53 protein-coding genes and 2 tRNA genes (1 of these 55 cut by a window edge) are annotated in these 56307 nt (G+C 73.3%); 21 read left to right on the forward strand and 34 right to left on the reverse strand.

Annotated elements, in window-relative coordinates; genetic code table 11:
- Window positions 1-31: 31 nt before the first annotated feature.
- Window positions 32-865, reverse strand: a complete 834-nt coding sequence (locus OG767_RS25685) for an EamA family transporter (protein ID WP_405090863.1) — start codon at window positions 863-865, stop codon at window positions 32-34.
- 41 nt (window positions 866-906) lie between these two features.
- On the opposite strand from OG767_RS25685, the gene OG767_RS25690 reads away from it, so the two are divergent.
- Entirely contained in the window at window positions 907-1530 is a 624-nt protein-coding gene (locus OG767_RS25690) for a helix-turn-helix domain-containing protein (protein ID WP_405090864.1), read from the forward strand.
- A 24-nt stretch (window positions 1531-1554) separates the two neighbouring features.
- On the opposite strand, the gene clpX is transcribed toward OG767_RS25690, so the two are convergent.
- From clpX to OG767_RS25715, 5 genes are all read right to left on the reverse strand, one after another.
- Window positions 1555-2847, reverse strand: a complete 1293-nt coding sequence (gene clpX, locus OG767_RS25695; RefSeq protein WP_281937306.1) for an ATP-dependent Clp protease ATP-binding subunit ClpX — start codon at window positions 2845-2847, stop codon at window positions 1555-1557.
- Between the two features lie 225 nt (window positions 2848-3072).
- Window positions 3073-3735 carry an ATP-dependent Clp protease proteolytic subunit gene (locus OG767_RS25700; protein ID WP_091069591.1) on the reverse strand — a complete coding sequence of 221 codons (663 nt, stop codon included), beginning with the start codon at window positions 3733-3735 and terminating at the stop codon, window positions 3073-3075.
- A gap of 14 nt (window positions 3736-3749) precedes the next feature.
- Complete coding sequence (locus OG767_RS25705) at window positions 3750-4391, reverse strand: ATP-dependent Clp protease proteolytic subunit (RefSeq protein WP_107155907.1); 642 nt, start codon at window positions 4389-4391, stop codon at window positions 3750-3752.
- Between the two features lie 174 nt (window positions 4392-4565).
- A complete protein-coding gene (gene tig, locus OG767_RS25710; RefSeq protein ID WP_158273812.1) occupies window positions 4566-5912 on the reverse strand; it encodes a trigger factor in 1347 nt (448 codons plus the stop codon).
- 148 nt (window positions 5913-6060) lie between these two features.
- Window positions 6061-6134: transfer RNA gene (locus OG767_RS25715), tRNA-Pro, on the reverse strand.
- Between the two features lie 153 nt (window positions 6135-6287).
- Between OG767_RS25715 and OG767_RS25720 the strand changes: the two genes are divergently transcribed.
- Window positions 6288-6361: transfer RNA gene (locus OG767_RS25720), tRNA-Gly, on the forward strand.
- 31 nt (window positions 6362-6392) lie between these two features.
- On the opposite strand, the gene OG767_RS25725 is transcribed toward OG767_RS25720, so the two are convergent.
- Complete coding sequence (locus tag OG767_RS25725) at window positions 6393-7043, reverse strand: MOSC domain-containing protein (protein ID WP_405090865.1); 651 nt, start codon at window positions 7041-7043, stop codon at window positions 6393-6395.
- A gap of 129 nt (window positions 7044-7172) precedes the next feature.
- Between OG767_RS25725 and OG767_RS25730 the strand changes: the two genes are divergently transcribed.
- The 3 genes from OG767_RS25730 to OG767_RS25740 all read left to right on the forward strand — a co-directional run bounded on the left by OG767_RS25730 (window position 7173) and on the right by OG767_RS25740 (window position 13089).
- Entirely contained in the window at window positions 7173-10073 is a 2901-nt protein-coding gene (locus OG767_RS25730) for an Hsp70 family protein (RefSeq protein ID WP_405090866.1), read from the forward strand.
- 123 nt (window positions 10074-10196) lie between these two features.
- Window positions 10197-12302, forward strand: coding sequence for a M14 family zinc carboxypeptidase (locus OG767_RS25735; protein ID WP_405090867.1), 2106 nt, complete (start codon window positions 10197-10199; stop codon window positions 12300-12302).
- Between the two features lie 280 nt (window positions 12303-12582).
- Window positions 12583-13089 carry a hypothetical protein gene (locus OG767_RS25740; RefSeq protein ID WP_405090868.1) on the forward strand — a complete coding sequence of 169 codons (507 nt, stop codon included), beginning with the start codon at window positions 12583-12585 and terminating at the stop codon, window positions 13087-13089.
- Window positions 13090-13206: 117 nt separating this feature from the next.
- Here the strand turns inward: OG767_RS25740 and OG767_RS25745 are convergent, their stop codons facing one another.
- Window positions 13207-13746, reverse strand: a complete 540-nt coding sequence (locus OG767_RS25745; RefSeq protein ID WP_405090869.1) for a hypothetical protein — start codon at window positions 13744-13746, stop codon at window positions 13207-13209.
- 100 nt (window positions 13747-13846) lie between these two features.
- On the opposite strand from OG767_RS25745, the gene OG767_RS25750 reads away from it, so the two are divergent.
- Together OG767_RS25750 and OG767_RS25755 are read left to right on the forward strand one after the other, a co-directional pair.
- Window positions 13847-15067: a GNAT family N-acetyltransferase gene (locus tag OG767_RS25750; RefSeq protein WP_405090870.1), complete on the forward strand. Its 1221-nt coding sequence runs from the start codon at window positions 13847-13849 to the stop codon at window positions 15065-15067.
- 347 nt (window positions 15068-15414) lie between these two features.
- On the forward strand, window positions 15415-15702 hold the full coding sequence (locus tag OG767_RS25755; RefSeq protein WP_405094308.1) for a hypothetical protein: 288 nt from the start codon (window positions 15415-15417) through the stop codon (window positions 15700-15702).
- 52 nt (window positions 15703-15754) lie between these two features.
- Here the strand turns inward: OG767_RS25755 and OG767_RS25760 are convergent, their stop codons facing one another.
- From OG767_RS25760 to OG767_RS25775, 4 genes are all read right to left on the reverse strand, one after another.
- A complete protein-coding gene (locus OG767_RS25760) occupies window positions 15755-16225 on the reverse strand; it encodes a ribose-5-phosphate isomerase (RefSeq protein WP_107155917.1) in 471 nt (156 codons plus the stop codon).
- Between the two features lie 76 nt (window positions 16226-16301).
- Entirely contained in the window at window positions 16302-17501 is a 1200-nt protein-coding gene (locus tag OG767_RS25765; RefSeq protein WP_405090871.1) for a DUF1015 family protein, read from the reverse strand.
- A 129-nt stretch (window positions 17502-17630) separates the two neighbouring features.
- Entirely contained in the window at window positions 17631-17975 is a 345-nt protein-coding gene (locus OG767_RS25770) for a hypothetical protein (protein WP_405090872.1), read from the reverse strand.
- 163 nt (window positions 17976-18138) lie between these two features.
- Window positions 18139-18762 carry a disulfide bond formation protein DsbA gene (locus tag OG767_RS25775; protein ID WP_357303212.1) on the reverse strand — a complete coding sequence of 208 codons (624 nt, stop codon included), beginning with the start codon at window positions 18760-18762 and terminating at the stop codon, window positions 18139-18141.
- Window positions 18763-18992: 230 nt separating this feature from the next.
- Here OG767_RS25775 and pepN point away from each other — a divergent pair, with 230 nt between their 5' ends.
- On the forward strand, window positions 18993-21539 hold the full coding sequence (pepN, locus tag OG767_RS25780) for an aminopeptidase N (protein WP_405090873.1): 2547 nt from the start codon (window positions 18993-18995) through the stop codon (window positions 21537-21539).
- A gap of 84 nt (window positions 21540-21623) precedes the next feature.
- Window positions 21624-22187 carry a Uma2 family endonuclease gene (locus tag OG767_RS25785; protein WP_405090874.1) on the forward strand — a complete coding sequence of 188 codons (564 nt, stop codon included), beginning with the start codon at window positions 21624-21626 and terminating at the stop codon, window positions 22185-22187.
- A 68-nt stretch (window positions 22188-22255) separates the two neighbouring features.
- Here OG767_RS25785 and OG767_RS25790 read toward each other — a convergent pair whose 3' ends face one another.
- The 3 genes from OG767_RS25790 to OG767_RS25800 form a co-directional block, all read right to left on the reverse strand.
- Window positions 22256-22669 (reverse strand): DUF5130 family protein, encoded by a 414-nt coding sequence (locus OG767_RS25790; protein WP_405090875.1) that lies wholly within the window; start codon window positions 22667-22669, stop codon window positions 22256-22258.
- Entirely contained in the window at window positions 22656-22940 is a 285-nt protein-coding gene (locus tag OG767_RS25795) for a hypothetical protein (protein ID WP_405094309.1), read from the reverse strand. The genes OG767_RS25790 and OG767_RS25795 overlap by 14 nt, the downstream gene beginning before the upstream one ends.
- Window positions 22941-23013: 73 nt before the next feature.
- Entirely contained in the window at window positions 23014-24477 is a 1464-nt protein-coding gene (locus tag OG767_RS25800) for an amidase (protein ID WP_405090876.1), read from the reverse strand.
- 191 nt (window positions 24478-24668) lie between these two features.
- Here OG767_RS25800 and OG767_RS25805 point away from each other — a divergent pair, with 191 nt between their 5' ends.
- Window positions 24669-25625: an alpha/beta hydrolase gene (locus OG767_RS25805; protein WP_405094310.1), complete on the forward strand. Its 957-nt coding sequence runs from the start codon at window positions 24669-24671 to the stop codon at window positions 25623-25625.
- 32 nt (window positions 25626-25657) lie between these two features.
- Here OG767_RS25805 and OG767_RS25810 read toward each other — a convergent pair whose 3' ends face one another.
- From OG767_RS25810 to OG767_RS25860, 11 genes are read right to left on the reverse strand one after another with little or no spacing between them, the layout of a single operon-like run.
- Window positions 25658-26740, reverse strand: a complete 1083-nt coding sequence (locus OG767_RS25810) for an amidohydrolase family protein (protein WP_405090877.1) — start codon at window positions 26738-26740, stop codon at window positions 25658-25660.
- Window positions 26740-27264 (reverse strand): 3-hydroxyanthranilate 3,4-dioxygenase, encoded by a 525-nt coding sequence (locus OG767_RS25815; protein WP_281937343.1) that lies wholly within the window; start codon window positions 27262-27264, stop codon window positions 26740-26742. The genes OG767_RS25810 and OG767_RS25815 overlap by 1 nt, the downstream gene beginning before the upstream one ends.
- A complete protein-coding gene (locus OG767_RS25820; RefSeq protein WP_405090878.1) occupies window positions 27257-27682 on the reverse strand; it encodes a RidA family protein in 426 nt (141 codons plus the stop codon). The genes OG767_RS25815 and OG767_RS25820 overlap by 8 nt, the downstream gene beginning before the upstream one ends.
- Entirely contained in the window at window positions 27679-28452 is a 774-nt protein-coding gene (locus OG767_RS25825) for a 2-keto-4-pentenoate hydratase (RefSeq protein WP_405090879.1), read from the reverse strand. The genes OG767_RS25820 and OG767_RS25825 overlap by 4 nt, the downstream gene beginning before the upstream one ends.
- The gene (dmpG, locus tag OG767_RS25830) at window positions 28449-29507 is read right to left on the reverse strand and encodes a 4-hydroxy-2-oxovalerate aldolase (RefSeq protein WP_405090880.1); all 1059 of its coding nucleotides are present in this window, start codon (window positions 29505-29507) and stop codon (window positions 28449-28451) included. The genes OG767_RS25825 and dmpG overlap by 4 nt, the downstream gene beginning before the upstream one ends.
- The gene (locus OG767_RS25835; RefSeq protein WP_405090881.1) at window positions 29504-30433 is read right to left on the reverse strand and encodes an acetaldehyde dehydrogenase (acetylating); all 930 of its coding nucleotides are present in this window, start codon (window positions 30431-30433) and stop codon (window positions 29504-29506) included. Before OG767_RS25835 ends, dmpG begins: the two co-directional genes overlap by 4 nt.
- On the reverse strand, window positions 30430-31227 hold the full coding sequence (locus tag OG767_RS25840; protein ID WP_405090882.1) for a 2-keto-4-pentenoate hydratase: 798 nt from the start codon (window positions 31225-31227) through the stop codon (window positions 30430-30432). Before OG767_RS25840 ends, OG767_RS25835 begins: the two co-directional genes overlap by 4 nt.
- A 44-nt stretch (window positions 31228-31271) precedes the next feature.
- Entirely contained in the window at window positions 31272-32753 is a 1482-nt protein-coding gene (locus tag OG767_RS25845) for a 2-hydroxymuconic semialdehyde dehydrogenase (RefSeq protein WP_405094311.1), read from the reverse strand.
- A 20-nt stretch (window positions 32754-32773) separates the two neighbouring features.
- Window positions 32774-34105 (reverse strand): FAD-dependent oxidoreductase, encoded by a 1332-nt coding sequence (locus OG767_RS25850; RefSeq protein WP_405090883.1) that lies wholly within the window; start codon window positions 34103-34105, stop codon window positions 32774-32776.
- On the reverse strand, window positions 34102-35379 hold the full coding sequence (kynU, locus tag OG767_RS25855; protein WP_405090884.1) for a kynureninase: 1278 nt from the start codon (window positions 35377-35379) through the stop codon (window positions 34102-34104). Before kynU ends, OG767_RS25850 begins: the two co-directional genes overlap by 4 nt.
- A gap of 14 nt (window positions 35380-35393) precedes the next feature.
- Window positions 35394-36278 (reverse strand): tryptophan 2,3-dioxygenase, encoded by an 885-nt coding sequence (locus OG767_RS25860; protein WP_405090885.1) that lies wholly within the window; start codon window positions 36276-36278, stop codon window positions 35394-35396.
- Window positions 36279-36419: 141 nt separating this feature from the next.
- Here OG767_RS25860 and OG767_RS25865 point away from each other — a divergent pair, with 141 nt between their 5' ends.
- The 3 genes from OG767_RS25865 (at window position 36420) to OG767_RS25875 (ending at window position 38335) form a co-directional block, all read left to right on the forward strand.
- Complete coding sequence (locus OG767_RS25865) at window positions 36420-36866, forward strand: Lrp/AsnC family transcriptional regulator (protein ID WP_405090886.1); 447 nt, start codon at window positions 36420-36422, stop codon at window positions 36864-36866.
- 110 nt (window positions 36867-36976) lie between these two features.
- Complete coding sequence (locus OG767_RS25870) at window positions 36977-37486, forward strand: hypothetical protein (protein ID WP_405090887.1); 510 nt, start codon at window positions 36977-36979, stop codon at window positions 37484-37486.
- Window positions 37487-37498: 12 nt separating this feature from the next.
- Complete coding sequence (locus OG767_RS25875; protein ID WP_405090888.1) at window positions 37499-38335, forward strand: class F sortase; 837 nt, start codon at window positions 37499-37501, stop codon at window positions 38333-38335.
- Window positions 38336-38347: 12 nt separating this feature from the next.
- Here OG767_RS25875 and OG767_RS25880 read toward each other — a convergent pair whose 3' ends face one another.
- Window positions 38348-38887: an HNH endonuclease gene (locus OG767_RS25880; RefSeq protein ID WP_405090889.1), complete on the reverse strand. Its 540-nt coding sequence runs from the start codon at window positions 38885-38887 to the stop codon at window positions 38348-38350.
- 282 nt (window positions 38888-39169) lie between these two features.
- Between OG767_RS25880 and OG767_RS25885 the strand changes: the two genes are divergently transcribed.
- The 3 genes from OG767_RS25885 to OG767_RS25895 all read left to right on the forward strand — a co-directional run bounded on the left by OG767_RS25885 (window position 39170) and on the right by OG767_RS25895 (window position 42290).
- Entirely contained in the window at window positions 39170-40225 is a 1056-nt protein-coding gene (locus OG767_RS25885; protein ID WP_405090890.1) for a mechanosensitive ion channel family protein, read from the forward strand.
- A 232-nt stretch (window positions 40226-40457) separates the two neighbouring features.
- Window positions 40458-41825 (forward strand): MFS transporter, encoded by a 1368-nt coding sequence (locus OG767_RS25890; RefSeq protein WP_405090891.1) that lies wholly within the window; start codon window positions 40458-40460, stop codon window positions 41823-41825.
- Window positions 41826-41903: 78 nt separating this feature from the next.
- Window positions 41904-42290: a globin gene (locus tag OG767_RS25895; protein WP_107155936.1), complete on the forward strand. Its 387-nt coding sequence runs from the start codon at window positions 41904-41906 to the stop codon at window positions 42288-42290.
- Window positions 42291-42312: 22 nt separating this feature from the next.
- On the opposite strand, the gene OG767_RS25900 is transcribed toward OG767_RS25895, so the two are convergent.
- The 4 genes from OG767_RS25900 to ettA form a co-directional block, all read right to left on the reverse strand.
- Window positions 42313-42897, reverse strand: a complete 585-nt coding sequence (locus OG767_RS25900; protein WP_405090892.1) for a YbjN domain-containing protein — start codon at window positions 42895-42897, stop codon at window positions 42313-42315.
- A gap of 131 nt (window positions 42898-43028) precedes the next feature.
- Window positions 43029-43703, reverse strand: a complete 675-nt coding sequence (locus OG767_RS25905; RefSeq protein WP_405090893.1) for a hypothetical protein — start codon at window positions 43701-43703, stop codon at window positions 43029-43031.
- Window positions 43700-44143 carry an acyl-CoA thioesterase gene (locus OG767_RS25910; RefSeq protein WP_405090894.1) on the reverse strand — a complete coding sequence of 148 codons (444 nt, stop codon included), beginning with the start codon at window positions 44141-44143 and terminating at the stop codon, window positions 43700-43702. The genes OG767_RS25905 and OG767_RS25910 overlap by 4 nt, the downstream gene beginning before the upstream one ends.
- Window positions 44136-45812 carry an energy-dependent translational throttle protein EttA gene (gene ettA, locus OG767_RS25915; protein WP_281937369.1) on the reverse strand — a complete coding sequence of 559 codons (1677 nt, stop codon included), beginning with the start codon at window positions 45810-45812 and terminating at the stop codon, window positions 44136-44138. Before ettA ends, OG767_RS25910 begins: the two co-directional genes overlap by 8 nt.
- 213 nt (window positions 45813-46025) lie before the next feature.
- Between ettA and OG767_RS25920 the strand changes: the two genes are divergently transcribed.
- From OG767_RS25920 to otsB, 4 genes are all read left to right on the forward strand, one after another.
- Window positions 46026-46310, forward strand: a complete 285-nt coding sequence (locus OG767_RS25920) for a hypothetical protein (protein ID WP_281937371.1) — start codon at window positions 46026-46028, stop codon at window positions 46308-46310.
- On the forward strand, window positions 46303-46689 hold the full coding sequence (locus tag OG767_RS25925) for a hypothetical protein (RefSeq protein WP_405090895.1): 387 nt from the start codon (window positions 46303-46305) through the stop codon (window positions 46687-46689). Before OG767_RS25920 ends, OG767_RS25925 begins: the two co-directional genes overlap by 8 nt.
- Before the next feature lie 140 nt (window positions 46690-46829).
- On the forward strand, window positions 46830-48230 hold the full coding sequence (locus tag OG767_RS25930; protein ID WP_107155943.1) for a trehalose-6-phosphate synthase: 1401 nt from the start codon (window positions 46830-46832) through the stop codon (window positions 48228-48230).
- Window positions 48227-50827 carry a trehalose-phosphatase gene (gene otsB / locus OG767_RS25935; protein WP_405090896.1) on the forward strand — a complete coding sequence of 867 codons (2601 nt, stop codon included), beginning with the start codon at window positions 48227-48229 and terminating at the stop codon, window positions 50825-50827. Before OG767_RS25930 ends, otsB begins: the two co-directional genes overlap by 4 nt.
- A 204-nt stretch (window positions 50828-51031) precedes the next feature.
- Here the strand turns inward: otsB and cobA are convergent, their stop codons facing one another.
- From cobA to cobC, 3 genes are read right to left on the reverse strand one after another with little or no spacing between them, the layout of a single operon-like run.
- Complete coding sequence (gene cobA, locus OG767_RS25940) at window positions 51032-52330, reverse strand: uroporphyrinogen-III C-methyltransferase (RefSeq protein WP_405090897.1); 1299 nt, start codon at window positions 52328-52330, stop codon at window positions 51032-51034.
- Window positions 52327-53511, reverse strand: coding sequence for a nicotinate-nucleotide--dimethylbenzimidazole phosphoribosyltransferase (locus tag OG767_RS25945; RefSeq protein WP_405094312.1), 1185 nt, complete (start codon window positions 53509-53511; stop codon window positions 52327-52329). Before OG767_RS25945 ends, cobA begins: the two co-directional genes overlap by 4 nt.
- Complete coding sequence (cobC, locus tag OG767_RS25950; protein WP_405090898.1) at window positions 53511-54587, reverse strand: Rv2231c family pyridoxal phosphate-dependent protein CobC; 1077 nt, start codon at window positions 54585-54587, stop codon at window positions 53511-53513. Before cobC ends, OG767_RS25945 begins: the two co-directional genes overlap by 1 nt.
- Before the next feature lie 122 nt (window positions 54588-54709).
- On the opposite strand from cobC, the gene OG767_RS25955 reads away from it, so the two are divergent.
- Window positions 54710-56307, forward strand: the 5' portion of a protein-coding gene (locus OG767_RS25955; RefSeq protein ID WP_405090899.1) for a transglycosylase domain-containing protein. It continues 535 nt past the right edge of the window; the window shows 1598 of its 2133 coding nt (coding positions 1-1598); its start codon is at window positions 54710-54712; its stop codon lies beyond the right edge, outside the window.

Genomic DNA, 56307 nt, shown 5'->3' on the forward strand with positions numbered 1-56307 from the left:
GGTACGGCCGGCGGCCGCGGGACGACAGGGCTCAGACGCTGGCCAGTACGAGCGCGGCGGCGGCGAATCCGAGCCCGGCCAGTTGCACCGGTCGTAGCCGTTCCCGGTCCACGGCGAGCGCGAGCAGCACCGTGCTCGCCGGGTAGAGCGACGCGATGGCCGCCACCACGCTGAGGTGGCCCCGCGCGGCGGCGGCGAGGTAGAGCGCGTTCGCCGCGGAGTCGAGCAGTCCGGCCGCGGCGGCCCAGCCGAGCACCCGCCGGCCCAGCCGCAGGCGGACGCCGGCGCGGGCGGCGAGCGCCAGCCCGAACGCGATGGAGCTGACGCGCAGCGCCAGCACCGGCCACATGCCGGCGCGCTCGTCGGCCTGCCCGAGCAGCGCGAAGAAGATGCCGAAGAGCAGGCCGGCGGCGAGCGCGGTGCCGATGATCCGCCCCGAGACGCGGCCGGCGCCGCCGCGCTCGCCGAGGCTCACCAGGGCGATCGCCACCACGGCCAGTCCGGCGCCGCCCAGCGCGACGGTGCCCGGGGAGTCGGCGACGAGCAGGCCGGCGACGATCGGCACGATCGCGGCGGTGATCGCGGTGACCGGTGCCACGACCGCCATCACGCCGGTGGCGAGCGCGCGGTAGAGCAGCACCACGCCGGCCGCGCCGGCCACGCCGGCCAGCAGGCCCCAGGCCAGGTCGCCGACGGTCGGTGTGCCGGGCACGACGAGCACCAGCACACCGAGCAGCGGCAGGCTGATCATCTGCGACACCACGGTCACGGCGATCGGGTCGGCGTGCCGGGAGGCCTTGCCGCCGGAGAAGTCGGCCGTGCCGAACGCGATCGCGGAGACCGCGGCGAGCACAATGGGAAGCATCCGGCAGTCGTATCACAATAGTGACCGTGAAGGATAGTATGATGACCGACAGCGGTGGGCGGGTGGGCGCGGTGACCGCCGCGGTCGCCCGGCAGGTACGCGAACTGCGAGCCGCGCGCGGCTGGTCCTTCGAGGAACTCGCCGGCCGGTCCGGGGTCAGCAAGGGGATGCTGGTGCAGATCGAGGGCGCCCGCACCAACCCGAGCATCGGCACGCTCTGCCGGGTCGCCGACGCGTTCGGGGTCAGCATGGCCCGGCTGCTGGAGCCGGCCGAGGAGAGCACCGTCCGGATCACCCCGGCGGACCAGGCGCCGGTGCTGTGGCGCGGCGCGCACGGCGGCGTCGCCCGCCTGCTCAGCGGTCTGGGCGAACCCGACCTGGTGGAGCTCTGGGACTGGCGGATGCGGCCCGGCGAGGCGCTGCACTCCCCCGACCACGCCCACGGCACCCGGGAGATCCTGCACGTGCTGGACGGCGCCGTCACGGTCACCGTCGACGGCGTCGACCACCGGGTGGACACCGGCGAGACGGTGGAGTTCCACGCCGACCGGGAGCACGGCTACCGCACGGCCGGCGACGAGCCGGTGCGACTGATGATGGTGGCGGTCACCCCGTCGGGCGAGTGGGACCGCCGGACCCGTTCACGCGGACCGCGCCCGAGCTGACCCGGGCGCGGTCTCGGCGGGCGGTCAGGCCGACTTCTCCTCGCGGTCCCGGCGACGCCGGCCGGTGAACTCGCGGGGCACGATCGTCGGGTTGACGTTCTCCAGGACGGCCTCGCGGGTGATCAGCACCCGGGCGGCGTCGGGGTTGCTCGGCACCTCGTACATCACGGAGAGGAGCACCTCCTCCATGATCGCCCGCAGGCCACGGGCACCGGTGCCGCGGAGCATGGCCTGGTCGGCGATGGCCTCCAGCGCCGGCTCTTCGAACTCCAGCTCGACACCGTCCAGCTCGAAGAGGCGCTGATATTGCCGGACGAGCGCGTTGCGCGGCTCGGTGAGGATCCGGACCAGCGCGCTGCGGTCGAGGCTGCGCACGTTGGTGATCACCGGGAGCCGGCCGATGAACTCCGGGATCAGCCCGAACTTCAGCATGTCCTCCGGCATGACCTGGCTGAAGATGTCGTCGGTCGACCGCTCCGAGACCGACCGGAGCCGGGCGCCGAAGCCGGTGCCGCCGGAGCCGGTGCGGGACTCGATGATCTGGTCGAGGCCGGCGAACGCGCCACCGCAGATGAACAGCACGTTTGTGGTGTCGATCTGGATGAACTCCTGGTGCGGGTGCTTCCGACCGCCCTGCGGCGGCACGTTGGCCACCGTGCCCTCCAGCATCTTCAGCAGGGCCTGCTGCACGCCTTCGCCGGAGACGTCGCGCGTGATCGACGGATTCTCCGACTTGCGGGCGATCTTGTCGACCTCGTCGATGTAGATGATGCCGGTCTCGGCGCGCTTGATGTCGTAGTCGGCGGCCTGGATCAGCTTGAGGAGGATGTTCTCCACGTCCTCGCCGACGTAGCCCGCCTCGGTGAGCGCGGTGGCGTCGGCGATCGCGAACGGGACGTTGAGCATCCGGGCCAGCGTCTGCGCCAGGTGGGTCTTGCCGCAACCGGTCGGGCCGAGCAGCAGGATGTTGGACTTGGCCAGCTCGACGCCGTCACTGCCGGAACCGGGCGCGCCCGCGGCCTCGGCCTGGATCCGCTTGTAGTGGTTGTAGACCGCGACGGCGAGCGCCTTCTTGGCCTGCTCCTGACCGACGACGTAGTTGTCGAGGAACTGGCAGATCTCCATCGGCTTGGGAAGCTCTTCCCACTTCACCTCGCCGGACTCGGCCAACTCCTCCTCGATGATCTCGTTGCAGAGATCGATGCACTCGTCGCAGATGTAGACCCCGGGGCCCGCGATGAGTTTCTTGACCTGCTTCTGTGACTTGCCACAGAAGGAGCACTTCAGTAGGTCGCCGCCGTCACCGATCCGTGCCACCTACGTTCTCCCTGCACTCATCGGCCGGAGCGCCGGCCCTGACCTGCGGACGCCACCGCGCCCGTCCGTCCTGTCGTCCTGCTGTGCTGTCGGATCCCCCGATCCGACCCCGGAGCGGTACAGACCCGACGTTACCCGGTGGCCGGGTTTTCTCCGACCCCCAAAACGGGTGTGTCAGAGGTCGGTCGGGAACCGCCCCCGACCGACCTCCGACCCCGTTCGTGTTCAGCCCGCGGCGTGAGTCGCCAGCAGACCCTTCTTGCGGCTGGTCAGGATGGTGTCGACCAGCCCGTACTCCTTGGACTCCTCGGCCGTCATGATCTTGTCACGGTCGATGTCCTTACGAACCTGCTCGATCGGCCGGTTGCAGTGGCGGGACAGCATGTCCTCCAACTGCGTCCGCATCCGCAGGATCTCCCGGGCCTGGATCTCGATGTCCGAGCCCTGGCCGTAGCCGCCCTCGGTGGCCGGCTGGTGGATGATGATCCGCGAGTTCGGCAGCGCCATGCGCTTGCCCGGCGTGCCGGCCGCGAGCAGCACCGCCGCCGCGCTGGCCGCCTGCCCGAGGCAGACGGTCTGGATGTCCGGCCGGACGTACTGCATGGTGTCGTAGATCGCCGTCATGGCGGTGAAGGAGCCACCGGGCGAGTTGATGTACATGATGATGTCGCGGTCCGGGTCGGTGCCCTCAAGCGTCAGCAGCTGGGCCATCACGTCGTTGGCCGACGCGTCGTCCACCTGGACCCCGAGGAAGATGATCCGGTCCTCGAAGAGCTTGTTGTAGGGGTTGGACTCCTTCATCCCGTACGACGTGCGCTCGACGAACGACGGCAGGACGTAGCGGTTGTGCACGGCCGCGAACTGGGGCGGCAGGCTCAGGTCGGTCATCGTCAGCTCCTCGGTCAGCTCAGGGTCCCGGCGCCATCCGGAACCTGCGTGGCCCCGATGATCACCTTGTCGATGAAGCCGTAGTCCATGGCCTCCTGGGCGGTGAACCAGCGGTCGCGGTCCGAGTCCGCCTCGATCTGCGCCTGGGACTGGCCGGTGTGGTGCGCGACCCGCTCCTGGAACATCCGCTTGGTGTAGAGCATCTGCTCGGCCTGGATCGCGATGTCCGACGCGGTGCCGCCGAGGCCACCCGAGGGCTGGTGCATCATGATCCGCGCGTGCGGCAGGGCGTAGCGCTTGCCCTTGGTGCCGGCGCAGAGCAGCAGCTGACCCATCGATGCGGCCATGCCCATGGCCACGGTCGACACGTCGTTGTCGATGTACTGCATGGTGTCGTAGATCGCCATGCCGGAGTAGACCGAGCCACCCGGCGAGTTGATCCAGAGGAAGATGTCGCGGTCCGGGTCCTCCGCGGCGAGCAGCAGCAGCTGCGCGCAGATGCGGTTGGCCACCTGGTCGTTCACCTCGCTGCCCAGGAAGATGATGCGTTCCTTGAGCAACCGGTTGTAGACCGAGTCGTCGAGGTTGCCAATGGAGTCGCCACCGCGGGCCTCGATCGCCCGGAGCGACTTCTTGGGGATGTGCATGTCGGTCATGGCAGCCCTTCGCTCTCCGTACCGTCCTGTCCGACACTAACCGCTCGCCCTACGGGCGTACTCCCGGTCGGGGCACTGTTCGCTCTCAGCGCAGTCACCCGCACGGCGTACCCCGGAAAGGGTTTCGGCCGCCGCCCGGCGCGCAGCGCGGGACGGCGGCCGTCGCCGGAACGGTCAGTGCTGGTGGTCGTGCTCGGCCTCGTTCTGGGCCCGCAGCGCGTCGAGGGAGACCTCGTTGCCCGCCGCGTCCTTGATCTTGATCTTCTCCATCACCGCGGCGAGCGCCTTGCCCCGACGGACGTCACCGAAGACGGCCGCGGCGGCGCCGGAGCGCGCGAGCTGGTCGTAGTACTGCTGCGGGGCCATTCCGGCGCGCTGCGCCCGGTGCACGATCTCGTGGCCGAACTCGTCGTCGGAGACCTGCACGTCCTCCGCGTCGGCGAGCGTGTCCAGCAGCAGCTGGATCTTGACGCCGTCGGTGGCCGCCTCGGTCAGCTCGGCGTCGATCTGCTCCTCGGTCTTCTCCTCCGCGGCGAGGTACTCCTCCAGGGAGGCGCCGATGCGCTCGAGCTGGTCGACCATCGCGGCCTTGCGGCTCTCGACCTCCTCCTTGACGACACCCTCCGGCGCCGGCACCTCGGCGGCGGCCACCATCTGCTCCAGCGCCTTGTCGCGGGCGGCGTAGATCTGCTCGACCTGCTTGCCGCGGGTGACCCGCTCGCGCAGGTCGGCGCGCAGCTCCTCGATGGTGTCGAACTCGCTGGCCATCTGCGCGAAGTCGTCGTCGAGCTCGGGGAGCTCCTTCTCCTTCACCGTGCGGACGGTCACCGCCACCTCGGCGTCCCGGCCGGCGAAGTCGCCGCCGACGAGCTGGGTGGTGAAGGTGGTGCTGTCGCCGGCGGCCAGGCCGACAAGCGCCTCGTCCAGCCCCGGCAGGAGCTGCTTGCTGCCGACCTCGTGCGAGATGTTGCTCGCCGAACCGCCGGGCACGTCCTCGCCGTCGACGGTCGCGTTCAGGTCGATCTGGACGAAGTCGCCGTCCTGGGCGGCGCGCTCCACCGTCTTCAGCGTGGCGAACCGCTCGCGCAGGCTGTTGACCTGCTCGTCGATCTCGCTGTCGGCGATCTCGATCTCGTCGACGGTCACCTCGATGGTGGCCGGGTCCGGCAGGGTGATCTCCGGACGGACGTCGACCTCGGCGGTGAAGTTGAGCGAGTCACCGTCGTTGAACTCGGTGATGTCGACCTCGGGACGGCCGAGCGTCTTGAGGTCGTGCTCCCGGACCGCGGCGAGGATGTTCTGCGGGATGGCCTCCTGGATCGCCTCGTTGAGGACGGTCCCCCGGCCCACCCGCTGGTCGATCACGGCGCTGGGAACCTTGCCCCGGCGGAAGCCGGGAACCTGGACCTGCTGCCCGATCTCCCGGTACGCCTTCTTGAGGCTCGGCTCGAGCTCGACGAACGGCACCTCGATGGCGAGCCGCACGCGCGTCGGGCTCAGAGTCTCGACGGTGCTCTTCACAGGCGTACTCCTTGACGGATCTGGGTGTCGATTCTGGGGCGTGATTGCGCGCATCGAGTGTAGGCGAGTCGGCCTGCGGCATCGGCAGGGCCCGGGTACCGCGCGGAGAAACCGGCGGTTCCCGGGACGATCCGGTCGCGAACGACAGTCGGGGTGGCGGGATTTGAACCCACGGCCCCTCGCTCCCAAAGCGAGTGCGCTACCAAGCTGCGCCACACCCCGTGGCGACAAAGAGTGTAAGCCGTCCGGGCCCTCCCGCGGGTGACCGGGGCACCACGGGCCCGCGTGGGGCGCGCGGTCCGCCGGTGGGGGATGCGCGTCCGGTCCGGAGGATTCGGTACGCTGTCGCGTGTGCCCCGTCGACGCGGGGCGCTCGCGGGCGTAGCTCAATGGTAGAGCTTCAGTCTTCCAAACTGACTACGCGGGTTCGATTCCCGTCGCCCGCTCCACCGCTCCACCGCTCCACCGCCCGACCGGCGTTCAGCCGCCGAGTCGTCTCCGGATCCGTTCCGCGTCATCCGCCGGCAGCGCGTCGGCCACCAGCACCCGGGGCAGCAGGTCCGGCTCCGTCGTCACGGCCCGGAACAGGAACGCCACGGTCACCTCGTGGTCCGGCCGGTGCACGACCTCCACCGGGTCGTCGGCCCGGACCGCGCCCGGCTCGACCACCCGCAGGTACGCGCCCGGCACCGCGGCCCGGGTGAACCGCCTGATCCAGCCCTGCTCGCCCAGCCAGCCCTGGAACGTGCCGCACGGGATGCGCGCGCAGGTGACCTCCAGGACCAGCTCCGCCCCGACCCGCCACCGCTCGCCGACCAGCGCGCCGTTCACGTCCACCCCGGTGGTGGTCAGGTTCTCGCCGAAGCTGCCGTTGCCCAGCGGCCGGCCCAGCTCGGCCTGCCAGCGGTCCAGATCCTCCCGGGCGTACGCGTAGACCGCCTGGTCGGTGCCGCCGTGGTGGGCCACGTCGTAGACCCGGTCACCGGCCAGACCGACCTCGCCGGCGCCCTTCGGACCGGGTGCGCTGACCGCGACCGGGCCGTCGACGGGTCGCTTGTCGATGCCGGTCGCCCCGAGCCCCTTCCAGGGGTTGGGTCGGGGCCGGCCCACGTTCACGGAGAGCACCTTCATGGCGGCGACGGTAGGCGCTGACCGGCCGACCGGGCCACCCGATTCCGCGTACCGGGCGAGGTCCGGTGCGGCGCGGGCTGCGTACGATGCGGGGCCGGACGTGCCCTCGTCGGGTGGAGGTAGTGACGGATGTCAGGCCAGCAGGACGGTTTCGCCCTCGGCGTGGACCTCGGCACCTCGAACACGGTGGCGGTGCTGCGCCGGCCGGACGGGACCACCCGGCCGCTGCTGGTGGACGGCCACCCGATCCTGCCCTCCGGCGTGTACGCCGACAGCGCCGGCCACCTGCACGTCGGGCGGGACGCCCAGCGCCTGGCCCAGGCCGATCCGGCCGGCTACGAGCCGAACCCGAAGCGGCGGGTCGACGAGGAGACCGTCGAGCTGGGCGGGCGGGCGTACCGGCCGGCGGAGCTGCTGGCCACGGCGCTGCGGACGGTCGCGGACGCCGCGGTGGCCGCGGTCGGTCTGCTGCCCCCGGCGGTGGTGACGCATCCGGCGGCCTGGTCACCGGCCCGGCGGCAGGTGCTGCACGACGCGCTGGAACTGGCCGGCTGGCCGGCCGCCGCCGAGCACACGCTCGCCGGACCGATCGCGCCCGGCACCCGCCTGCTGCGCGAGCCGGTGGCCGCGGCCCGCTACTTCACCCAGGTGCTGCGCCGGCCGGTGCCGGTGGGCGGCGCGGTGGCGGTGTTCGACTTCGGCGGCGGCACGCTCGACGTGGCCGTGCTGCGCAACGAGGGCGCCGACCCGTGGGGCGACTCCGGCTTCCACCTGGTCGCCACCGGCGGGATCGCCGACCTGGGCGGCCTCGACCTGGACGCGGCCCTGCTCGGACGGCTCGGCGAGCTGGTGGGTCCGGCCCACCCCGGGCACTGGGCCCGGCTGACCGACCCGGCGACCACCGCCGACCGGCGCGACCGGCAGCAGCTCTGGGACAACGTGCGCGGGGCCAAGGAGATGCTCTCCCGGGTGATGGTCGCGCCGGTGGCGGTGCCGGGGGTGGAGGCGGCCGTGCCGCTGACCCGGGAGGACTTCGAGCGTCTCGCCGCGCCGCTGCTCGCCCGCGCGGTCGCCGAGACCCGGCAGGTGACCGCCGCCGCCGGGGTGCGGCCCGAGCAGCTCTCCGGCCTGTTCCTGGTCGGCGGCTCCACCCGGATCCCGCTGGTGGCCCGGCTGCTCCACGCCGAGCTGGGCATCGCGCCGACCGTGCTGGAGCAGCCGGAACTCCCGGTCGCCGAGGGGGCGCTGACCGATCTGCCGCTGCCCCGCCGGGCCGGCCGGCCCGGTGCCCGGCCGTCCGCCGGGAGCCCCGCCGCCCCGGCCGGGGGCGCGGGAGCACCGGCCGACGGCGCGTCGACGCCGGCCCAGCCGACGCCCGACCCGACGTTCGAGGACCGGGCGGCGACCGTCGGCGCGGCGACCACCGTCGCCGGCCCGCCCGCCGGAGCGGCGACCACCGCGCCCGGCGGCCCGCACGGCACGCTGGTCGCCGACGTGGCCGGCCCCACCCTTCCCGGGTACGCCGCGCCGCCCGCCCGACACGCGCCGGCGTACGCCGGGAGTGGCACTCCCGCGACGTCGGCCGGGCAGCCCGCGCCGACGTACGCCGCGCCCGGCGTACCCCCGGGTTGGGGGCCCCCGGCGGGCGGTGCCGGCACGCCGGACGGCGCGTCCTCCGGCGGCGGCCGGCGCGGCCGGTGGCTCGCGCTGGGCGCCGCGATCGCGGTGATCGGCGTGGCGGCGGCGACGCTGCTCTGGGTGTTCCGGGACCGGCACCCGGCGCTGGACTTCCACCCGCCGGAGCTGGTCGGGACCGTGGCCGCGGGCGACGAGCGGCCGGGCGAGATGTTCACCGCGACGCTCGCCGACCGCGCCTACCTGGCCTGGTCGCGGCCGGACGACCGGCTCAACGTGGTCGCGGTGGACACCGCCACCGGCCGGCGGATCTGGGAGAAGCAGACCCGGGCGAGCGCCGACCGCTGGGCGGGGGTCCGGGCGCTGCCGGACGGGGTGGCCGCGGTGGCCGACGCGTCCGGCAGCAGCACCCCCCGACCGTTCGCGGTGCTCGACGGCGACTCGGGCGAGCAGCGGTGGGAGGTGAGCATCCAGGGCGACGACCAGATCTTCGTCGGCGCCGACACGGTGGTCCGGCTGGACCACGCCGGCAACCGCCTGGTCGGGTTGCGGCTGGACAACGGCCGGCAGCGGTGGGAACAGGCCAATCCGCGCACCGAGTACGGCGACGCCCGGACCGTGGTGGTGCCGGTCGCCACCGGGCCGGCGCTCGACGGCACGGCGTACCCGGACGGCTCGCCCCGCGCGCCCTGGTCGGGCGAGGCCGACCGGCTGGTCCAGGTGGGCGCGGACCGGTCGGTGCGGGTGGTGGCCATGGACGACGGGAAGATCCTGCGCAGCCGGGGCAACGTGGCCGACCTGGAAGACCCGGTGGCCGCCCGGGACGACCGGCTGTACGTGGCGGAGAGCGACCGGGGTCTGCGGTTGGTCTCCTACGACCTCGGCAGTCTCGGCACGCCCGACGTGCGGTACGAGGCGACCGAACGGGACAGTCGGGCGCGGGCGCTGGTCACCTGCGGTGAGCATCGCGCCTGCCTGTTGGAGGTGCCGAGCGCGGGCGCCGACGGCACCCGGGTGGTGGTCGTGGCGGACGGCGAGGACAGCCGGCGCTGGCCGGCCCCGGGGGCGCAGCGGCTGGTCCCGCTCGGCGACCATCTGCTGGCCGCGCGGGACTCGCCCCGGGACGCGGTGACGGTGTTCGGCCCGGACGGCACGGCGGTGCTGCGCGACCGGGACGGGGTGGCGGTCCGGCTGGACGCCGGCAACCTGCTGCTCTTCGGCGAGGCGCCCAGCGGCTACGAGGACGACCGGGTCCTCGCCGGGCTGGCGGTGGACGGCAAGCCGGTCGAGATGGGCGAGGTGAAGCAGATCCGCAGCGAGTCGTGTTCCTGGACCACCGAGGTGCTGGTGTGCGGCGCGGAGAAGGAGTTCCGGCTGTACCGGTTCGCCGGCTGACCCGGCGTGACCGGTGCGACCGGCGCGACCGGTGCGACCGGCGCGACCGAAAGTGAGCTTGACAGGCGTCGATGTCTCGACTGGTCTGGTGGTCAGTGAGATCGACGTCCGTCAGGAGGCACCTTGTTCGTCCGACGACGGTGGACCGCACTCGCCACCACCGGCATCCTGATCACCGCCGCCCTGTCCCACCCCGGTCCCGGCGTGGCCGCGCCGGCCGCACCCGCGATCACCCTCGCTCCCACCGAGACCGCCCTGGTCCGGGTGCGCCTGGCCGACGAGGCGCAGCTCGCCCGCCTGGTCGCCGGCGGCGCCGACCTGGCCAACCGACCCCGCTCCCGCGACGGCCACCCGGTCGCCGACCTCGTCCTCACCGGCCGGCAGCTCGCCGACCTCACCCGGCAGGGGGCGAGCGCGCTCCAGGTGGTGCAGCGCGCCGACGACGGCACCCGGCGGCTCGCCGAGAGCGCCCGCGCCGCGCAGGCCCGTACCCGCGCCGGACTGCGCGCCGCCGACGGCACCGACACGCTCCAGTTCCTCCAGGCGTACTGGTGGACCACCGGCGGGAAGACGTTCCTCCAGGCCCAGGTGGCCACCACCGCCACCGACGACCCGGACGTGGAGATCACGGTGAGCTGGCGGACCGCGGACGGCGCCACCGGCTCCTTCCCGCTGTACCGGTTCGAGGACTCCGGCGAGTACCAGTACCACTACGCGCTGCCGCAGCCGGTGCCCGGCCGGCCGGTGCAGTTCACCGCCACCTCCAGCCTCGGTGGCACGAGCCGGCCGGTCACCCCGGCGCGCTGGCCGGACGCCACCCCGCCGCCGCAGCCGGCCGGCTACCAGAAGGACTTCATCGACGCCTACCTGACGCCCGTCGACATCAGGGCGCGGATCGCCCGGCTGGGCCGCCAGTACCGCGACCTGGTCGACGTCATCGACCTGCCGAACCGCACCCAGGGCTACCGCCGCACCGCCGCCGCGTACCTCGGCGACCCGGCCGTCGCCGCCCTGGTCGTGGAGTCGGTGCGCTTCGGCGACCAGGGGATGAACGGCGTGCAGGCGCGTACCGTCGACCCGGGTCGGGCCAGCCGGCCGCTGACCGTCCGGTACCGGGACCGGGTGCTCACGGTCTCCCTGGCCACCGACGCCGCCGGGAAGGTGACCAGCAGCACCGACGACGTCGCCGCCGCGATCAACGCGCGGCAGGGCAGCCGCTTCCGGGCCACCGTGGAGGACGGCTCGGCCGGGCTGCCGATGCCGGTGGCCGGCCCGGTACGCCTCGACGACGGCCTCCGGGGCACCGAGGTGCCGACCCGCCCGTGGACCGTGCAGGCGCTGCGGATCGGCAAGCACCGGGACGGCTCCCGGGTCGGGGTGCTCGCGTACTCGCAGGAACACGCCCGGGAGTGGGCGACGCCGCTGGTCACGCTGGAGTTCGCGGAACGGCTGCTGGCCAACGCCCGCACCGACGCGGCGACCCGGCACCTGCTGGAGCAGGTCGACGTGTTCGTGATCCCGACCGTGAACCCGGACGGCGCGAACTACTCGTTCCACGACTACAACCTCCAGCGCAAGAACCTGGTCAACCACTGCACCGGCACCGCCCGCGACCCGAGGTACCGCACCACCTGGGGCGTGGACGTCAACCGCAACTACACGGTCGGGTCGCTGTTCGACGGGTACGTGGGCGCCAGCGCCAACTGCCTGTCCGGCAACTACGCCGGCACCGCCGAGCTGTCCGAGGCGGAGAGCCGCAACGTGATCGACCTGGCCCGGGCCCATCCCAACATCAGGTTCGCGATGAACGTGCACTCCTACGGCGGCTACTTCATGTGGCCGCCCGGCGCGTACCGGGCGGACGGCCGGGTGACGCTGCCGAGGCCGTCGATCGACGAGTCGACACTGTTCCTGGCCAGCGCGCGCCGCATCGTCGGGGCCATCGCCAACGAACGCGGCACGGTCACCTGGCCGTCGCAGACCGGCCCGGTCGCCGACGTGCTCTACTCGGCGGCCGGCAACTCGGCCGACCAGCTCTACTACGAGCTGGGCATCTTCGCCTGGGACTTCGAGGTCGGCAACGACCGGTGGAACGAGGCCACCGGGCAGTGGGAGGGCGTCGGCTTCCAGCCGCCCTTCGACGAGGCGCACAGCGAGTCCCAGGAGTACGCCGGCGGCCTGGTGGAACTGGTCCGGGTGGCCCGCGACTACGCGGCCGGGGTGCGTTGACCCGGGCGGTCCCCGGCCGGCCCGTCGGCCGGGGACCGCGGTTTCCGGCCCTCGCCTCGCCGAAGGCCGACGCCGGGGAGCAGTGAGCCCTCAGCCCAACGGGCGAGGGATGAACCGGGCGGCGCGGGGTAATGCCAGCGCCGTCCTGGTGGAGTGACGGCCGGCGTCGCGGCGTACCGCGACCGGGGGCCCGGGCGGGCGGCGGCACGCCGCCCGCCCGCGGCGAACGCCCGCGCATCCTCGTTGATCATGAATCCGGCATCGACTAGCGTGCGCTCACGTGAAACCGATGCGCATCTTCCCTGTTGTCCTGGCCTGCGTCGCGGCCACGGCGCTCACCGCCTGCGGCGGCGAGGGCACCTCGACGAACGCCGACGCCGCGGCGACCTCCACCGCCCCGGCCCCGTCCGCCGCCACCGCCACCCCCTCCGCCGCGGCCTCCTCGCCGGCCACGGCGAACGCCGTCGGCGACCGGGAACTCTGCACGTCCGCGAAGAAGACAAGCGACGAGATGCGGGCGAAGCTGGTCACCGCCATGCAGTCCGGCGGCGACGCGAACACGCAGCTCGCGAAGATCATGACCGAGCTGGGGCAGAAGGTCAGCGCGCTGACCAAGACCGCGGGTGACGGCGAGGCGGCCGCCGCCCTGCGCCGGTTCAGCGTGGAGGTCACCAAGGCCGCGGCGGCGCCGGACCCGGTCACCGCCGCCGACAACCCCGCGATGGCGAAGGCCGGCGAGGACTTCAACGCGGCCTGCAAGGCGGCCGGGGTCACCACCGTCTTCTGACCCGTCCGACCGTTCTGACCGTCCACGTGCGGGCCGCTTCCCGAGGGCGGCCCGACGCGTCGACGGACGACGCGCGGGCGGCAGCACCGAAGCCGACCGGCCCGCGCGTCCCGGCCGTCAGTTGCCGGTGACCCAGTTCCAGGCCGAGACCACCCACTCGGTCTGCTGGAGGTAGGCCACCCCGACACCGGCCAGGAACAGCGCGGTGATCATGTGCGCGCCCCGCGCGCTGCGGCGCACCCGGCCGAGCTGCCGCTCCAGGATCAGCCGGCCGAGCAGCCGGGCCAACGCGAACAGGCCGACGGCGGTGAGCAGGCTGAGCACGAACGTGAGCAGCGGGGCGACCAGGTTGCCCCGGCCGGAGATCGCCCAGATGCCCCAGCAGACGAACGTGAACAGGGCGCCCGCCGCGCTCCACTCCCCGCCCCGGCGGGCCTGGGCGAGATGCCAGCTCATCGACCGGCGGGGCGTCGACGCGTCGGCCCAGTCGCCGGACACCCCATGCTCCACGGTGGGGAACTGTTCCGTCCGGGGCGTACGCGGCCGGCCGACCGCCGCCACCCCGCGCTGGAACGCGTCCCGCTGGGAGGGCACCACCCCCGGCGGGGGCGGCACCTCCACGGTGCGCTCCGCCCACGGCTGTGTCTGGTCCGCCATGCTTCGTCCTCCCCCTCGACCGACGTCCGCCTCCGCTGTCGAGGGTAGCCACCCGGCAAATAGGGTGCCGACCCCGGCGGCGATGGGGTAGACACGGGCGATGACCGACGCGGTGGTGCCCCGGGCCGACGACTTCGACGAGATCGCCGCCTTCCTGGCGCTCTGCTTCCACGGCGACACCGACCCCGAGGTGCAGGAGGTCGAGCGCCCGATCTTCGAGCCGGAACGCTCCCTGCTGATCCGCGACGGCGGGACGGCGGTCGCGCACGCCGGCGCGTTCAGCCGCGACCTGGCCGTACCGGGCGGGAGCGTGCCGGCCGCGCACGTGAGCATGGTGGCGGTCGCCCCGACGCATCGCCGTCGCGGACTGCTCACCGGCCTGATGCGGCGGCAGTTGCGCGAGATCCGCGACGCCGGGCGGGAGCCGGTCGCGGTGCTCTGGGCCAGCGAGGGCCGCATCTATCCCCGCTTCGGCTACGGCTCGGCGGCGCAGCGGCTGATGCTGACCGCGGACACCACCGGGCTGCGGCTGCCCGCCCCGACGCCCGCCGAGGGCACGCTGCGCCTGGACCGGCCGGCCCCGCACACCGACGAGTTGGCCCGACTGTACGAGCGGGCGCGCGCCGACCGCCCCGGCTGGTCCCGACGGGACGAGCGCTGGTGGGCGTACGTGCTGTTGGACGCGAAGGGACGCCGGGGCGGCGCCACGGAGCGCCGGGTGCTGCTGCACCACGGGCCGGACGGGCTCGACGGCTATGCGCTCTACCGGACGAAGGAGGACTGGGTCGGCGACGTCCCCCGGGGCGAGGTGCAGGTCGGCGAGGTGGTGGCCGTCACCCCGGAGGCGACGCTGGCGCTGTGGCGGCTGCTGCTCTCGGTCGACCTGACCCGGCGGCTGTCGTTCCCGACCGCCGCCGTGGACGAGCCGCTGCTGCGCCTGGTGGACGAGCCGCGCCAACTGGCCCCGCAGCTCGCCGACGCGCTCTGGGTGCGGGTGGTGGACGTACCGGCCGCGCTCGCCGCCCGCCGGTACGCCACCGACGTGGACGTGGTGATCGAGGTCACCGACGAGCTGCTGCCGGAGAACACCGGCCGGTGGCGGCTGGTCGGCGGGCCGGCCGGCGCCGAGTGCACGGCCACCACCGCGCCGGCCGGGCTGGCCTGCGACGTCCGCGCGCTCGGCGAACTTCTGCTGGGCGGCACCACGCCGGCCGCGCTGGCCGCCGCCGGCCGCGTCCGCGAGCTGCTCCCGAACACGCTGACCGCCGCCACCCCCGCCTTCACCTGGCACCGTGCCCCGTCCCCGATGGAGAACTTCTGACCCCCACCCGGTCCCGCCCCGCGTCGACGATCATGAGGTTGGCGGTGCGATGTGTCCGGATCGTTCCCGCCAACTTCATGATCGTCCGGCGTGGACGCGGACGGACGAGGCGGGTGGGTGGCGGGGTTGGGCGGTACGGTCGGGGGGTGGGTGAGGCGGAGCGGCGGCGGCGGAGACTGCGGCATCACGGCGAGGCGACCGAGTCGCCGGCGGCCGGGGAGACGAGCGCGGCCACGGCCGCCGTCGACGACGACGTCACCCCCCGACCGCCACGCGGCCCCAGACGCGCCGAGCCGGAATCGTCGGACGACGGCTCCCGGGCGCCGCGCGGCGTCAGACGCGCCGAACTGGAATCGTCGGACGACGGCTCCCGGGCGCCGCGCGGCGTCAGACGCGCCGAGTTGGAGTCGTCGGAGCCTCGCGGGCGTCGCGGCGCCCCGTCCGCCGACGACGGCGAACGGGGGCTACGCGGCCTCGTCGGCTCGGGGTCGTCGCAGGTGAGCGTCACCGCCGCGCTGCGGGCCCGGGACGCCGCCCGCCCCAGCGAGGACGACCTCGCCGCGGCCGAGGCACGGGTGGTGCTGGTGCGCCGCAACTGGGTGCCCCGCGAGGACCTGCCGCGCGGCGGACGCTGACCACCGCGCCGGGCGTGTGTCGCGCCGGGTTCCCGGCACCCGGCCGGACGCGTCAGGCCGGCAGCTCGGGCAGCCGGCGGCTCTGCTCGTAGTCGGCCACCTGGGCGATGCGCCGGCTGTGCCGGGGATTGCCGGAGAACGCCGTGGTCAGGAACGCCTCGACCAGGGCGGTTGCCTCGTCCAGCGTGTGCTGTCGCGCGCCGATCGCCACGACGTTGGCGTCGTTGTGCTCCCGGGACAGCTGCGCGGTGTCGATGTTCCAGGCCAGCGCCGCCCGGACGCCGGCCACCTTGTTCGCGGCGATCTGCTCGCCGTTGCCGGACCCGCCGATCACCACGCCGAGGCTGCCCGGGTCGCCGACCACCCGGTCGCCGGTGTGCAGGCAGAACGCCGGGTAGTCGTCGTCCGGGTCGAAGGCGTGCGGACCCACGTCCACCACCTCGTAGCCCTGCTTGGCCAAGTGGTTGGCCAGGTGCACCTTCAGCTCGAAACCGGCGTGGTCGGATCCCAGATAGACGCGCATACCGCGCAGTCTGACAGGCCCGCCCCCGGGCCGACGCGCGGGCGGCGACCCGGAGGCGGATTCGTCACACGGGTGCTCAGCGGGGCAGCTCGGCGACGACCAGGCCGGCCCGCGCCTTCGGGGTGAACCAGGTGCTCTTGCGCGGCATCTTCTCCCGGGCCAGGTTGACCGCGACGAAGTCGTCCACGGTCACCGGCGCCACCAGCACGGCCAGCTCGGCCCGGCCGGCGTCGACCTCACCGGTGAGCCAGCTCGCCGGGTAGTCGCCGCCCACGTACGTGATCCGCTTGTCACCCGGGTCGAGGCCCAGCGCGTCGCGCAGCAGCAGCCGCTCGACGAGCGCGTGGTCGAGGTTCTCCAGCCGGCCGGCGCCGACGTGCGGCAGCGTCACCGCGTACCCCCGGCCGGCAAGGTGCAGGTGCACGGCGCCGCCGGTGGCCGGGACGCCGACCGGGCCGGCGGTCTCGGTGACCTCCGCGCCGGCGGCGCGGAGCCGGTCGAGCAGCTCGTCCGGGGTGGTGGTCAGCTCGCTGACCAGCCGGTTGTAGGGCTGGATGGCGACCGACGCGGGCGTGGTGACCACCGCGAGGAAGCGCGGGAAGCCGCCGGTCTGCGCGGCCAGGCTGCGGTGGTTGCCGTCCGCGACCACCAGCTCGCCGCCGCCGGCCAGCGCGGTCAGTTCGTCCTGCGCGGGGCCGGGGCCGACCAGCCAGATCGCGTGCGTCCGCCCGGACTGGTCGACGTCGGTGGCGGCGGGCGCGCCGGCCGTCTCGGTCGCCGCCGCGAGCGCCGCGTGCAGCTCCTCGCCGCGCCCGGTCTGGAGCAGGAGTACGGGTGAGAGCAGGTGGCCGACGGCCTCCGCGAGCGCGACGCGCTCCCGCACCTTGGCGATGAACACGTCCTCGTTGCGGATCACCAGGCCCGGCTCCTCGGCGCGGGTGGAGATCTGGTCGGTGTCGACCATGACCCACAGCCCGTACGCGTTCTCCTCCCCCGGGGCGCTGATCCGGTAGAGCACCACCACCTGCTCGGCCGGGGTGTAGCTGCCGTCCGCCTTGGCCTCGGCGAGGCGGGACACCGCGTCCGGGAGCGCGTCGAGGAAGGACTTCCCCAGGCTGCCCGGTGCCCGGTGGGGCATCTCGATGCCCAGGGCACTGTGCGGATTCGCCTCGACGATGGCGGTGATCTCCGCATCGTCGGCGAACTCGTCGTAGTTCTGCGCGCCGGTGCCGCCAGTGGTGATCCAGGCCCGGGCGATCGGATGCACGACCGTCATGTCCGCTGACGCTACCCGCGCCCGCCCTACCCCCGTCACCGGACTCGCCCTCCTTCCACCAGGTGAAAGGAGGGGCCCCCGGTTAACGCCTCAGGTAGAGGTGGGGCCCCTTCTCAACAGCCGGGCGGCTCAGGCGACGGGGTCCCGGTGGAGGCCGGGACCGGCCGGTCGACGAGGTGGCGCGGACGGGCGGGAGCCGGCGTTGAGGCGTACCGTCGTCGCCCCGGCGGCGGCCGGCGGGCCGGCGGGGCCGAACCGGGTCGGGACGCGGGCGGGACGGTCCGCCTCGGGCGGGGTGATCCGCGAGGTGGCCACCACCCGGGCCACACCGACCACGATCGGCGGGGCCAGCAGGTCGGCCAGCCCGGCCGGCCCGGCGGGCCAGTCGCCTTCGGCCACCGACCAGTACGTCGCACCGGATTCCTCGGTCGCCGGCTGCGTCGCGTCGTCGGACAGGCGGCGGTGCTTACCCATTCAGAACGCCTCCAGGAGCTGCCGTGGTGCGGCCACGAGCGGACCGCCGGCTGGGACACCCGGTGAAACGAGCCCCGCACCGGCCCGGTGACGGGCGGCGTGGGTTGTCAGTAGGGGCCCCCGTCTATACCGGAGGCGTTAAGCGGGGGCCCCTCCTTACACCTCAGTCGAAGATGGGGGGCTGGGTGCGGGTGCGCTTCAACTCGTAGAAGCCGGGGGTGGCGCTGACCAGCAGCACGCCGTCCCAGAGCCGGCCGGCCGCCTCGCCCTTCGGCGCCGGCGTGATCACCGGGCCGAAGAACGCGACCTGACCGCCGTCCGGACCGGGCGCGTGCACCACGGGGGTGCCGACCTCGGTGCCGACCGGACGCATGCCGGCCTCGTGGCTGGCCCGCAGCGCGTCGTCGTACTGTGTCGACTCGGCGGCGTCGGCGAGCGCCGGGTCCAGCCCGACCTCGGTGAGCGCGCCGACCAGCATGTCCCGGTCCAGGTCCTGCCGGCCGAGATGGATCCGGGTGCCCATGGCGGTGTAGAGCTTCGCCAGCTTCTCGGCGCCGTGCGCCTGCTCGACGGCGATGCACACCCGTACCGGACCCCAGCCCTTGCGCATGATGTCCTGGTACTCCTCGGGCAGGTCCCGGCCTTCGTTGAGCACGGACAGGCTCATCACGTGGAACCGGATGTCCACGTCCCGGACCTGCTCGACCTCGAGCAGCCAACGGGAGGTGATCCAGGCCCACGGGCAGAGCGGGTCGAACCACATGTCCGCGGTGATACGTTCGGTCACGGTATCGTCCCTTCGCGTATTCCCCCCCGCGCCGGCCTCCCGGCGCCTTCTCCTGTCGAGTCTCACCCCGCACCCCATCGACACGCACCCGAATGAGAGCCTGACCTCGGCCGCCGAATGGGGCGTCTGCATGGAAGACTCGGTTTCGGACCGCCCGTCACGAGCGGACGGGGAGGCCGGTGCCGCGGGGCGCGGCGAGACGACTGGGATGGAGACGAACAGTGCCGGGAGTGCGCAACCTGACCCAGGTCGAGGCGATCGAGCGGGCCCGCCTGCTCGAGGTGACCGGGTACGACATCAGCCTCGACCTGTCGACCGCCGTGCAGCCCACCGGCCGCACGTTCCGCTCGGTGACCGAGGTCCGGTTCCGCTGCGCCGAGCCGGGGGCGACCACGTTCATCGAGGCCGCCGCCGACACGGTGCGGTCGGCCACGCTGAACGGTGAGCCGGTCGACCTGTCCGACTGGTCCGCCGAGCAGGGTCTCACGCTGACCGGCCTGGCCGCCGAGAACGTCCTGGTGGTCGACGCCGACTTCGGTTACTCGAACAGCGGGCAGGGCCTGCACCGCACCGTCGACCCGGTCGACGGCGAGACCTACCTGTACAGCCAGTTCGAGACCGCCGACGCGCAGCGGGTCTTCGCCTGCTTCGACCAGCCCGACCTGAAGAGCGTCTACACCTGGCACGCCACCGTCCCGGACCACTGGAAGGTCGTGTCGAACATGCCGGTGGCCCGCGAGGAGGCCGCCGACGAGGGCATGAAGACGCTGCACTTCGCCCGCTCCGAGCGGATGAGCACCTACATCACCGCGCTGTGCGCCGGGCCGTACCACGAGGTGCGCCACACCCACGACGGCATCGACATGGGCTACTTCTGCCGGGCCAGCATGGCGCCCCACCTCGACGCGGACGACCTGCACCTGATCACCACGCAGGGCTTCGACTTCTTCCAGGAGAAGTTCGGCGTGCGCTACCCGCTCCCGAAGTACGACCAGCTCTGGGTGCCGGACTTCAACGCCGGCGCGATGGAGAACTTCGGCTGCGTCACGCACGCCGAGTCGCACTACATCTTCCGCTCGCAGGTCACCGACTTCGAGTACGAGCAGCGCGCCAACACGATCCTGCACGAGCTGGCGCACATGTGGTTCGGTGACCTGGTCACCATGCGCTGGTGGAACGACCTGTGGCTGAACGAGTCGTTCGCCGAGTGGGCCAGCCACTGGTGCAACACCCACGCCACCCGCTTCACCGACGCCTGGACGACGTTCCTGTCGATCCGGAAGAACTGGGGCTACCGGCAGGACCAGCTCTCCTCCACCCACCCGGTCTACTGCGAGATGCCGGACCTGGAGGCGGTCGAGGTCAACTTCGACGGCATCACGTACGCCAAGGGCGCCAGCGTGCTCAAGCAGCTCGTCGCGTACGTGGGCGAGGAGCCGTTCCTGGCCGGCCTGCGGGCCTACTTCGGCAAGCACGCCTGGGGCAACGCCACCTTCGACGACCTGCTCTCCGAGCTGGAGGCGGCCTCCGGCCGGGAGCTGCGCAAGTTCGCCGCCCAGTGGCTGGAGACCGCGCAGGTCAACACGCTGCGCCCGGACGTGGCCATCGGCGCCGACGGCGCGTACGAGCGGGTGGTGGTGCGGCAGGAGGCGCCGGCCGGGCACCCGACGCTGCGGACCCACCGGATCGGCGTGGGCCTCTACGACCTGACCGACGGCCGGCTGGTCCGGCGCGAGCTGGTCGAGGTGGACGTGACCGGCGAGCTGACCGAGCTGACCGCGCTGCACGGCAGGCCCGCGGCCGACGTGCTGCTGCTCAACGACGAGGACCTCACCTACACCAAGCTGCGGCTGGACGAGCGGTCCATGTCGACAGTGGTGCAGCACATCTCCGGTTTCGACTCGTCGCTGGCCCGGGCGCTGTGCTGGACGGCCGCCTGGGACATGACCCGGGACGCCGAGCTGTCGGCGCGCGACTACGTGGCGCTGGTGCTGGCCGGGCTGACCGCCGAGACCGACATCAACCTGGTGACCGCCACGCTGCGGCAGGCGTCCACCGCGCTCACGTTCTACGCCGACCCGGAGTGGGCGCCGACCGGCTGGGCCGACCTGGCCCGGACCGCGCGGACCGCGCTGGCCGCGGCGGAGCCGGGCAGCGGCTTCCAGCTCGCCTGGGCCCGGGCGTACGCCTCCTCGGCCCGTTCCGGCGAGGACCTGGCGACGCTGCGCGGCTGGCTGGACGGCAGCGGGGTGCCGGCCGGTCTGACCGTCGACACCGAGCTGCGGTGGACCGTGCTCCAGTCGCTTGTCGCCAACGGCGCGGCCGGGGCCGCCGAGGTGGAGGCCGAGCTGGCGAGCGACCGCACCGCCAGCGGCGAGCGGGAGGCCGCGTACGCGTACGCGCTGGTGCCGACCGAGGCGAACAAGGCCGCGGTGTGGGCGCAGCTCACCGGCCCGGACGCGCTGCCCAACTGGCGCAACCGCGCGCTGTTGCAGGGCTTGACCCACCCGGCGCAGGTGGAGCTGACCGCGCCCTACCGGGAGCGTTACTTCGCCGCCGTCGACCAGGTGTGGGCGCAGCGGGACAGCGAGCCGGCGCAGGAGTTCGTGCAGCTCGCCTACCCGGCGTACCTGGTCGACGAGGACACCGTCGCGGCCACCGACGAGTGGCTGGCCCGCGACGGTCAGCCGGCGTCGCTGCGCCGGCTGGTGGCCGAGGGCCGCGACGGCGTGGTCCGCGCGTTGAAGGCCCGCGAGCGGGACGCCCGCAGCGCCTGAGCAGGGGTACGACGGCCGGGGCCGGCGTGGGTGGAAGCCCGCGCCGGCCCCGGCCCTTTATCGTGTACGGAGGAGGTGGACGTGATGGCACAACCGACCCATGAGTGGCGCCCACCGGAACGACCGTGGCAGGAGCAGGATCTGTCCGACCTGCCCGAGGACGGTAACCGCTACGAGATCATCGACGGGAGTCTGCACGTGACCCCACCGGCCCTGCCGGAGCACCACGAACTCGCGGACGACATCCGGATGGCCCTGCGCCAAGTCGCCCCGGAGGGGTGGCGGGTGATTCGCGAGATCGGAGTACGGGTACCCGAGGGGAATCTGATCCCGGACATCACCGTGCTCAAGTCGGGTGCACCTCGGAAGCAGATGTGGGCAGAACCGGCGCACGTCGCCCTGGTCATCGAGGTGGAGTCGCCCAACAGCCGACGGCATGACCGGTTCACCAAACCCGCGCTCTACGCCGAGGCCGGCATCCCGCACTACTGGCGGGTTGAGCAGGGGGACTTCGGCCCTGTCCTCTACCGCTACCAGTTGGTCAAGGGCGTGCACTACGACCTGGTCGGGACTCTCGGCCCCGACGATCCGGCGCACATCGACGAGCCGTGGCCGATGCGGCTGGACCCCTCCGCCTGGCCCCGCTGAGCCCACGAGGAAGCCCGGCCCACGCGTTACCGCGCGGGCCGGGCTTCGTCGTGTGTGCGGTCGGCTGCTCAGCCCTTGCCGGCGTGGCTGGCGAGCTGGTCGAGGCCCTGGATGACGCCGCCGGCCAGGTCGCCGCCGCCGAAGGACGCCACCATGGAGAGCGCGGCCAGCTTCGCGTACGTGTCCGGGATGCGCTTGCGGGCGTACTTGCCGGTGACGATCTCCAGCTGCCGCTGGTTGGGCGACACCGCGATCAGCACCGACCGGTCCGGCTCGGCGAGCTGCCGGTGCAGCCGCTCGGCGTGCTCCCGGATCGGCTCGTCGAGGCCGCCCACGTAGACCGAGAAGACCAGGCCGGTGCCCTGGTCGGCCAGGCGGAGCGCCTCGTCGATGCGGAGGAGCTGCCGGGTCGGGAACGGCCCGTCCAGCACGTCGGGCGGCGTGCCCGTCCCGGTCGTGGGCCGCGCTTCACCAACGGTCACTTGCGCCTCCGGTTCCACCGGCCGGCGCCTCCCGGCCGGCCTTCTCCTGCTTGTGGCTGGTCAGCGCCGGCGCCTGCGCGCCGGCGGTCAGCGCGGTGCCGGCCGAGTCGGCCAGCTGCTCCGGGCGGCCCAGGAACCAGACCGGAGTGAAGTCGAAGGGCCGACCCGGCCGGTAGCGCTTGGCGCCGCCACCGTGGCCACGGCTGCCGGCGGCCGCCAGACCGGCGATCACCAGCACCGCGGCGACCGGGATGCCGACGAAGACCACCAACGTCTCGGTAACAGACAATCCCAACGCCCCCAGGCGGAAGAGAGACCAGGAATGTTCCGGGTCGGGTGGACGGTCACGACGGGCCGCGCCCGACCTCGCTTGTGATGTTCACGTTAGCGGAGTCGACGGCCCGCCAGATTGCGGGGTGCTGATCCCACCCGCCACAGCAGTGCTCCAGTTGCGCGGCAGTGGCGATCAGCGTGGCGTCGTCGCCGTACCGGCCGGTGAGCAGCACCCCGACCGGCAGGCCGTCGGCGGTCCGGCCGACCGGCAGCGAAACGGACGGGTCGCCGGTGACGTTGAAGACCGCGCAGTACGGCGAGAAACGCCGCTGCCTGTCGAAATCCGTTGCCGGGTCGAGCGCGGCGAACGCGCCGACCGGCGCCTGCGGGGCCGTCAGCGTGGGGCAGAGCAGCAGGTCACAGCCGGCGGTCCGCCGCGCACCCCGGCGGACCTGGGCCTGGAGTTCGCCGAGCGCGGCCATCAGTCGGGCGGCGCCGATCGCCTCGCCCCGCTCGCGCAGGAACCGGGTCAGCGGCAGCAGCTCGCCCTCCCGACCGGCCGGGACGGGGGCGAGCGCCAGCGCGTACCAGACGGTCTCGAACATCGGCCACGCCTCCGGGCCGAGCGGCGCGGGGACCTCGACCACGTCGTGGCCGGCGTCGGCGAGCAGCGCGGCGGCCCGGTCGACGGCGGCCACGCAGTCGGGGTGGACCCGCTCGTCGGCGAGCATTCCGGTGGTGAAGCGGCCGATCCGCAGCCGGCCGGGCCCGGCGGCGCGGGCGGCGCCGAGGTAGCCCCCGGCGGGCGCGGCCGGCGGCAGGTAGGGCTCGCCGGGCACCGGTTGCGCCAGCACGTCGAGCAGCGCCGCCACGTCGGCGACGGTGCGGCCGAGCGGGCCGTTGGTGGGCAGCCCGAACGCGCCGAAGCCGAGCGGGCCGCCGGAGACCAGGCCCCGGCTGGGCTTGTGGCCGACCAGGCCGCAGAGCGCGGCCGGGATGCGCAGCGAGCCGCCGCCGTCGGAGCCCTGCGCGACCGGCACCAGGCCGGCGGCGACCGCGGCCGCCGCGCCGCCGCTGGATCCACCCGCGGTGTACGCCAGGTCCCACGGGTTGCGGGCCGGCGGCGCGACCCGCCCCTCGGAGTAGAGCGAGCAGCCCAGCTCGGAGGTGGTGGTCTTGCCGAGGCTGACCAGCCCGGCGCCGGTCAGGAAGCGCACCACGTCGGCGTCGACGGGCGGGACGAAGTCGGCGAACGCGGCCGAGCCGAACGTGGTCCGGACGCCGGCGGTCAGCGTGAGGTCCTTGATCGCGGTCGGCACCCCGTGCAGCGGCCCGCGCGCGTCCGTCGGCACGGCGTCGGCGGCCCGCGCGGCGGCTCGGGCGTGCTCGGCGGTGACCGTGACGAACGCGCCAACGGTGTCGCCGAGCGCGTCGACCCGGCGCAGGTGGTGCTCGACCAGTTCCAGGCTGGACAGTTCGCCCCGGCGGATCGCGGCGGCCTGCTCCAGCGCGGTCAGGTCGTGCGGCTCGGCCATGGCCACCATCCTGCCCGCTTCGTGGCGGGATCGCCGGCCGACACGTCCGGCCGTGCGGCGGCCCGGCCATACCCGCCTGGCATGACCGGATCGGGATTGCCGCGCGACGGACGCGGCGCGGACCATCAATTCATCGGTCATCTTCGATCGCTGTTCACCCCGACCACCGCCAGGAGCATGCCGTGCAACCCATCACCGCCCCGCACGACCGCCCATCCCGGGGCCGGCCGGCCCGCCGCCGCCGTCTCGCGCGTACCCTCCGCCCGTTGCTCGCCCTCGCCCTGGCCGCCGCCGGGCTCACCGCGCTGCCCGCCGCGCCGGCCGGGGCCCGCGACGGCGCCCCGGTCGCCCCGCTGGCCGCGCTGGCCGCGAACCCCTACGAGCGGGGTCCCGCGCCCACGGTGGCCAGCATCGAGGCCACCCGGGGTCCGTTCGCCATCGCCCAGACCACGGTCGCCGCGTCGGCCGTGAGCGGATTCCGGGGCGGCACGATCTACTACCCGACCAGCACCGCCGAGGGCACGTTCGGCGCGGTGGCCGTCTCCCCCGGGTTCACCGCCAGCCAGTCCTCGGTCGCCTGGCTCGGACCGCGCCTGGCCTCCCAGGGCTTCGTGGTCATCACCATCGACACGCTCTCCGTCTACGACCAGCCGGCCAGCCGGGGCACCCAACTCCTGGCCGCCCTGGACTACCTGACCGCCACCAGCGCGGTGCGGACCCGGATCGACCGCAACCGGCTCGCGGTGATGGGGCACTCGATGGGCGGCGGCGGGAGCCTGTCCGCGGCCAACACCCGCCCCACGCTCCAGGCGGCGATCCCGCTGACCGGTTGGCACACCGTGAAGAACTGGTCGTCGGTACGCGTGCCGACGCTCGTCGTCGGCGCCGAGAACGACACGGTGGCGCCGGTGTCGTCGCACTCGGAGCCGTTCTACACCAGCCTGCCGGCCACCCTGGACAAGGCGTACCTGGAGCTGAACGCGGCCAGCCACTCCGCACCGACCTCGCCGAACGTGACGGTCGCGAAGTACAGCATCTCCTGGCTCAAGCGGTTCGTCGACGACGACACCCGCTACGAGCAGTTCCTCTGCCCGGCGCCCCGGGGCAGCGCCATCGAGGAGTACCGCGACACCTGCCCGCACTCCTGACCCGCGCGGCCGTCCGCGGTTGCCGGCGATCGTCAGGACGATGGGGACTTGTCGTCGAGGAGCCCTGTCCAGTCCCGGTCGATCGCCAGCAGCTCGCGGACGGCGGTCCTCCGGTCGAGGCCGAGGAAGCGCAGGGCGTTGCCGCCCAGCAGCGCGGTCCGCTGCGCGTCGGTGAGGAAGTCGGACCGGTGCACCACCTGCCCGACCGGCCGCTCCCCCAGCGGGTACGGGTAGTCGCTGCCGAGCAGCACCCGGTCGACGCCCATGGTGTCCACCAGCAGCCGCAGCGCGGCGGGCTCGAACACCACCGAGTCGACGCTGAACCGGTCGACGTACGAGCTGGGCGGCGCGCTGGACGCGCCGCGTACCAGGTCGCCGCGGCGGTGCCAGGCGTTGTCGGCGCGGCCCAGCCAGAACGGGAAGCTGCCGCCGCCGTGCGCGAAACAGATCCGCAGCGTCTCCGGCACCCGGTCGAACACGCCGCCGAGGATCAACGCCAGCACCGACAGGTGCGTCTCCGCCGGCATGCCGGTCAGCCAGCGGGCCATCCACCGGTTCAGGCGGGGCCCGCCGGGCATGTCCCACGGGTGCACGAAGACCGGCGCGCCGACCTCGGCGCAGTGGGTCAGGAACGCCACGATGCCGGCGTCGTCGAGGTCCCGGTCACCGACGTGGTTGCCGATCTCCACACCGGCGTGCCCGGCCGCGAGGCAGCGGTCCAGCTCGGCGCAGGCGGCGTCCGGGTCCTGCAACGGCACCTGGCAGAACGGCACCAGCCGGTCCCCACCGGCGGCGGTGACCTCCAGCGTGAGGTCGTTGAAGATCCGGGCCACCTTGACCGCCTGGTCGGCCGGGCGGTCGTAGCCGAAGAAGACCGGGGTCGGCGAGACGACCTGGACGTCGACGCCGTCGGTGGTCATGTCGGCGAGCCGGGTGGGCGCGTCCCAGCACGCCGCGCCGACCGGCCGGAACTCCGTCTCCCCCACCATGATCATGGCGGCGCGCTCGGAGTCCACCCGCAACCAGGGCCAACCGGACCCGCCGCAGGCCGCGTCGAGGTCCGGCCACCCCTTCGGTACGACGTGCGTGTGCACGTCGACGACCGGCACCGGCATCAGCCCTTGCCCGGGTGCAGCGCGCCGCAGTTGTCGCAGGTGCGGGCCTTCTCGTCGGCGTAGAACGCGGCGAAGACCGGGGGCAGGTCGGCGGCGATGTCGCGCACCTGCAACTCGACCTCGTGCACCTTGTTGCTGCACTCGGCGCAGTACCACTGGAACTTCTCCAGCGTGCCCTCCTCGCGGACCCGCTCGATCACCATGCCGATCGAACCGGCCTCCGGACGCTGCGGCGAGTGCGGGGTGTTGCGCGGCAGCATCCACATCTGACCCTCGCGCACGTGCACCGTACGCGGCCCCTCGGGCGTCATCAGGTTGATGTGCATGTTGCCCTTGACCTGGTAGAAGAACTCCTCGTACGGGTCGACGTGGAAGTCGGTGCGCTGGTTCGGCCCGCCCACCACCATGACGATGAAGTCGTCGCTGCCGGGCAGCATCTCCTTGTTGCCCACCGGGGGCTTGAGCAGGTGCTGGTTCTCGCCGATCCAGCCGGAGAAGCTGAACGGCTCGGCGATCTCACTCATGGGAACCTCCCGACGGAAGTAGGGCGACGGCCTGCATCTCGATCAGCAGGTGCGGGTGCGGAAGCTGGTGCACGGCCACCGTGGTCCGGGTCGGCCCGGCGGCGTCGAAGAACTCCGCCCACACCTCGTTGTAGCCGCCGAAGTCGTTCATGTTGACCAGGTAGCTGGTGACCTGCACGAGGTCGGTCAGCTCCGCGCCCACCGACCGGAGCAGGTCCCGGATGTTCTCGACCACGGCCCGGGTCTGCGCCCGGATGTCCAGGTCGGTGGTGCCGAGTTCGTCCACCGACACACCGGCGAACGTGTTGTCCGGCCGGCGCGACGACGTACCGGAGACGAAGACGAACCCGCCCGCCACCTTGACGTGCGGGAACGCGCCGCGCGGCACGGCCTTCCCGGCCACCACGCGGGCGGTCATGACACCGCCTTCAGCGACGCGGAACCGAGCTTCTCCACGGTGGCGCGCACGTGCGCGCCCGGACGCAGCGGCACCGCGGCGGTGGCCGCGCCGGCCAGGAACACCCAGCCCTTGCGCAGCCGCACGCCGTACCGGCCGGCCAGCCGCAGGCCCTCGTCCAGCGCGCGGCGCGGGTCACCGAGGATGGCGGCGGTCGAGCCGACCTGCGCCACCCGCCCGTCGATCTCCAGCAGCACACCGAGATTGTCCAGCCCGTCGGGCACCGGTGACCAGGGCCCGATCGCGAACGCGGCGGCCGAGGTGTTGTCCGCGACCACGTCCGGCAGCGAGAACGTGAAGTTCGCGTACCGGGAGTCGATCAGCTCGATCGCCGGGGCGACCGCGCGGACCGCCCGGGTGAACGAGCCGACCGGCTCGCCGGGCTCGGGCAGCCGGTCCAGCAGGAACGCCACCTCCGGCTCGACCCGGGGGTGGATGAAGCCGCCGGTGTCGACCGTCCCGCCGTCCGGCACCCGCATCACGTCGGTGAGCCGACCCCAGATCACCTCGTCCACGCCGACCTGGGCCATCTTGGCCCTGCTGGTCAACCCCATCTTCAGCCCGACCAGCCGCTCGCCCCGGTCGAGGCGGCGCTGCACCAACGCGGCCTGCACCGCGTACGCGGCGTCCACGTCGAGGCCGGTCTCGGCGGCGAGCTGTCCGATGGCGGTGGCGGAGTCGGCCGCCGCGCCCAGCTTCTCGGCGATCCCCGCGACGTCCGGCCCGATCATGAGTTCTCCTTGCCGTCGGCCAGGTCCAGTGCCACGTCCACGATCATGTCCTCCTGGCCGCCGACCATCCGGCGGCGACCCAGCTCGACCAGGATCGAGCGCACGTCCACGCCGTACTTCGCCGAGGCCCGCTCGGCGTGGCGCAGGAAGCTGGAGTAGACGCCCGCGTACCCCAGGGAGAGCGTCTCCCGGTCCACCTGGACCGGCCGGTCCTGCAACGGGCGGACCAGGTCGTCGGCGGCGTCCATCAGCGCGAACACGTCACAGCCGTGCTTCCAGCCGTGCAGCTCGGCGACCGCCACGAACACCTCCAGCGGGGCGTTGCCGGCGCCCGCGCCCATGCCGGCCAGCGACGCGTCCACCCGCACGGTGCGCCCGGACGGCGCGCCGACCGGACCGTCGCCGAGCACACGGCCATGCTCGACCGCCAGCACGCTGTTCGCCACGCCCAGCGACAGGTTGTGGTGCGCGTGGATGCCGATCTGCGTCTCCGGCGCCAGCACCTGCCGGTACGCGTCGACGCGCTGCGCCACGTCGGACATCAGCAGCCGGCCGCCGGAGTCGGTGACGTAGACGCAGTGCGCGCCGTACGACTCCATCAGCCTGGCCTGCGCGGCCAGCCCGGCCGGGTCGTTCAGGTGCGACATCATCAGGAACCCGGCGACGTCCATGTCGTTCTCCCGGGCCCAGGCGATGTGCTGGGCGGAGATGTCCGCCTCGGTGCAGTGGGTGGCGATCCGCACGCTTGTCACGCCGAGCGCCTTCGCCGCCTTCAGGTCGGCGATGGTGCCGATGCCTGGTAGCAGCAGCGTGGTGAGCCGGGCGTTCGTCAGCACCTCGGCGGCGGCCGAGATCCACTCCGCGTCGGAGGCCGCGCCGTGGCCGTAGTTGACGCTGGAGCCGGCCAGCCCGTCGCCGTGCGCGACCTCGATGGCGGCCACGCCGGCGGCGTCGAGCGCGGCGGCGACGGTGCGGACCTGGTCGACGGTGTAGCGGTGGGCGATGGCGTGCATGCCGTCGCGCAGCGTCACGTCCTGGATGTAGAGGTCGGTCATCGCACAGCCGCCTTCCGGAGCGTGACCAGCCGCTCGGCGGTACGCAGCGCGGCCGACGTCATGATGTCCAGGTTGCCGGCGTACGCGGGCAGGTAGTGCCCGGCGCCGGAGACCTCCAGGAACACCGAGACCTGGAGCCCGGTGACGTGCCGGCCGAGCACCGGCGCGTACGTGTCCACCGGGTCGAACTGCACCTCCTGCTTGAGCCGGTAGCCGGGCACGTACTCCTGCACGGTCTGCACCATGTCGGCCACCGAGGCGGCGATCGCGGCCCGGTCGGCGTCGGCGTCCGGGCAGAGGCAGTAGACCGTGTCCCGCATCAGCAGCGGCGGGTCGGCCGGGTTCAGCACGATGATCGCCTTGCCGCGTTCGGCGCCGCCGACCACCTCGATGGCCCGGGCGGTGGTCTCGGTGAACTCGTCGATGTTGGCCCGGGTGCCCGGCCCCGCCGACTTCGAGGCGATCGACGCGACGATCTCCCCGTACGCGACCGGGGTGACCCGGCCGACCGCGTGCACGATCGGCACGGTGGCCTGCCCGCCGCAGGTGACCATGTTGACGTTCGGCTCGGCCAGGTGCTCGTCCAGGTTGACCGGCGGCACCACGTACGGGCCGAGCGCGGCCGGGGTCAGGTCGACCACGGTCCGGCCGTGTGCGCGCAGCACCTCGTCGTGGCGGCGGTGCGCGCCGGCCGAGGTGGCGTCGAAGACCAGCTCCACGTCGGCGAACTCGGGCAGCGCCACGAGGCCGTCGACGCCCTCGGCGGTGGTGGTCACGCCGAGCCGGCGGGCCCGCGCCAGCCCGTCCGAGGCCGGGTCGATGCCGGCCATCGCCACCATCCGCAGTTCGGTGCTCAGTCTGAGCACCTTGATCATCAGGTCGGTGCCGATGTTGCCCGACCCGAGCACCGCCACGCCGACGCTCATGAGCTGGTCTCCTTCGAGAAACAGGTCCGCACCGAGCCGAGCCCGGAGATCCGCGCCTCGTACGCGGCGCCGGGCGTGACCGGCACCATCGGGCCGAGCGCCCCGGACAGCACCACGTCACCGGCCTTCAGCGGGTCACCGGCGCGGGCCAGCGTGCCGGCCAGCCACGCCAGCGCGTGCAACGGGTTGCCGAGGCAGGCCGCGCCCGCGCCGACCGAGACCGGCTCCCCGGCGTGCTCCAGCACCATGCCGCACAGCCGCAGGTCCACGTCGGCCAGCCGGCGCGGCGCGGTGCCGAGCACGAACAGCCCGCTGGACGCGTTGTCCGCGATCGTGTCCACGATGGAGATGTCCCAGCCGGCGATCCGTGAGTCGACGATCTCGATGGCCGGCAGCACGTGGTCCACGGCCCGGATCAGGTCGACGGTGGTGACCCGCTCGTCCGGCAGGTCGACGCCGAGCACGAACGCGATCTCCGCCTCCACCCGGGGCTGGAGCAGCCGGTCGATCGGCACCTCCACACCGTCGCCGACGGCCATGTCGTCGAAGAGGATCCCGAAGTCGGGCTGGAAGACGCCGAAGCTCTCCTGCACCGCCCGCGAGGTCAGGCCGATCTTCGCGCCGACCCGGCGGTGCCCCTTGCCGAGCCGCTGCCGGGTGTAGACCTGCTGCGCCTGGTACGCGGCCTCGACGTCGCCCTCCGGCAGCAGCCGGCCACGCAGCGGCGGGCAGGGTTTCCCCTCCTGCCGGGCCACCGCCAGCTCCCGGTTGGCGGCCTCGATGTCCACGGTCATGTCGGCTCCTCGCTCACGGTCCTCGGGCTGCCGGCCATTCTCACTCACGTCAGGTCCACGCAGACGTTCGTCAGTTCCGAGTAGAAGTCGAGCGAGTGCACGCCGCCCTCCCGGCCGACCCCGGACGCCTTCACCCCGCCGAACGGGGTGCGCAGGTCACGCAGGAACCAGGTGTTGACCCAGACGATGCCGGCGTCCAGCCGCGCCCCGGCCCGGTGCGCCCGGCCCACGTCCCGGGTCCAGACGGTCGCCGCCAGGCCGTAGTCGGTGCCGTTGGCCAGCGCGTACGCCTCGTCCTCGGAGTCGAACGGCGCGACGTGCACGACCGGCCCGAAGATCTCCTCGCGGTTGGTCCGGGCGTCCGCCCCGAGGCCGGTGAGCACGGTCGGCTGCACGTACGCGCCGCCGTCGCGGGCGTCTCCGAAACGCGGCGTGCCGCCGCCCGCGCGCACCTCGGCGCCCTCGGTACGGGCCAGCGCGTAGTGGCCCAGCACCTTGTCCCGGTGGGCGTGCGAGATCAGCGGCATGTTGACCGTGGCCTCGTCCGCCGGCCAGCCGTACGCCAGCTCGTCGGCGCGCTTCGCCAGCCGCGCGGTGAACTCCTCGAAGACCGGCCGCTGCACGTAGATCCGCTCGGTGCAGAGGCACACCTGGCCGCCGTTGGTGAAGCTGGACCGCACCGAGCCGGCGACCGCCGCGTCCAGGTCGGCGTCCGCGAAGACCAGGCCGGCGTTCTTGCCGCCCAGCTCGAAACTGACCGCCTTCACGCCGTCGGCGGCGGCCCGCATGATCGCGCTGCCGGTGGCCGACTCGCCGGTGAACGTGATCGCGTCCACGCCCGGGTGCCGGGTCAGGTGCTCGCCGGCCGAACCGGGCCCGAAGCCGTGCACCAGGTTGAACACGCCGTCCGGCACGCCGGCCGCGGCCATCACCTCGGCCAGCAGCGTGGCCGACGCCGGCGTCTCCTCGCTGGGCTTGACCACCACCGCGTTGCCGCAGGCCAACGCCGGGGCGACCTTCCAGGTGAGCAGCAGCAGCGGCAGGTTCCACGGCACGATGACGGCGACCACGCCGACCGGCTTGCGGACCGCGTAGTTGAGCGCCCGGCCGCCGGTCGGGGTGACCGTGGTGAACGACTCGGTCGGCGCGGTCGCCACGATCTCGGCGAACGCCCGGAAGTTGGCCGCGCCGCGCGGGATGTCCAGCGTGCGGGCCTGCGAGATGGCCTTGCCGGTGTCCGCCACCTCGGCCGCCACCAGGTCGTCGAAGCGGCGTTCCAACTCGTCGGCGACCCGGCGCAGCACCTCGGCGCGTTCCCGCTCCCCCATCCGGCCCCACGGGCCGCGCAGCGCGGCCCGGCCGGCGGCCACCGCGTCGTCGACCACCGACTCCGACGCCTCCACCACCTCGAAGACCGGCTCGCCGGTGACCGGGCTGCGCTTGGTGAACCGGGGGCCGGCGTCGACGAACGCGCCGCCGACGAAGTTGCGCAGCAGGCCGGGGCCGTCCGGCGCGTGCCCGGTCATCAGCCGGGGGTCCCAGCGCGTCACCGCCGTCTCCCCAACGCCGCGCCGACACCGGCGGCCAGCAGCGCCACCGCGCCGGCCGCGACCGCGCCGACGGCGGCGTACTGCCGGCGGACCCGGCGGCGCACCTGCGCGTACGGGGTGGTGGAGAACGAGACCAGCTCGTACTGGGAGACGTAGCGGCCGGGCAGCGCCCGTTCCAGCGCGTGCTCGACCGTCTTGCGGGCCCGGAACACCGGCGAGGCGACCTTGTCCCGCATCTCCACGAAGTTGGCCAGCGCCATCCGGGCGATCGCCTCCGCGTCGTCCTGGCGGCGGTGCTGGAACAGCGGCAGCGCGGCGGCCCACTCGTCGTCGCACTCGTCGAGGCAGCGGTCCAACTCGACCACGTCCTCGAACGCGCAGTTCGCGCCCTGGCCGTAGAACGGCACGATGGCGTGCGCGGCGTCGCCGAGCAGGCCGACGCGGCCGGCCACCTGCCACGGCGTGCAGCGCACCGTGCCGAGCACGCCGACCGGGTTGTGCTGGTAGTCGTCGACCAGGTTCGGCGCGAGCGGGACCAGGTCCGGGTAGTGGTCGGCGAAGAACCGCTCGATCGCGGCCGGGCTGCTCAGCGACGCGAAGCTGCTCCTGCCGTGGGTGGGCCAGAACAGCGTGCAGGTGAAGGAGCGGTCCGGGTTCGGCAGCGCGATCATCATCGAGGTGCCGCGCGGCCAGATGTGCAGCGCGCCCGGGTCCAGGGCGAACTCCCCGCCGATCGGCGGGACGGTCAGCTCCTTGTAGCCGTAGTCGAGGAAGTCCAGGCTCTCGGTCAGCCCCCCGTACGCCAGCAGTTGCCCGCGCACCGCGGAGCCGGCGCCGTCCGCGCCGAGGACGACCGACGCGGTGGCGGTGACCTTGCCCTCGGGGGTCTCGAACGTCATCTCGCCGCCGACCGGGTCGAGGCCGACCAGCCGGTGGTCGAACGCGACCCGCACGCCCGGCAGCGCGGCGGCGGCGTCGAGCAGCGCGTTGTTCAGCGCGCCCCGGCTGATCGAGTTGATCGCCCGGTCACCGGAGACGCTGTACGACTGGAACTGCGGCTCACCCTCGACCGGGTGGATCATCCGGCCGCGCATCGGCAGCGCGTCCGCCATCACCTGCTCGTCCAGGCCGATCCGGCGCAACGCGTCCAGGCCGCGCTCGGAGAGCGCCAGGTTGATCGAGCGCCCGCGCTCGACGGTGCCGGTGCGCGGGTCCCCCCGCCGCTCGTAGAGCGCCACCGGGTAGCCGCGCCGGGCCAGGAAGCAGGCCAGCAGGCAGCCGGCCAGCCCGGCGCCGACCACCGCGATCTCGTCGCGTTCCGTGCTCATGAGTCGGCCTCCACGGTCGCGGCCAGCGCGTCGGCGACCCGCCAGCAGTCGTGGTACGTCGAGTAGAGCGGCACCGGCGCGAACCGGACCACGTCCGGCTCCCGGGCGTCGGCGATCACGCCGTGCTCGTGCCGCAGCCGCTTGGTCAGCTCGCTCGCGCTACCCGTGCCGATCCGGACGGAGAGCTGGCAACCCCGGCGGGCCGGGTCGCGCGGTGTGATGACGGTCAGCGGCCGGCCGGGCGTCACCTCGTCGAGCAGCCGTTCCAGCCAGCCGGTGAGCCGCAGGCTGCGCTCCCGCAAGGCGGGCATGCCGACGGCGTCGAACAGCGCCAGCGAGGTGCGTACCGGGCCCATCGCGAGGATCGGCGGGTTGGAGATCTGCCACGCCTCCACGGTGGCCGGCGGGCGGGACACCGGCGTCATCTCGAACCGGGTGGCCGCCTCGGTGCTCCACCAGCCCTCGAACCGGGGCAGCGACGCGTCGCCGAGGTGGCGTTCGTGGACGAAGACGCCGGCCAGCGCGCCCGGACCGGAGTTCAGATACTTGTAGGAGCACCAGGCGGCGAAGTCGACGTCCCAGTCGTGCAGCGCCAGCGGCACGTTGCCGGCCGCGTGCGCCAGGTCCCAGCCGACGACCGCGCCGGCGGCCCGCCCGGCGGCGGTGATCGCCGGGATGTCCATCAGCTCGCCGGTGAGGTAGTTGACGCCGCCGAGCAGCAGCAACGCCACCGTGTGCCCCTCGGCCGCCAGGAAGTCGGTGACGTCGGACGTGCGCAGGGTGTCCGCACCGGGGCGCGGCTTCAGCCGCACCACCGTGGCGTCCGGGTCCAGGCCGTGGAACCGGGCCTGGCTGCGCACCGCGTAGCTGTCCGACGGGAACGCGCTGTCCTCGATGACGATCCTCGTGCGTTCCCCGGCGGGCCGGTAGAAGCTCACCATCAGCAGGTGCAGGTCCACCGTGAGCGAGTTCATCACCACGGTCTCCGTGGGCAGCGCGCCGACCAGTCGCGCGGCCGGCGCGGTCAACAACTCGTGGTACGACAGCCAGGGCCGCTCCGCCTCCAGGTGCCCCTCCACGCCCAGCCGACGCCAGGCGTCCAGGTCGGCGACGAGTTCGTCCCGGGTGGCCCGGGGTTGCAGGCCCAGCGAGTTGCCGGCCAGGTACGCCACCTCGGGGTGCCGCCCGCCCTCGGCCGGCGGCACGTGGAACAGGTGTCGGTGGCCGGCGTCGGCGGCGTCGAGCCGGTGGGCTTCGCTCTCGGGGGTGATCATCGTGTGTTCTCCGGTCACATCGCGGTACGGGCCGACCACAGCTCCGGGAAGACCACCCGGGCCATGCTGCGCTGCAACCATGCCAGGCCGGCCGAGCCGCCGCTGCCGACCTTCGCGCCCATGGTGCGCTGCACCGCCTTGACGTGGTTCCACCGCCAGTCGCCGAACTGCTCGGCCACCTCGGTGAGCGCGTCGCCGAGCAGGCGCAGGTGGTTGTCCGGGCCGCCGTCGCCGTAGACGCGCACCCAGGCCGCCTCGACCGCCGGGTGCGACTCGTGCTCGACCGCGACGTCCCGCTCCAGCAGCTCGGCCGGCAGCGGGAAGCCGCGGCGGGCGAGCAGCGCCATCACGTCGTCCCAGAGGCTCGGCGTGGCCAGCGCGGCGGTCAGCTCGGCGTGCACGTCGGTCTGCCGGCGGAACGGGCGGATCAGCGCCGGGTCCCGCAGGCCGAGCAGGAACTCCAGTTGGCGGTACATCGCGGACTGGAAGCCCGACCCCTCGCCCAGCCGGTCCCGGAACCGGTTGAAGTCGGCCGGCGTCATCCAGCGCAGCCCCTGCCAGGCGGCGTTGAGCCCCTCCAGGTGCAGCGCGGCGCGGCGCAGCGGCGGCAGCGCCTCCCAGATCCGGTTGGCCCGCAGCTCGCGCTGGGCGTGCCGCAGCTCGTGGCAGGTCAGCTTGAAGTACAGCTCCATGATCTGGCTGACCATCAGGAAGGACATCTCGCCCGGGTCGTCGCTGAGCGGCTGCTGGAGCTGGTGCAGCGTGCTGGCGTGCACGTACGCGTCGTACGGCACGCGCTCGGCGAACTCCAGCGTCGGTTCGCCTCCGTTGCGCGCCGCTCGGGCCGCCCGCTGCTGCGGGGTGGCCGGGCGCACCGCCGTCGTCTGTTCCACCGTCATCTCCGTCCGTGCGCGGGGTAATCGCCATGATCTCGCCGGTACGCGGGCCGAGGGAATGCCGGTTCAACGGCGGTATGGTGGTCTGACCTCACGAGCCGAAAGCATCTCGGGTCTCCGACTTCACGGAAGAAAGGCCGCCGCGTGGACGACATGGACTGGGCGCTGCTCCGGGAACTCCAGGCCGACGCCCGGCTCTCGTTCAGCGAGCTGTCCCGCCGGGTGCACCTGTCCCCGCCGGCCGTCGCCGAGCGGGTCCGGCGGCTGGAGGAGTCCGGGGTGATCACCGGCTACCACGCCCACGTGGACCTGGCCCGGGCCGGGCGGACCGTGCTGGCGTTGATCCGGATGTCCTGTTACGGCGCGCGCTGCATCCTCAACGACCCGCGGGTGACGCGGTGGCCGGAGATCATGGAGATCCACCGGATCACCGGCGACGCGTGCAGCATGCTCAAGGTCGCCGCCGCCTCGATGGGCGATTTCGAGGCCGTCATAGACCGCCTGGCCCCCTACGGCCAGCCCTCCAGCACCATGGTCCTCTCCACGCCGCTGTCCTGGCACCCCGTCGTGAAAGGCGGGGCCCCCGGTTAACGCCTCCGGTAGAGGAACGGGCCCCGGTTAACTCCCGGCCGGCCGGGAAGGCAGCCCTCGCTGCCCGTCAGCAGGATTCCGGTGCGCCGTCGCACCGGGAGGGGGGAATCATGCCAGGGCTCCTGTCACATCGCGCGCTGTCATCCGTACTGGGCCTGCTCGGCCTGGTCGCGGCGTTCGTCCTCACCACGGCCGTACCGGCCCGGGCCGGGGAGAGTGTCTTCATCGAGGTGACGCCGAACAGCGTCCAGGCGGGCTCCCGGGTGAACCTCCGGGCCGGCTGCGACGCCAACAACAACCGCCAGGCCCAGGTCACCTCGGACGCGTTCGGCCGGGTGACACTGCGGTCGAACAACGGCTTCCTCACCGGCTCGGTCACCGTGCCCGCCAACAAGGCGCCCGGCGACTACCCGGTGAACCTCGACTGCGCCAACGGCAACACCGCCTCGACCATGCTCACCGTGCTGAACATGTCGCAGCCGAGCAAGGGGCCGGCGACCGGGGGCGGGGGCACCGCGGGCGGTCGGGGCGCCGGCTCGCTGCTGCTGGTCGGTGGCCTGGCCGCGGTGGCCGTGGTGGCCGGCGTGAGTGCCCGCCGCAAGCCCGGTGGCCGCGTCTGACGGGACGCGGCCATGGCCCGCTCGACGCGCCGCGCCCGCCGCGGCCGGACCCGCCCCGCCGACCCGCCGGACCGGACCGGGCGGCTGCGCGCCGCGCTCCGCGTGACGTCCCGGGCCGCGCGCCGGTTCACCCACGCCGCCGGGCACGCGTTCTCGGCCAGCGTCACCACCGCCGACCCGCACGTCCGCCCGGCCGCGGCCCGCACCACCACGCCCACCACCCGCCGGTACGCCCCGACGCCCGGCCCCGGCGTCCCGGTGCTGGTGGTGGCCGGCCTGATGGTGCTGATCGTGGCGATGCTCGGCGTGGAGCGGGTGACCGGCGCGAGCGTGCTGCCGGACCGGATCGTCGCCGGCCTGCGCCCTCCGCCGAAGAAGTTCCCGGTGCTGCCGGCCAGCCCGCCTACCGACCTGACCATCGGCAAGCTGAACCTGCGTGCCCCGGTGCACCGGGTGGGCATCGCGCCGGACGGCAGCATCGCGGTGCCGGACGTCAGCCGGGCCGGCGAGGTCGGCTGGTACGACCAGGGCCCGACCCCCGGCCAGTACGGCCCGGCGGTGCTCGTCGGTCACGTCGACACCACCACCGGCCCGGCCGTCTTCCACGGGCTGCGGGAACTCGACGACGGCGACCGGATCGAGGTGACCCGCCAGGACCGGTCGGTGGCGGTCTTCGAGGTGACCTCGATCGAGCGGTACGGCAAGGAGAAGCTGCCGGTGCAGGAGGTCTACGGCGACTTCAGCCGCCCCAACCTGCGGCTGATCACCTGCGGTGGTCGCTGGGTGGGCGGCGAGACCGGGTACGCCGACAACCTGGTCGTCTACGCGTCGCTGGTGCAGGCGCGCTGAGCGGCCGGCCGGTCAGGCCGCCTCGGGCTCCGGCTCGCGCAGGTCGAGCCAGTCGGCCCAGCGCGGGTCGGGAGCGCGGTGCCCCAGCACCCGCCAGGCGCTGCCCTTCGGCGCCGCCGGCAGGTGGTGCAGCCGCCAGCCCAACTCGGCGGGCGTCTTGTCGCCCTTGGTGTGGTTGCAGCGCGCGCAGGCCGCCACCACGTTCTCCCAGGCGTGCCGGCCGCCCCGGCTGCGCGGGAAGACGTGGTCGATGGTCTCCGCCGGCCCGCGACAGTAGGCGCACCGCCACCCGTCCCGGGCGAAGATCCCCCGGCGGGAGAGGCCCACCTGGGTGCGGTAGGGCACCCGGACGTAGCGGGTCAGCCGTACCACGGAGGGCACCGGGAGCTCGTTGCGCGCGCTGTGCAGGATGCCCTCGCCGTCGGCCACGCAGACCGCCTTGGCGGAGAGGACGAGAATGGCGGCCCGACGCACCGACACGACGCACAGGGGCTCGTAGGTGGCGTTGAGAACGAGTGCACCGGAGCCCGCCGTGGGTCGTATGTCAGGCATCGCGCTCACCCTCCCGGTCCAGCCCTCCCGCCGCCACCACGCCGAGACCGCCCCGCGCACTGCGCGAAACGGCCCCGGCGCCGGCCGGATCACCGACGTCCGTTGGGCCAATAGTCCCTGATCGCGCCCCGGATTGCACGCACTAATCCGGGGTACCCGCTGGGAGGCTGACTCCGGCATGCCAGGATGACCGGTTCCGGCCGGGATGATCGCCGCCCCCGGGCCGCCCCATCGGGGCGGGTCCGTGCGGTCCGTGCCCCGCCGGTGGGGTACGAATTTCCCGTGAATGTCTCCGACCTGATCACCGCCGTGCTGTCCGCCGTCTCCGACCGGCGCCCGGACTGCAAGGGCAGCAGTTCCTGCGAGTGGGTGTACCGGGCCACCAACTCCGCCTGGTTCGCCGAGAGCAGCTACTGGATCCTGCTGAAGCCGCTGCGGGTCGCGCTGATCCTGCTGCTGGCCGTCGCCGCCCGCTGGGCGATGCACCGCACCATCAACCGGCTGGTGCGCACCACCACGCAGGGCGCGGTGCCGACCATGCTCCGTCCGCTGCGCGAGCGGATCCCCAGCGCCACCCTCGACCCGGAGCAGTTCGTGCCGGAACGCCGGCGGCAGCGCGCCGAGGCGATCGGGTCGGTGCTGCGCAGCATGGTCACCGCGTTCGTCTTCGGCATCGCGCTGCTGATGGTGCTCAAGGAGTTCAGCTTCGACCTGGCGCCGCTGCTGGCCAGCGCCGGCATCGCCGGCGTGGCGCTCGGCTTCGGCGCGCAGAGCCTGGTGAAGGACCTGATCGCCGGCCTGTTCATGCTGATCGAGGACCAGTACGGGGTGGGTGACACGGTCGACCTCGGCGAGGCGACGGGCGTGGTGGAGGCGGTGGGCCTGCGGGTCACCACGGTCCGCGACGGCCGGGGCGTGCTCTGGTACATCCGCAACGGGGAGATCATCCGGGTCGGCAACAAGAGCCAGGGCTGGGCGCTGGTCGTGGTGGACCTGCCGATCGGCTTCGCCGGCACCGAGGAGGCCACCGCGGTGCTGCGGACCGCGGCGGCGTCGGTGGCGCTGGACCCGGAGCTGGCCCCACAGATCGTGGAGCAGCCGGAGGTGCTCGGCGTGGAACAGATGACCGTCGACGGCGCGGTGATCCGCACCGTGGTCAAGACCACCGCCGAGGGACAGTTCGCGGTCGGCCGTGAGCTGCGCCGCCGACTCGCGGAGGCGCTGGAGAACTCCGGGATCACCGCCCGGATCGCCGCCGCCCGGCTCTATCCCGGGCTGCCGCCGCAGCCGCCGGCGCCGCTCCGGCCGGAGGGAACGGGCACCGGCGGGGCCGCCTGAGGGCCGGCGTGGACGACCGATTTCCGGGGGTCGCGCCTCGCGCGGCCCCTCGGGTATCGTCCGTTCGTTCAGTCGGAGATGCGACGATCAATCCGTTCGCCCTAGTCAGTTGTCAGACGATCGGGCAGAATCCGGTGAACACGCTCCCCCGGGGAGTGTGTCGTGTCCTCGCCGATCGGTTGATCTGACGACGGTTCCCGGTCGGGCCATCACAAGTGGCCGGCTCGGAACGATGGAGGCGACGGTGTCCGACCAGCGACCCGCCGAGGAGAGTCCGGCCACCTTCCGTGACGTGTTCGGCCAGTCGGAGTTCCGCGCGCTGTTCGCCGCCAACGTCCTGTCCTGGGTCGGCGACTACCTCGCCAAGGCCGCGGTCACCGTGCTCGTGCTGCGCGAGACCCAGTCGGTCGCGCTCTCCGCCGCCGCCTTCGCGGCCAGCTACCTGCCCTGGCTGATCGGCGGCCCGCTGCTCTCGGCGCTCGCCGAACGACACCGCTACCGCCGGGTCATGGTGCTCTGCGACCTGATCCGGATGGCGCTGATGGTGCTGGTCGCCATGCCGTTCATGCCGGCCTGGTCGATCCTCGGCCTGATCTTCCTGGCCACGCTGGCCAACCCGCCGAGCCAGGCGGCGCGCTCGGCGTTGCTGCCGCACGTCCTCACCGGCGACCGGCTGGTGGTGGGCCTCGCCGCCTCGACCAGCGCGGCGCAGGCCGCCCAGGTCGTCGGCTACCTCGCCGGGGCGACCATCGCGGTGCTGAATCCGAGCACCGCGCTGCTGCTCAACGCGGGCACGTTCGCGCTGTCGGCCGCGCTGGTCCGGTTCGGCCTGCGCGACCGCGCCCCGTCGATGACCGAGGCGCACCGCAGTCACCTGCTGCGGGAGACCGCGCAGGGCTTCCGCATCGTCTTCGAGCGGCCGGTGCTGCGCGCCATCGCGGTGCTGGTGTTCAGTGCCATGCTCTTCTCGATCGTGCCGGAGGGGCTGGCCGCCGGTTGGGCCGCCGAACGCACCGACGGCGGCATGGACACCGGCACCGCCCAGGCGGTCATCATGGCCGCCAACCCGATCGGCTACGTCATCGGCGGGCTGCTGATCGGCCGGCTCGCCACGCCGGCCCGTCGGCTGGCCCTGATGCCGCCGCTGGCGGTCCTCGCGCCGGCGGTGCTCGTACCCTCGCTCCTCGATCCGCCGCCGGTCGTGGTGGCGCTGCTGGCCGCCGCGTGCGGCTTCGCGGTCGGGGGCATCGTCCCGGTCGCCAACGGCCTCTTCGTGCAGGCGCTGCCGGACGGCTACCGAGCCCGGGCGTTCGGCGTGATGGCCAGCGGCACCCAGATCCTCCAGGGCGTCTCGGTGCTGGCCACCGGCGCGCTCGCCGAGCGGTTCACCATTCCGACGGTGGTCGGGCTGTGGAGCGCGGCCGGGGTGCTGCTCATGATCGTCGCGGCGGTCACCTGGCCCCGCCCGGCGACGATCGGGGCGGCCGTCGACGCCGCCCGCGCCGAGTCGGCCGCCGGGAACGGCCCCCCGACGGCCCGGGAGCCGGCCGGGGGCGACCGGGGGCGGGAGCCCGCCCGGCACCGGCACGCGGTGACGTGACCTCCGCCGCCCGGCGGGCGGGCGCGGCCACCGGGTCGCGCCTGGCAGGATGGGAGCGTGACTTCCCCAGGCGAGTCGATGACGCTGTTCGAGGCGATCGGCGGTGAACCCGCCTTCCGCAAGCTGGTCGACGAGTTCTACGCCGGCGTCGCCGACGACCCGCTGCTGCGGCCGATGTACCCGGAGGAGGACCTGGGCCCGGCGGCGGACCGGCTGACCCTGTTCCTGATCCAGTACTGGGGCGGCCCGCGCACCTACTCGGACCAGCGCGGGCACCCACGGTTGCGGATGCGGCACGCCCCGTTCCGGATCGGCGCCGCCGAACGCGACGCCTGGCTGCGCCACATGCGGCACGCGGTGGACACGCTGGACCTGCCGCCGCAGCTCGCCGTCGCGCTCTGGGACTACCTGGAGCGGGCCGCGTACTTCATGGTGAACGTGGCGGACGACCCGGCCGCCGGCTGACCGGCGCCCCGGCGGCGCGGGCTCAGAGCAGGGCGCCCTCGTCGTGCAGCCAGTCGACGAACGTGGTGGCCACCGCCGCGCCGCAGTCGAGCATCTCGACCAGCAGCGCGTCGTGGGTGCCGGCGCCGAGCGGCACCTGCAGCTCGGCGTAGATCGGGAGCTGGCCACGCTCGGTCGGGTCGCCGATGTACGCCTTGCAGAACCGTCGGGTGTGGTTCCACTCGTTCACCACCCGGTAGGCCCGGTCGGCCCAGTCCGGCGGCACGGTCGCGTGTGGACGGGCCCGCATCACGAGGATCTCGTCCTCCGGCCCCTCCAGCGCGACCAGCACGGCGTGCCGCTCCCACATGGCCAGCAGGTTGCCGTCACCGTCGGCCAGGTAACGCACGTCGAGCAGGTCGAGCGCGTCACAGACCCGGCTCAGCGTGACCGGGGCGACCGTGGCCGGCATGTCCGCGATGACCGGCCGCTCGGGCGCCGCCGCGTCGTCGTCCGGCCGGCGTGGGGTCGGTGGCCCGACCCGGACGCTGTCGTCCACTGTGGTCCCGCTTCGGGTTTCCGGCTCGCCGCCACCGGCGGGACCGGGGCGCCATGACCACCACGGCATCGCTCGCGCACCTCACTCCCCAGCGGATCCAGCCGCCTACGGTGCGTTGGATCCGAGGATGGACGGTACCCGGACAGCCGGCAGGAGGCATCCCCCCACCGGCCGCCCCAGCCCGGAAGAATGATGCCGGGTCATCCGTTCGGATGAACTCGGGTAGGCGTGAGTGCAAGGTCCGCGACCGTCCGCGACCACGCCGCCCCGTACGGGCCGACCAGCCCGACCCAGTGGCCGGCCACCCGCACCTGAACGTCGCCGGCGCCGGTGCCGAGGAAGCCGAGCCGCACCACGCCCTGCACCAGCCGCTGTGACACCTCCACCGGCGCGCCGGGCTCGCCGTCCGGGGTCACCACCACCGCGACGTGGTCCAGCAGCGCGTCCCGCAGCACACGCTGGCCGACCGCCCGGCCCGCCACCCCGTGGGTGGCCGCCTCGCGCAGCGTCCCGGCCGCCGCGTCCGCGATCCGGCGCAGCTCCGCGCCGGGGAGCAGCTCGACCGGGCGGCTGACCGGTGGCGGCAGCGGCCAGCGCCAGCCGTCGTCGCGTCGCCGCGGCAACGCCGCGCCCCCGGCGGAGAGTTCGGCCAACAGGTCCGCGGCGGCGACCGTGACGTCGCCGGGCCCGTCCCCGGGCACGGTACGCACCACGAGCACCCCCCAGGGCAGGCGGGCCCAGAGGGCGGTACGGCCGGCGCCGGGCACCGGACGGAGCCGGACCAGGACGGCCGGGTCGAACCGGACCAGCCGGGCGAGGAACGCGCCGGCGTCGGCCACCCCGGTCAAGCCGTGCCCGCCCGTCGTCCCGGTCATCCGGCCAGCCCGGGGGCGTGGCGGAGCAGGAACACCCGCTCGTCGGCGGAGATCCGGCGCGGGCGCTGGGTGGACAGGTCGAACGGGACCAGCACCGACCGGGCGGTGCCGGCCAGCGTGTCGCCGTCGTACAGCTCGTACGCGACCGAGAAGGAGGCGGCCCGGATCTCGTCGACCCAGAGCTCGATCCGTACCGTCGGTGCCGCCTCCGCGCTGGCCCGGCCGAGCGCGTAGTCGACCGGGCGCAGGTAGTCGACCTCGTGCCGGCGGATGACCACCCCGTCGGCGAACGAGTCGACGCCCCACGCCCGGCCACCGGCGAACATCATCGCCACCCGGGCCTCCTCGTAGAGCGTGAGGAAGCGGGCGTTGTTGACGTGGCCGTACGCGTCCAGGTCGGACCAGCGCAGCGCGCAGTGGTAGACGAACCGGTCAGTCACGGGTGAGCTTGCGGTAGGTCACCCGGTGCGGCCGGGCCGCGTCGGCGCCCAGCCGGTCGATCTTGTTCTTCTCGTACGCCTCGAAGTTGCCCTCGAACCAGAACCACCTGGCCGGGTTCGCGTCGTCGCCCTCCCAGGCCAGGATGTGCGTGGCGACCCGGTCCAGGAACATCCGGTCGTGGGAGATGACCACGGCGCAGCCGGGGAACTCCAGCAGCGCGTTCTCCAGGCTGGAGAGCGTCTCCACGTCCAGGTCGTTGGTCGGCTCGTCGAGCAGGATGACGTTGCCGCCGATCTTCAGCGTCAGCGCCAGGTTGAGCCGGTTGCGCTCGCCGCCGGAGAGCACCTTGGTGGGCTTCTGCTGGTCCGGCCCCTTGAAGCCGAACGCGGCGATGTACGCCCGGGACGGCATCTCGACCTTGCCCACCATGAGGTGGTCCAGTCCGTCGGAGACGACCTCCCAGACGGTCTTGTCCCCGTCGAGGCCCTGCCGGTTCTGGTCGACGTACGACAGCGAGACGGTCGGCCCGACCTTGACCTCGCCGCCGGTCGGCTGCTCCAGCCCGACGATGGTCTTGAACAGCGTGGTCTTGCCGACGCCGTTCGGGCCGATGATGCCGACGATGCCGTTGCGCGGCAGCGAGAACGACAGGTTGTCGATCAGCACCCGGTCGCCGAAGCCCTTGGTCAGGTTGTGCGCCTCGATGACGGTGCTGCCCAGGCGCGGGCCCGGCGGGATCTGGATCTCCTCGAAGTCCAGCTTGCGGGTCTTCTCCGCCTCGGCGGCCATCTCGTCGTACCGGTCGAGGCGGGCCTTGGACTTGGTCTGCCGCGCCTTGGCGTTCGACCGGACCCAGTCCAGCTCCTCGGTGAGGCGCTTGCGCATCTTGGCGTCGCGACGACCCTCGACGGAGAGCCGGGCGGCCTTCTTCTCCAGGTAGGTGGAGTAGTTGCCCTCGTAGCCGATGGCCCGGCCGCGGTCCAGCTCCAGGATCCAGCCGGCCACGTTGTCGAGGAAGTACCGGTCGTGCGTGATGGCCAGGACGGTGCCGGCGTACTTGGCCAGGTGCTGCTCCAGCCACTGCACGCTCTCCGCGTCCAGGTGGTTGGTGGGCTCGTCGAGCAGCAGCAGGTCGGGCGCCTCCAGCAGCAGCTTGCACAGCGCCACCCGGCGGCGCTCACCACCGGAGAGCTGGGTCACGTCGGCGTCCGGCGGCGGGCAGCGCAGCGCGTCCATGGCCAGTTCGAGCTTGGAGTCGATGTCCCACGCGTCGGCGTTGTCCAGCTCCTCCTGGAGCTTGCCCATCTCCTCCATCAGCTCGTCGGAGTAGTCGGTCGCCATCTGCTCGGCGATCTTGTTGAACCGCTCCAGCTTCGACTTGGTCTCGGCGACCGCCTCCTCGACGTTGCCCAGGACGGTCTTGGCGTCGTTCAGCGGCGGCTCCTGCGCCAGCATGCCGACGGTGAAGCCGGGCATGAGCCGGGCCTCGCCGTTGCTCGGCCGGTCCAGCCCTGCCATGATCTTGAGCAGGCTGGACTTGCCGGCGCCGTTCGGGCCGACCACACCGATCTTGGCACCCGGCAGGAAGCTCAACGTCACGTTGTCCAGCACGACCTTGTCGCCGTGCGCCTTGCGTGCCTTCTCCAGGACGTAGATGTAGTGAGCCACGGTGCGGGCTACCTCCGTCGGTTGCGATCGCGGGCTTGCGGGGTGCGGGGCGCGGGCTTCGACTCCGCCCGCCGCCGCCGGCCGGGAGCCGGCCGTGCGCACGCCGCCGTCAATCCTGACAGGTACGGGCGGCCGCGCCCACATCACCCCACCCCAGCCCTGGTACGGCGTGGCGCGTTGCACCCCTCGATACCACTGGATAGCCTCACCGGTATGACCAAGAAGATCGCGATCAGCGTCCCGGACGACGTCGCGGCGCGACTGGCGGAGGAACCCAACGTCTCCGCCTTCGTCACGGAGAGCGTGCGGCAGCGGATGGCCGGGGAGCGCACCCGCCGGGCCCTGCGACAGGTCGGCTTCCGACTCGCCGAGGACCGGCTGGCCGAGGCGGGACGCACGCTCGACGAGGCCCAGGCAGCGATCACGCCGGAGCTGCGCGCCCGGGCGGCGGCGCTGCTGAGCGAGTCGTCCCGTGGACGGTTGACCGTCGGTGGCTGACCCCGGGCTGGTGCTCGACACCGCGTGCCTGCTGGCCTATTCCGAGGGCGCCGAGACGGTCGGCGAGCAGATCGTCCAAGTGGCGGACCGAGGGCAGTCCGTGATCGTGCCCGCGCTCTGCCTGGCCGAGGCGTACCGCCGGGTGACCACCGACGGGTGGCGCCTGCTGGACATTCTGGGCGACCTCGACCAAGTGGTGGTCGCCCCGGTCGCCCACGACATGTGCATGTTCCTCGGCGGCTGGTCGCGCACGCTGGACAGCATGGACCTGGCCCAGACGGCACTGGAGGCCGCCCGGGCCACCACGCCGATCATGACCGACCGGCGGGAGCTGCTCGGCGAGGTGCTGCCGAAGGAATGGCCGGTCATCGACCTCTGAGCCGGGTGTCGACAAGATCACGGCCAGGGTTCGGCGGTTCCGGGGGCGGGTAGTGGACTCCGGCACGGGGGATCAGACGCCGCAGCTACGCTCAGTACGCTCATCGCGGTGGACCCGTCAGTACCCGGAGGTGGCCGATCGTGACCGTCCGTAGCTCCTTTGTCGTAGTGGCCAACCGACTGCCGGTCGACGAGGTGAGCACACCCGAGGGACGGCAGTGGCGGCGCAGCCCCGGCGGCCTGGTGACCGCGCTGCACCCGGTGCTCGCCGAGCACCAGGGCACCTGGGTCGGGTGGGCCGGCGGCACCGGCGCCGCGCCCGAGCCGTTCGACCTGGAGGGCATCCGGCTGCACCCGGTGCCGCTGAGCGCCGAGGAGTTGGAGCGCTACTACGAGGGCCAGTCCAACGCGACGATCTGGCCGCTCTACCACGACGCCGTCGAGACGCCCGCCTACAAGCGGCGCTGGCGCGAGGCGTACCGGTTGGTCAACGCCCGGTTCGCGGAGGCCGCGGCGGACGTGGCGGCCGAGGGCGCCACGGTCTGGGTCCAGGACTACCAGCTCCAGCTCGTCCCGGCGATGCTGCGCGAGCTGCGCCCCGACCTGAAGATCGGGTTCTTCCTGCACATCCCGTTCCCGCCGATCGAGCTGTTCATGCAGATGCCGTTCCGCGCCGAGATCCTGCGCGGCCTGCTCGGCGCCGACCTGGTCGGTTTCCAGCAGCGGCTGGCGGCGCAGAACTTCGTCCGGCTGGCCCGGCACCTGCTCGGCCTGCGCTACGAGGGGCAGATGATCCAGGTCGACGGCCGGCAGGTGAAGGCCGGCGCGTTCCCCATCTCGATCGAGACCAGGGAGATGGAACGGCTGGCCGAGGACCCGACGATCCAGGCCCGGGCCAAGCAGATCCGCGAGGAGCTGGGCAACCCCAAGACGATCATCCTGGGCGTCGACCGGCTCGACTACACCAAGGGCATCGAGCTTCGACTCAAGGCCTTCCGGGAACTCCTTGCTGACGGAAAGTTGACAGTTCCGGACGCGGTTATGGTGCAGGTCGCCACGCCCAGCCGTGAGCGCGTGGAGCACTACCAGGCACTTCGGGTGAAGGTGGAACGCGAGGTTGGCCGGATCAATGGTGAATTCGGCCGGGTCGGCGTGCCGGCTGTTCATTATCTGCATCAGTCGTACAGTCGCTCCGAGTTGGCGGCGATGTACGTCGCCGCCGACGTGATGATGGTGACCCCGCTGCGAGACGGAATGAATCTGGTGGCCAAGGAGTACGTCGCATCGCGCGCCGACCAGGGCGGCGCGCTCGTGCTCAGTGAGTTCGCCGGCGCCGCCACCGAGCTGCGCCAGGCGTTCCTGTGTAATCCGCACGACCCGGACGCGGTGAAGGACGCGTTGCTCCGGGCCGTGCACGTCGAAAAGCCCGAAGCCCGCCGCCGGATGCGCGTCATGCAGCGCCATCTGCGCAGCCACGATGTCGGCCACTGGGCCAAGTCGTTCCTCAGCGAGCTCGGTGTCCCCGATACGGAGGCTGCGTGACCCCGCCCGCTGCCGCCACCTCCTCCGGTGGTGTGCTCGACCCGGAACTGCGTGCCGCGATCGGCCGCATCGCCCGGACTCCCCAACTCCTGATCGCCTGCGACTACGACGGCACACTGGCGCCGATCGTCGAGGATCCGACCAGGGCCGTACCGCTGCCCGAGTCGGTGGCCGCGATCCGCGCGCTGGCCTCGCTGCCGCAGACCAGCGTCGCGGTGGTCTCCGGGCGCGCGCTGCGCGACCTGGCCACCCTCTCCCGGCTGCCGAGTGAGGTGCACCTGGTCGGCAGCCACGGCTCCGAGTTCGACATCGGCTTCGTCGAGCGGCTCAGCCCGGAGCTGATCGCGGTCCGGCACCGGCTCCGCCAGGAACTGCGCGAGATCGCCGCGGCCCACCCGGGCATCCGGCTGGAACGCAAGCCGGCCAGCGTCGCCGTGCACACCCGGGGGGTCGACCCGCAGGTCGCCGCCGCCGCCGTGGACGCGGTCCGCAGCGGCCCCGCCACCTGGGACGGCGTCACCGTCACCCAGGGCAAGGAGGTCATCGAGCTGTCGGTGGTGGCCACCCACAAGGGCACCGCGGTCGACCAGCTCCGGACCCAGCTCGCGGCCGGTGCGGTGCTCTTCATCGGCGACGACGTCACCGACGAGAACGCGTTCGGCAACCTGCACGGGCCGGACGTCGGCATCAAGATCGGCCCCGGCGACACCCAGGCCGACTACCGGGTGGCCGAGCCGATCGAAGCGGCCCGCGCGCTCGGCCTGCTGCTGGAGACCCGGCGGCACTGGCTCTTCGGGGAGCGGGCGGTGCCGATCGAGCGGCACTCGATGCTCGCCAACGGGCGTACGGTCGCGCTCGTCACACCGGAAGCCAAGATCACCTGGCTGTGTCACCCGAAGCCGGACTCGGCGGCGATCTTCGCCGACCTGGTCGGTGGCAGCCCGGCCGGGCACTTCACCATCGGCCCGGAGCGCGGCGGCATCCCGCTGGGCCAGCGCTACCGCAGCAACACCATGACGGTGGAGACCCGCTGGTCCGGTCTGACCGTCACCGACTGGCTGGACCTGCCGATCAAGCAGACCACGCCTGACGATCCGGCCGTGGTCAGCGGCGACTCGACCCTGGTCCGGGTGCTCAGCGGCACCGGGCGGGCCCGCGTCGAGTTCGCCCCGCGCCCCGAGTTCGGGCAGGTCGCGGTGCAGCTCCAGCCGCTCGACGACGGGCTGCTGGTGCTCGGCTCCAACGAGCCGGTCGCGCTGCACTCCCCCGGCGTCGAGTGGGAGGTCACCAACGACGCCGGGTACGAGACCGCGAAGGCGGTGGTGGACCTCTCCGCCGCGGGCGGACAGGTGGTGCTGGAGCTGCGCTTCGGTACGCAGAGCCTGGAGCCGCACCGGGTGCCGGTGCACGAGCGGCAGGCCGCCGCCGAGCAGCCCTGGAAGGACTGGGTGGCCTCGCTGCGGCTGCCCACCACCGCCCGGGACCTGGTCGCCCGCAGCGCGCTGACCCTGCGCGGCCTCACCCACGAGCCGACCGGTTCGATCCTCGCCGCGGCGACCACCTCGCTCCCCGAGGAGCTGGGCGGCGTCCGCAACTGGGACTACCGCTACTGCTGGCTGCGGGACGCGGCGATGACCGCGCGGTCGCTCGTCGACCTCGGCTCCACCGAGGAGGCCGAGGGGCTGCTGCGCTGGATCGACGGCGTGGTGGAGCGCACCGGCGGGCACCCGGAGCGGCTGCACCCGCTCTACACCGTCGACGGCTACGAGTTGGGCGCCGAGGCGGTCATCGACACGCTGCCCGGCTACGCCGGCTCCCGGCCGGTGCGGGTCGGCAACCTGGCCAACCACCAGCTCCAGCTCGACGTCTTCGGCCCGGTGGCGGACCTGATCGCCGCGGTGGCCGACGCCCGGGGCTCGGTCCGCGACGACGAGTGGCGGGTGCTGGAGAACATGGTCGAGGCGGTACGCCGCCGCTGGCACGAGCCCGACCACGGCATCTGGGAGGCCCGCCTCCCACCCCGGCACCACGTGTTCTCCAAGGTCATGCTCTGGATGACCGTCGACCGGGCGCTGCACGTGGTGCGGCAGCACGGCGGCCAGGACCGGCCGGAGTGGGTCGACCTGCGCGACCGGATCGGGGCCAACGTGCTGGAGGAGGGCTGGCACCCGGAGGCCGAGGCGTACAGCGTCGCGTACGGGCACGACGAGATGGACGCCTCGTCGCTCTGGATCGGCCTGTCCGGGCTGCTCCCCGGCGACGACCCGCGCTTCCTCTCCACCGTGCTCAAGATCGAGGCGGACCTGCGCAGCGGCCCGGTGGTCTACCGCTACCACTGGGACGACGGCCTGCCCGGCCGGGAGGGCGGCTTCCACATCTGCACGGCGTGGCTGATCGAGGCGTACCTGCGCACCGGCCGCCGCACCGACGCCGAGGAGCTGTTCACCCAGATGATCGACACGGCCGGCCCCACCGGCCTGCTCCCCGAGCAGTACGACCCGCTGGCCGAGCGGGGCCTGGGCAACCACCCGCAGGCGTACAGCCACCTCGGCCTGATCCGCTGCGCCCTGCTCCTGGACAACATGCTCAAGCAGTAACCCGACCCTCTGACGCGGCCCGGGACCAACGGTCCCGGGCCGCCTCCCATCCCCCACCCCACCCCGCCCCGCGCACCCACCCCGCCCCACCGCGTCGATCTTGCGCTTACCGCCCCCGCCAAACGGGCGAATCAGGGCATTTCGGGGGCACCAAGTGCAAGATCGCCGCAGTGGGGCGGTGGCGCGAAGGCAGGAGGGCCGCGGTCAGGGGGTCAGGGCGTGGACGACGTCGCCGATGACCACGATGGCGGGTGGGCGGAGGCCGGCGGCGGTGACGTCGGCGGCCACCGCGCCGAGGGTCGAGCGGAGAGTGCGCTGGGTGGCGGTGGTGCCCTCCTGAATCACCGCCGCCGGGGTGGTCGGCGGTCTGCCGTGCGCGATCAGCGTCGCCGCGATCGCCGCCAGGTTCTTCAGGCCCATCAGGATCACCAGCGTGCCCCGCAGACCGGCCAGCGACTCCCAGCTCACCAGCGAGGCCGGCGAGTCCGGCGCGACGTGCCCGGACACCACGGTGAACTCGTGCGCCACCGCCCGGTGGGTCACCGGCACCCCGGCCACCCCGGGCACCGCGATCGCGCTGGTCACCCCCGGCACCACGGTCACCGGCACCCCCGCCTCGGCGCAGGCCAGCAACTCCTCGCCGCCGCGCCCGAAGACGTACGGGTCGCCGCCCTTGAGCCGGACCACCACCTTGCCGGCCCGGGCCCGGTCCACCAGGATCCGGTTGATCTCCTCCTGGGCGCGCGACGGCCCGTACGGGATCTTCGACGCGTCGACCAGCTCGACGTCCGGCCGCAATTCGTCCAGGAGCAGCCCGGGGACGAGCCGGTCGGCGACCACCACCTCGGCCTCGGTGAGCAGCCGCCAGCCCTTCACCGTGATCAGCTCCGGATCGCCGGGCCCGGCCCCGACCAGTGCCACACGTCCACCGCGGCCGGCACCGGAGGCGTCGGCGGTGCGGGCGGTGCTGGCTGTGTTGGCGTCAAGCGGGTCCCGCCCCTCTACCGAATCCGTTAACAGGGGGCCCCTCCTTGCGCTCAGGAGGGTGCGGACGGCGTCGCGGACCGCCCTCGCGCGGTGCGGGTCGCCACCGCCGAGCACGGCCACCGTCACCGGGCCGTGCCGGGTCACCGCGGGCGTCCACGCGCTGGCCGCGACCCGGTCGTCGGCCCGGACGCAGAAGATCCGCCGCTCGGCCGCGGCGGCGCTCACCGCCGCGGCGGCGGCCCGGTCGTCCACCGCCACCTGCACCAGCCAGGCGCCGTCCAGGTCGGCGACGGCGAAGCGACGCGGCTCCCAGCGCAGTCGCCCGGCGTCGACGTGGGCGCGCAGCGCCGGCGTCAACTCCGGCGAGACCAGCAGGACGTCCGCGCCGGCGTCGAGCAGCGCGGGCACCCGCCGGGTGGCCACCGCTCCGCCGCCCACCACGACCACGCGCCGACCGGCCAGCCGCAACCCCAGGGGGTACGGGCTGGGCGACGCCTCCGGGGCCGGCCCGCTCACTTCTCGGCCACCCCGGCCGAGTCGAACGTGGCCACCTCGTGCAGCACCCGGACCGCGCCGGTGACGACCGGCAACGCGAGCAGCGCGCCGGTGCCCTCTCCGAGCCGGAGCCCCAGGTCGACAAGCGGTTCCAGCCCGAGGTGCCGCAGCGCCACCGTGGCGCCCGGCTCGGCGCTGCGGTGCCCGGCGACCATGGCGCCCACCGCGTCCGGCGCGAACGCGGCGGCGGCCAGCGCGGCGCTGACCGCGATCACGCCGTCCAGGAGCACCGGCACCCGACGCGCGGCGGCGCCGAGGATCAGCCCGGCCAGCGCGGCGTGCTCCAGCCCGCCGACCGTGGCGAGGACGCCCAGCGGGTCGGCCGGATCGGGGGTGTGCCGCTCCAGCGCGGCCCGCACCACGCCCACCTTGCGGGCGTACGTCTCGTCGTCCACGCCGGTGCCCCGGCCGGTTGCCGCCGCCGCGTCGACGCCGGTGAACGCGGCGACAAGCGCGGCGGCCGGCGTGGTGTTGCCGATGCCCATGTCGCCGGTGAGCAGGATGCCGGCGCCGGCGTCGACCAGCTCGCCGGCGATCCGGATGCCGGTCTCCACCGCCGCGCGGGCCTCGTCGCGGGTGAGTGCCGCGGTGACCGTCATGTCCCGGGTGCCGGCCCGCACGTTCGCCGCCACCAGACGCGGCCCGGCCGGGTCGGCGGGCGTCGCGACGAGGCTGGCGGAGAGCACCGCCGGGGCGGTGGGCGGGCCGTCCGAGGCGGCCGGGTCGGCGAGCGGATCGTTCGAGACGGCGGAGAGCGCGGCCGGGGCGGCGGACGGGCCGATCGGGAGCGGGGTGGCGACGCCGACGTCGACCACGGTGACCGAGGCGCCGGCCTGCCGGGCGAACGCGTTGACCACCGCGCCGCCGGCCAGGAAGTTGCCGATCATCTGGGCGGTGACCTCCTGCGGCCACGGGGTCACCCCCTGGGCGTGCACCCCGTGGTCGCCTGCGAAGATCACCACCGCGGCCGGATCGGGCAGCGGCGGCGGGCAGGTCCCGGCCAGCCCGGTGAGGCGTACCGAGAGCGGCTCCAGGGCGCCGAGCGAGCCGGCGGGCTTGGTCAGCCGGCCCTGCAGCTCGCGCGCCGCCGCCATGGCCGACTCGTCGAGCGGGCGGATCGCCGCGACGGTGGACTCCAGCATCATGCCTCCAGGATCCGTGCCAGTGTCTCGATGAACGCGTCGGTGGTGGCCCGGTCGCGGACCGCGATCCGGAGCCAGTCCGGGCCGAGCCCGGGGAACGTGTCGCCCCGGCGTACCGCCCAGCCGTGTTCGCGCAGCCGCTCCCGCAGCGCGGCGGCGCCGGGCGTGTGGATCAGGACGAAGGCGCTGGCCGGGCGCCCCGCCACGCGTACCCCGGGCAGGGTGGCCAGGCGGGCCACCAGGTGCTCGCGGTCGGTGGCGAGCCCGGCGGCGATCGCGCGCTCGGCCGCGACCGCGACCGGCCCGGCGCAGGCGGTGGCGGCGGCGAGCGCGGGCGTGGAGACGGCCCAGAGCGGCTGGGCGGCGGCGAACCGGGCCAGCAGGTCGGCGGCGCCGAGCAGGTAGCCGATCCGCAGCCCGGCCAGCCCCCAGGTCTTGGTGAGGCTGCGGACCACCACGAGGCCGGGCAGGTCGCGGCGGGCGGCGAGGGATTCCGGCTCGCCGTCGACGCCGGGCGCGACGGTGGTGTCGGCGAACGCCTCGTCGACCACCAGCACCCGGCCGGGGCGGGCCAGCGCGGCGATCGTGTCCGCCGGGTGCAGCACCGAGGTCGGGTTGGTGGGGTTGCCGACCATGACCAGGTCGGCGTCGGCGGGCACCCGGGCCGGGTCGAGCCGGAAGCCGTCGGCCGGGTCGAGCAGCACCCGGTCCACCCGGTGACCGGCGGCGCGCAGCGCGGCCTCCGGCTCGGTGAACTGCGGGTGCACCACCACCGGGTGGCGGGTGTCGCGCAGCGCGCGGGCGATCAGCACGAAGCCTTCGGCGGCGCCGGCGGTGAGGAGTACCTCGTCCGGGGGTCGCCCGTGCCGGTGACCGACGGCGGCGCGGGCGGGCCCCGGGTCCGGGTACGCGGCCAGTTCGCCCAGCGCGGCGGTGACCGGGTCGGCCAGCCAGTCGGGCATCGGGGCGCGGCGCACGTTGACCGCCAGGTCCACCAGACCGGGCGTGGCCTCGGCGTCCCCGTGGTGTCCCAGGTCGGGTTCGATGGGCGCGGCGGCGGGTGGCGGTGCGGGCATGACCGCGATCCTGCCGGGAAGCCGCGTCCCGGGACAGCGCATCCCGGCGTGGGTCGCGTCACGGCCTCGCCCGTTTATGAATTCTTCTCATTTCCGAATCGGAAATGTCATAGCTTGACCCCGTGAGCAACCGACCCCTTGCGTCCGCCGGTCGTGCCGTGCCCCTTCTCCGTGCCGGGCTGATCGCCGGCATCGTCGTCGCCGCCGCGTTGTACCCGATGGCCGCCGTCACCGGCATCGGCGCGAAGGCCACCGCGCACGCCGTGGAGCAGAAGACGAACATCCTCAAGACCGCGCTGCCGGCCGAGACCTCGTACCTCTACGCGCCCGACGGCAAGACCGTGCTGACCATGTTCTACGAGGAGTACCGGCAGTACACCAAGGTCGAGAACATGTCGCCGAACATCCAGCAGGCGATCGTCGCCGCCGAGGACAACCGCTTCTACCAGCACCACGGCGTCGACCCGAAGGGCGTGGCGCGCGCCTTCGTCTCCAACGCCCGCTCCGGCGGCGTCTCCCAGGGCGCCTCGACGCTCACCATGCAGTACGTCCGGATGGCGCTGCGGGACAGCGCGAGCACGCCGAAGGAGGTCCAGGAGGCCACCCAGCAGACCAGCCTGCGCAAGGTCAAGGAGATGCGCATGGCGCTCGACATCGAGAAGCACCTGAGCAAGGAGCAGATCCTCGAGCGCTACCTCAACTCGGCCTACTTCGGCCACCGGGCGTACGGCATCTACGCCGCCTCGCAGATCTTCTTCTCCAAGACGCCGGCCACGCTCACCCCGGTCGAGGCGGCCACGCTCGCGGGGCTGGTGAAGTCCCCCTCCGAGTACGACCCGATCACCTCCGACCAGAAGGACGCCACCGGCCGACGCAACTACGTGCTGGACAACATGGCCCGCCTCGGCTACCTGTCGCCGGACGCCGCCGCCGCGGCCAAGGCCCAGCCGATCAAGCTGAAGCTGACCGACCCGCCGAACGACTGCGCCGCGATCGACGGCGCGCACCGCGCCTGGGGCTTCTACTGCGACTACCTGAAGAACTGGTGGAGCTCGCAGCCCGCGTTCGGCGAGAACCGCCTCGAACGGATGGACAAGCTGCGCCGCGGCGGCTATCGGATCGTGCTCGCGCTCGACCCGAAGACGCAGGCGGCGGCCGAGAAGAACGTCGGCGCCAAGGACAACACCGGCAGCCCGTTCGCCAACGGCATCGTGGTCGCCGAACCCGGCACCGGGCGGATCAAGGCGATGGCGGTGAACCGGAACTACTCGCTCGACCTGGCCGAGAACCCGAACAGCTCGAACCCGGAGGCCGGCCCGAAGGTCAAGGCGAACTACCCGAACACGGTGGCGCCGCTGCTCGGCGGCGGGACGCTTCCCGGCTACCAGGCCGGCTCCACGTTCAAGATGTTCCCGATGCTCGCCGCGCTCAACGCCGGGATGCCGCTGTCCACCGCGTACGACTCGCCCTACCGGTACCAGTCGGCGATCTACGACGGCTGGGCGCCGTCCAACGCCAGCGGCGCGATGACCGGCCGGCAGACCATGTGGTCCGGCTTCGGCAAGTCGGTGAACACCTACTTCGTGCAGTTGGAGGAGAAGGTCGGCGCGGACGCCGGGGTGCGCCTGGCCGAACAGCTCGGGCTGCGCTGGCGTACCGACGTGGACAAGGAGCAGGCGTCACCGGCCAAGGCGAGGAAGTGGGGCGCGTTCACGCTCGG

The organism is Micromonospora sp. NBC_01392 (assembly GCF_045040125.1).
GTDB lineage: Bacteria > Actinomycetota > Actinomycetes > Mycobacteriales > Micromonosporaceae > Micromonospora.

Excerpts from the sequence above, each read along its gene's own strand:
- OG767_RS25920 (WP_281937371.1), top strand. The coding sequence starts at position 46,026 with ATGACCAAGAAGATCGCGATCAGCGTCCCGGACGACGTCGCGGCGCGA.
- OG767_RS25945 (WP_405094312.1), bottom strand. The coding sequence starts at position 53,511 with ATGCTGGAGTCCACCGTCGCGGCGATCCGCCCGCTCGACGAGTCGGCC.
- OG767_RS25845 (WP_405094311.1), bottom strand. The coding sequence starts at position 32,753 with ATGACCGGGCACGCGCCGGACGGCCCCGGCCTGCTGCGCAACTTCGTC.
- OG767_RS25820 (WP_405090878.1), bottom strand. The coding sequence starts at position 27,682 with ATGACCGCCCGCGTGGTGGCCGGGAAGGCCGTGCCGCGCGGCGCGTTC.
- OG767_RS25785 (WP_405090874.1), top strand. The coding sequence starts at position 21,624 with ATGGCACAACCGACCCATGAGTGGCGCCCACCGGAACGACCGTGGCAG.
- OG767_RS25815 (WP_281937343.1), bottom strand. The coding sequence starts at position 27,264 with ATGAGTGAGATCGCCGAGCCGTTCAGCTTCTCCGGCTGGATCGGCGAG.
- OG767_RS25810 (WP_405090877.1), bottom strand. The coding sequence starts at position 26,740 with ATGCCGGTGCCGGTCGTCGACGTGCACACGCACGTCGTACCGAAGGGG.
- OG767_RS25690 (WP_405090864.1), top strand. The coding sequence starts at position 907 with ATGACCGACAGCGGTGGGCGGGTGGGCGCGGTGACCGCCGCGGTCGCC.
- OG767_RS25770 (WP_405090872.1), bottom strand. The coding sequence starts at position 17,975 with ATGGGTAAGCACCGCCGCCTGTCCGACGACGCGACGCAGCCGGCGACC.
- cobC (WP_405090898.1), bottom strand. The coding sequence starts at position 54,587 with ATGCCCGCACCGCCACCCGCCGCCGCGCCCATCGAACCCGACCTGGGA.
- OG767_RS25850 (WP_405090883.1), bottom strand. The coding sequence starts at position 34,105 with ATGAGCACGGAACGCGACGAGATCGCGGTGGTCGGCGCCGGGCTGGCC.
- kynU (WP_405090884.1), bottom strand. The coding sequence starts at position 35,379 with ATGATCACCCCCGAGAGCGAAGCCCACCGGCTCGACGCCGCCGACGCC.
- OG767_RS25860 (WP_405090885.1), bottom strand. The coding sequence starts at position 36,278 with ATGACGGTGGAACAGACGACGGCGGTGCGCCCGGCCACCCCGCAGCAG.
- OG767_RS25905 (WP_405090893.1), bottom strand. The coding sequence starts at position 43,703 with ATGACCGGGACGACGGGCGGGCACGGCTTGACCGGGGTGGCCGACGCC.
- OG767_RS25800 (WP_405090876.1), bottom strand. The coding sequence starts at position 24,477 with ATGGCCGAGCCGCACGACCTGACCGCGCTGGAGCAGGCCGCCGCGATC.
- OG767_RS25725 (WP_405090865.1), bottom strand. The coding sequence starts at position 7,043 with ATGAAGGTGCTCTCCGTGAACGTGGGCCGGCCCCGACCCAACCCCTGG.
- dmpG (WP_405090880.1), bottom strand. The coding sequence starts at position 29,507 with ATGACCGACCTCTACATCCAGGACGTGACGCTGCGCGACGGCATGCAC.
- OG767_RS25705 (WP_107155907.1), bottom strand. The coding sequence starts at position 4,391 with ATGACCGACATGCACATCCCCAAGAAGTCGCTCCGGGCGATCGAGGCC.
- OG767_RS25870 (WP_405090887.1), top strand. The coding sequence starts at position 36,977 with ATGCCAGGGCTCCTGTCACATCGCGCGCTGTCATCCGTACTGGGCCTG.
- OG767_RS25760 (WP_107155917.1), bottom strand. The coding sequence starts at position 16,225 with ATGCGCGTCTATCTGGGATCCGACCACGCCGGTTTCGAGCTGAAGGTG.
- OG767_RS25880 (WP_405090889.1), bottom strand. The coding sequence starts at position 38,887 with ATGCCTGACATACGACCCACGGCGGGCTCCGGTGCACTCGTTCTCAAC.
- OG767_RS25745 (WP_405090869.1), bottom strand. The coding sequence starts at position 13,746 with ATGGCGGACCAGACACAGCCGTGGGCGGAGCGCACCGTGGAGGTGCCG.
- OG767_RS25895 (WP_107155936.1), top strand. The coding sequence starts at position 41,904 with ATGACGCTGTTCGAGGCGATCGGCGGTGAACCCGCCTTCCGCAAGCTG.
- OG767_RS25890 (WP_405090891.1), top strand. The coding sequence starts at position 40,458 with ATGGAGGCGACGGTGTCCGACCAGCGACCCGCCGAGGAGAGTCCGGCC.
- OG767_RS25700 (WP_091069591.1), bottom strand. The coding sequence starts at position 3,735 with ATGACCGACCTGAGCCTGCCGCCCCAGTTCGCGGCCGTGCACAACCGC.
- OG767_RS25900 (WP_405090892.1), bottom strand. The coding sequence starts at position 42,897 with ATGCCGTGGTGGTCATGGCGCCCCGGTCCCGCCGGTGGCGGCGAGCCG.
- OG767_RS25765 (WP_405090871.1), bottom strand. The coding sequence starts at position 17,501 with ATGACGGTCGTGCATCCGATCGCCCGGGCCTGGATCACCACTGGCGGC.
- OG767_RS25685 (WP_405090863.1), bottom strand. The coding sequence starts at position 865 with ATGCTTCCCATTGTGCTCGCCGCGGTCTCCGCGATCGCGTTCGGCACG.
- OG767_RS25840 (WP_405090882.1), bottom strand. The coding sequence starts at position 31,227 with ATGACCGTGGACATCGAGGCCGCCAACCGGGAGCTGGCGGTGGCCCGG.
- OG767_RS25875 (WP_405090888.1), top strand. The coding sequence starts at position 37,499 with ATGGCCCGCTCGACGCGCCGCGCCCGCCGCGGCCGGACCCGCCCCGCC.
- OG767_RS25750 (WP_405090870.1), top strand. The coding sequence starts at position 13,847 with ATGACCGACGCGGTGGTGCCCCGGGCCGACGACTTCGACGAGATCGCC.
- OG767_RS25835 (WP_405090881.1), bottom strand. The coding sequence starts at position 30,433 with ATGAGCGTCGGCGTGGCGGTGCTCGGGTCGGGCAACATCGGCACCGAC.
- OG767_RS25730 (WP_405090866.1), top strand. The coding sequence starts at position 7,173 with ATGTCAGGCCAGCAGGACGGTTTCGCCCTCGGCGTGGACCTCGGCACC.
- OG767_RS25825 (WP_405090879.1), bottom strand. The coding sequence starts at position 28,452 with ATGATCGGGCCGGACGTCGCGGGGATCGCCGAGAAGCTGGGCGCGGCG.